Origin of the sequence: Vulcanisaeta sp. JCM 14467, assembly GCF_001316245.1 — an archaeon.
Classification (GTDB): Archaea; Thermoproteota; Thermoprotei; order Thermoproteales; family Thermocladiaceae; genus Vulcanisaeta.
The window spans coordinates 1-53,086 of sequence record NZ_BBDM01000008.1 but is presented as its reverse complement, the minus strand read 5'-3'; the positions used below and the strand labels follow the sequence as shown (position 1 = coordinate 53,086).

The following is a 53,086-nucleotide window of genomic DNA, read 5'->3' as shown; positions in this document are numbered from 1 at the left end:
TTGGTAGGGTGAGGAGTTACGAAATAAACGACATAGTTAATGCCATCGCCAACGCAGTCAGTAGGGGTGCTCGGGAGATCTACTTGACGGGTCAGGAGATCAGTGCCTATGGGCGTGATAGGGGCTATGACCTGGCGGTCCTCCTCGAAAACATACTGAGTAAGGTGGATGGCAGGTTCATGATTAGGCTTGGGATGATGGAGCCCCTGGAACTAAGCCGTATAATTGATAGGTTGCTGGATATCGTTAAGTCTGATTGGCGTGTGTATAGGTTCTTCCACGTACCAGTGCAGAGTGGTAGTGATAGGGTATTGACGCTAATGAGGAGGAAGTACTCAGTCGAGTTGTTTAGGGATATTGTTGCGAGGATTAGGAGGGTTTTCCCTGATGCCACGATTGCCACGGACATAATTGTAGGGTTCCCTGGAGAGACTGATGAGGACTTTTGGGCTAGCGTGAGGTTAATTGAGGAGTTGGGCATTGATAAGGTTAACCTCGCCAGGTATAGCCGTAGACCATTCACTGAGGCGGCGTACATGGAGCAGGTACCTGAGCAGGTTAAGAAGGAGAGGAGTAAGATAGCCACTGAGGTCTTTAATAAGGTCGCCCTGGAGAGGAATAAAGTGTTCATTGGTAGGGAAATGTGGGGTATTGTTAGTGAGATTGACTTTAAGGGTGAGAACTACGTTGTTCGTTCATATAACTATAAGCCAATAGCCGTGAGGAAGGCCGACATTGGCGCATTCGTTAGGGTTAGGGTCACGGACGCAACGTCACAGAGGCTCTTTGGTCAATTGCTTGAGTCGGAGAGCTTAGGAATTAGGTATAGGGTTGATTTCAGGATTACCGAGGGTCTCGACCTAATTCCCTAAGCGTTGGCATTACTACTCAATCCTTAGCACCTCCATTGGTCTAATCCTCGTTATTGATATTAATGATGGTATTGACGCTATTATCGAGGTGGCTACGGCTATTACTAATGAGTATGCGTATAGTGTTGGTAGTAGTATCACAGGTATTACTATTGGTAGATTCAGCCTAATCATTATGTACCTAGCCAGGTAAGCACCTGCTATTCCAAGTACTATGCCTATCACTGAGCCTATGACACTTATTATCAATATTTCAAGGAGGAATATTAATATTACCTGGCCGTTGGACGCGCCCAACGCCTTTAGGATTCCAATCTCCCTGGTCCTCTCCCTAACATTCATTATTGCCGTATTGGCGACACTGAGCCAGTCACTATTAGGCTTAGGGCTATTATCACGACGAAGAATAGGTTAACCATCGACAACGCGTTAGATATTGAGCCAAGGACCGACTTCTGTTCATAAACATCAGCATTAGGGAAATATTCACTTAATGCAGCGGCTAATTGATTGAGGTATGTGGGGTTCTCCTGGGATAGCTTTATGAATATCGCATTTACAAATCCCTCATCACCTAGATCATTCTGTAGTGTGCCGATTGGTGTCACAATCATATTGAGCTGAAAGCCGAGGAAACCACCAAGTATGCTACTGAAGGTCCCCGTAACTTTAAGAGGTATTATCTCGGAACCTCCTTGTATTCCCGTTAATACCTGGACGTAAACCGTATCACCAATGCTAATGTTATCCCTCTGGGCCAGGGTATCCTGTATTATAGCCTCATCATCACTCATGGGCAATGAACCACTCTCCATATGTACCTCGAAGTATGAGAAGTACTGGCTGGGTATTCCGATCAGGGTGACGGCATGGCCATTAACCTGGGCCGTGCTAATTATTATTGCGGGGACGACATATGAGACGTGGGGAAGCCTGGCAATGACCTGGGCCACGGCCTCTGGTATTGAGACACTCTGTGAGTAAACCATTAGGTCAGTGGGCAGTATGTTCTCGACCTCGCTGGTTATCGCCACTTTAAAGCCGTAGGTCATGGTCTCCAGCGTTATCATGAGAGCCACGCTGTAGATTATCGCCAACATGGTTAGTATGGCCCTTGTTCTCCTGCCTCCAAGGTTCCTGATGGACATTGTTAATAGGGTCCTTAAGCTCATGAGGCGCCTAATTGAAGCCTTATGGCACTTAAAAACGCTTCTAACAAGGAGATCAGTCTTCACCTCCCTCATCATTGCTCATCGGTTTGTTGATCCCTCATCACGTCACTAATCTCTAGAATTCATGTATTTAATGGTTTCGTTATTTCCAACGATCTCATAATCTTTAAGTAAGTGGTAATTATTTAAATGAATGTATTAATTTATAAATTAATTTATTTTTATACTTTCACAATCCTGTAACCTAATTAGCAATAATACTTAAATAGCGGCATTCACCTTAAGGTACGTGCCGAAAAAGATACTCATTCTTGGCGGTGGTGTTGGTGGTGTCGTTGCTGCCAAAAGAATTGCCGAGAGGGTAAGGGGTAGGGCTGATGTTGAGATAACGTTAATAAATGACACGGATTATTACTTATTACCACCACTTCTCGTTAACATAGCGCTTGGTGACATAGAACCCAAGCAAGCTCAATTACCTTTATCATTGCTTGAAAGGAGAGGTGTTAAGATTGTTAGGGCTAAGGTGACGAAGATTGACCCAGACAATAGAGTCGTGGAGACAGACCAGGGCAAGTTCAATTACGACTACTTACTGGCGAGTCTAGGGGTTGAGAACGACTTCGTATCATATAACCTAGGTGTTGGTTACCATAACTATACCCTTGACGGCGCATTAAAGCTTAGGGAGGCATTAAGATCCTTCACTGGCGGTAAGGTTGTTATAGTGGCTCCTGAGCCCATCTATCGATGCGGTGTTTATCCTTTTGAATTTGCCTGCCAATTAGATACATTGTTTAGGAAAAGGGGTATTAGAGATAGAACAAGCATAACACTGCTCTATCCATTTAATAAGCCCGTAGAACCTTTAGGTCCTGAAGCCAGTAGGATATCTGAAGAGATTGCCGCTAAAAAAAGGTGTAGAATGCGTAGGTGGCATTAAACCACCGATTACCATTGATGATAAGGAGAAGGTCGTGATATTATCTAACGGTGAGAAGTATAAGTATGATTTACTAGTTGTAACGCCGCCGGCAAGATTACCTAAGCCCTTTGAAGGTACACCATTGGTTGCTGAAACTCCTACTGGGAAATGGACTGCAATAAATGTTTACACTGGTAGGAGCCTTAAGTATGATGATGTATACTTACCTGGTGAGCACTCAATGCCATACGCAGGTCTTCCAGCAGCAGGCGTTCCCGTGCACTTTACCGCATTAGCTAGTGCAGCAGCCATTACTGGTGAATTACTTGGTCAGCCAGTTGATCCTGCTCAAATAAACGCGATGACGTGTGCTTTAGACTATGGTGATGTTGGTATGATGTTTAACTGTGACATAAAGCTAGACTTAAGCGGTAATAAGGCTGCATGGGTGGGTAACTGCTATAGTATATTAACGTCACCATTAGGTAAGTTGATTAAGGATCTATTTTATAAAACCTGGTTAGCAACAACAATGTGAGGTGATGGTCATGGCACAGGCTCAACAAACACAGGTTGAGAAGAGTCCGGATGAGCAGATCGCCGAAGCCCTCAATGTACTTGTACAAAACATTGATGAGATTAGGGGTTTACTCGATCAATTAATTGAGCTTAAGCGCAGTGGCGTTATTGATGCATTGATGCTAATAGTTAATAGATTTGAGGAGGTTATACAGTATCTCTTTCAGGATCCAGCAATATTTAGGTTATTGTCGATACTCGTTGATGGTAGTTTACAGGCAATGAATAAACTGGATACTCAGGATGTGCTTAGGCTAAAGGGCTTGGTCCAGGACCTTGGTGGATGCTTAGGTAAGAATATTGACCTAGCCAATGCCAAGCCCGTGGGTGGCTTAATGGGGCTTTGGAGGGCATTGGGTGATAAGGATGTGCAGAGAGGTCTTGGTATAGCGATTGCGCTCCTAAAGGCATTGGGTAAGTGCTCGCCGCAGCAGTGATGTAGTATCTTAATCAAATCTAAATTAAATAAAACTGGTAAAAAGATTTAATAAATTAACATTTATTAACATAAATGATGAAGATAAAAGTCAAATTTCTGACTTTACTTTATGAAATGACTAAGACGTTGAATGCCGAGATTGAATTACAGGAGGGTGCAACGCTGCTTGATCTCATAAGGAGGATTGACGATATTATATACCCAGGATTTTCCAAGGTGATACTTGATTGTAATAATAAGATTAAGGAAAAGTTCCTAGTGCTCATTAACGGTAGGTCTCCTGACTTTCTAAATGGCGTTAATACCAAGCTATTAGATGGTGATGAAGTGACATTTCTGCCTCATTGCGGTGTTGCATAGTTAATGCCCTTCGTATTAAGCTTTTTAAACTAACCATTTATTGTTAATGCTTGATGAAGGTTCAGGTTAAGTTCTTGGCATCCCTCTACGACATAACAAAGATATTAAAGACTGAGCTCAACGTACCAGATAACGTCACAATTAAGGACTTAATACAGATTATTGACAGTTCAGTAAGCCCCAACTTCTCAAAGGTGATACTTGATGACGATGGTAAGCTTAAGGATCAATACGTAATCCTAGTCAATGGCAGGTCAATAGACTTCCTAAATGGATTAAGCACTAAGTTATCCAATGGCGACGAAGTTGTATTCCTACCACCAGCCGGTGGAGGTTTATAAAAATGAGTTAATTTACAAAATATTTTTATCCTGATCCTCACCATAGCTCTCGAGAATCCAGGACGGTGTTGATAGTATGGCTACGTAACCGCCAAAGGTCTGTGTCAGTGTTAGGTTTTCCTCAACTGATTTGGGCATTACGAATAATTCAATGTCCTTCTTACCCTTAAGCATGAGTGTTAGGTTCATGATCTCATCCTCACCAACATCCTCACTAACAACAACAACCTTGGCAATACCCTTCTTAATGGCATCCATTACTGAGTCCTTACCGTAGATTAGGTACTCAGGCTTCTTAACGGCTAGGTACATGATTTCCTCCATCAGCTTCTTAGCCTTTACATACTCAGTCTCCTTGAGCTTATCCTCGGCGTTCCTAATGGCCTCAAGGACGCCACCAATGTCCGCACAGCATGCCGACACTATGGCAATGACCTTATCCCTGATCCTATGATCCAACTCACCCTCCTCAAGAAACTCCTCTTTCGTTGGTCCTGGTCCAGCAACAACAATGCCCTTAAGGCTTGGTATTTCGGTGAACACCTTATTGGCCCTTTCAGCAACTAACTTATAAAACGTCTCGGCAAGATGTTCTGTCTGTCGCTTATACCTAAGGGCTGATTGACCACCAGCTGCGTGCTTATTTGGTACGAAGAACTCCACCTTATCAACAATCTCCCAGTAATTACCCCTTAATAATGCTATGACTGCCTCACCCCTTTCAATTACTATTATCCCATACGTATCACTACTCTTAACCATGCTTTCAAGTATCTCCGTATGGAATGATGTATCGCAGATATACTTAAAGGTTGATATTGGTATTGGAGGTATTATTGCGTGGAAAACCCACTCATAATTACCTGGATTCTTCATGTGGAAGCCCGCGAATATGGCTAGGCCATTCTCAGGGGCCTTTGAAATCCCCTTTATCGAATTTATGATCCTCTCAAGCGCGTCCTGAACATGAGTCCTAGTGGTTTTATCCTTGATATTACTCGCCAAGGCCCACTCCTGCCTAAGCATTGACACAACATCAGGTATTGGCCTATTACCATTGATATATAAACTTATGAGTGTTGTCGCATAGCCTCTATACTTCTTGAGTAGGTTAATTATTATTTTCAACTCCGAGAAATCTCTTATTCCAGGGCATCAACCATACTACGGATGGTAAGGCTTATTGTGTTTAAAAGTCTTTTGCCTTTTGTTAAAGCATCTCTATTGCCACGGCCGTGGCACCGCCAGTACCATGGCAAAGCGCGGCCACGCCTTTCCTACCGCCAACATGTATTAATGCGGATATTAAGGTCGTGACTATCCTGGCACCACTCGCACCTAGTGGGTGGCCTAGGGCTATTGCACCGCCAAATATGTTCATCTTACTATATGGAATGCCTAACTCCTTATTCACAAGAACATTAACCACAGCGAAGGCCTCATTAATCTCAAACACATCCACATCATTAATACTCCAACCAACCTTACTCAGCAATTTCCTAATTACGTAAACAGGCGCCTCCGGGAATCTCCAGGGCTCTGTCATGTGCCATGCATAACCAACAACCCTCGCAATGGGCTTCAGCCCCAATTCCCTGGCCTTATCCATGGTAGTTAATAGTAATGCTGCGGCGCCGTCAGATAGCTGCGATGAATTACCCGCCGTGTGTAGGCCATTAGGTCCAAAGGCTGGTTTCAACTTGGCTAGCTTCTCAAGGCTTGTGTCGGGCCTAATACCCTCATCCCTGTCCAGGTAAACCCTCTCCCCATTTATCACCGTGTCCACAGGCTCTAACTCAAGGAAGTACTTATTCTCCGTAGCCTTCAAAGCCCTCATGTGACTTTCATAAGCCACCTTATCGAGTTCCTCCCTAGTTATTTCATGCTCCATGGCAACCTTATCGGCCTCCTGACCCATGAGCATCATGTTGGTTGGGTCGGTTAGCCCATCATAAACCATCAAATCAATAAACCTCAAATCCCTACCAATCAAGTGCTTAATTCCCCACCTAGCCTCATGCGGTAGCGCAAGTGGTTGTGTACTCATTGACTCGGCGCCTCCGGCTATTACAACGTTTACATCACCAACCTTAAGGGCTCTAACAGCTCAATAATTGCCTGCATGCCCGACGAGCAAACCCTATTAACGGTAAACGCACTAACCTCGATTGGCAACCCAGCGAGTAATGCCGCAAATCTACTGAGGTTCTGTCCCATATTGCCCTGCAGGGTTGATCCAAAGACCACTTCATCAACTAACTTAACATCAATACCAGTCCTCCTAATTAGCGCCTTTATAGTCTCGGCAGCTAAATATGGGGTCTTCACATTCCTGAATGCACCCCCGAATTTACCAATGGGTGTCCTTACGAAGCCCGTGATGACTATGTCCTGGCTCATACGTCTTTAGTGATTGATTAAGCAATATTAAGCTTTGTCCATAGTTAATGATTAACAATGACTTTAGACATTGACTAATTAATATTCAACAGTTATGAATTTCACGAGTACCGTGAGGATATAACTTAATTACTCAGCGCTAATCGTAGATTTAATGGACATTTTGGAGAAGCTTCATAATCTCTATGGGCGTGAAATCGACGAGCAATTAATTAAGTACTTAAGCAGGGAGGTTAGTGAGGAGTTTAGAGATGCAGTGATTTACCAAGTATCCACTGGCGGTAAGAGGTTGAGACCATTAATAACATTGACCGCCACAAGGGCTTGCGGTGGCGATTATAGGATTGCGCTACCCGCCGCGGCTATCGTGGAGTTGATACACAATTACTCCCTAATTTATGACGACATAATCGATGAGGCACTGCTAAGGAGGAATAAACCGACGGTTAGGGCTAAGTACGGCGACAATGCAGCCATACTAATCGGTATATGGTATAGGGAGGCCATTGAGGATGCCATACTCGAGACCAGAGATCCAATAGCCTTTGCGAGGGAGACGGCAAGCACGATACGCGCGATAGATGAGGGTGAGCGATTAGACATACTGCTTGAGTATGCTGGGCGTAGGGACCCATACTTTGTAGATAATAGGTTGGGGCCTAAGTTATTGAGTAATTGGGAGGCCCTGTATAATACGTATGTGAAGATGATAAGCCTAAAAACCGCCGCCCTAATAAGGACGGCGGCAGTCTTCGGTGCAATGTCCGCCAATGCGCCGCATTGCATCAAGCCATTGTCCGAGTATGGCACGTACCTGGGGCTTGCCTTCCAGGTACTTGATGATATACTGGACATATTTGGCGATGTTAAGAAGTTCGGTAAGGAGATTGGTAAGGACATAAAGGAGCATAAGTTGGGTAATGCCGTGGTTGTCATGGCGCTTAAGGAACTTAGTGAGAGGGATAGGGAGGAGTTACTGGGTATTCTTGGTAAGGCAGTGGTCACGGATGATGACGTGAAGAGGGCTGTGGAGATAATATCAAGAACGAATGCCAGGGAGAATGCCCTGAAGATTGCCATGGACTTTGCCGAGAAGTCTGAGAATGCATTGAAGGAGTTGGGAAGTAATGAGTTTGTTGAGGATCTTAGGGAGATCCTAAGGTTCACAGTGACTAGGGAGTTTTAATAATGCCTCCATGAGTAACCTCATACTTTTAAGGTCTGTTTACGGCGTTAACCTAGGAGGGTTATGTCGAAATTAATAATAATGAAACTAGGGGGTAGTGCAATAAGTGATAAATCAAGGCCGCTTAGCTATAGGGAGGATTGGGTGAGGAAATTAGGTACCCTGCTAAACAGGGAGTTTAGGTCAGGTAGTAGGTTCATTCTCATTCACGGAGGCGGTAGCTTTGCGCACCCCATAGCCCTGGCCTACGGGTTAAGTAGGTATAGGGATTATGATCAATTAATTGGCGTTTCATTAACCTCAGCCGTACTTAATTACCTGAGCATGAAAATAACGCTAACATTGGCATCTATTGGCCTATCTATTTACCCACTAAGGACCGGTTCAATATACGTTATTAAGGATGGTAAACCCCACCTACTAATAGGGCCTACGCACCTTATGGAATTGATCGAAAGAAACACAATACCGATGCTTTACGGTGATGTGGTTATTAGCGATGATGGTTTCTCAATAATTAGTGGTGATGATATAATGCTTGACCTTGGCTCGAGACTTAGACCATCAGCATCAATATTCCTGACAGACGTACCTGGAATACTTGATGCCAATGGTAACATAATTAGGAGGTTAACTAGGTCTTCTGTAATAAATGAGAGGGATGTGCATCATATAGACGTAACCGGAGGCTCATGAGGAAGGTTAAATCCGCATTGGAGTTGGCGAGGTATACGAGGACTTACCTATGCGCAATTTGGGACTTGGAGTCCATAAGCATGATTATTAATGGTGAGGAGCCCGTTAGGTGTACGAGGTTTTTACCTGATTAACCATTCCTCGGGAGTGCAAATAATGTCTCACTTAGGTATGTGCTATTCGTAAGTTGAGGGCCGTATATAATCCCTGAGGCTTCCACGGTATTGTAAGGCTTAATAACTATTAATAACGGGAAGTAAACCCTACTCGCATTAATGCCTAACTTGGTAAGTAGTTGCGGTAGTAATGTTCCATAACCAACAATGAGTACTTGCGACCCATACGTATAATTACCCCAAAAAGCCGTTGTCACTATGAATCTTGTTGATGTTGGGTTGAAATTGCAAAGTTCATACACATAACTATCGAATTGCTGAATCACTGACAATGTCGCAGGGGCTTGTGTTAGTGGGTTGGGAAATACTACGATTATAACGTTATAATTGTGGTATTGCGTGGCATTATATAGTATTGGCCAGATATTGCATGACTCATCTATCAGGTAGGGGTCATTAACCGTTAAGTACATCAGTATTGGTTTTGTATTATTTATCAATCCTAGGGCCGTGGCATTCACGAGTGAGTTATTGTATGGATTTATTAGTGTTGAGAGCATGTAATTGGTAATGACTGTGGTATTAAGCTCGGCCTGGACCTGTGAAGGGGTCGCTAGTCTAGATACGTAGCCTGGTAGGAATAGTACAATTATGAATGCAGCCTCCCCAAGTATCACCAGCGTCAGCGCCAAGTAGAATAGCTTCCCCCTGCGTCGTTGAGACCTCTTAGTTTTCCTTGATTTCGCCATGATCAGTGTTAGGTCTCCATATAAATTTATTAGGTTAACTCTCCCACCCCGTAGGTAACTCATACTTGAGCTTATCCGTTGTCCTGTTTATCACAATTCGGATAAGAGATACCCATGGTTCCATCACCCCTGAAATAAAAATTGCGATGTCAAATCGCAAACGCAGAGAATGGGAGCAATTACTTAATAAGCTAGGGATTAGGTGGAACCCTAGAGAATCCGGCAGCGTGACTTACATATGTTTCTATAGTTCCTACGCCGTTGAATTAGCTAGAATGATTCTCAATACCTTACCGCCGGTGCTGCAGGGTCTGTTGGACGTTATGAACCTTGAGAAGTGGAAAACGATAAAAGAGATTGCGGCATTAGAACTAAATAGAAGAGGTGAGTCACAAGTAATCGTGGCCGGCATAAATTTCTCCGTACGTTTTACGAAATATACAGTTGATTTAAGGCATAAGGCTAAAAGTAATGAAGAGGTTAAGGAGGTTCTTAGGAGATTAAAGAGTATCTATGGCGATGAGTTCATCAGCCAAATCAATACTCACGAGAGTGATGAATATGAAGTCATCGTAATACCAGCGTACGTGATCGAGTCGCAAAATGACTTAAGGGTTAAGGTTACGCAAGTACTCTGCCGAAAATATGGGAAGACAAAGGATGAGAAAAAGAGACAAGACATAGTCAGGATCTTAAGGCGCTTGGCACCCACAGAGGGGGCGGCCGCGGTAAATTAAGCTATAAATACTTACAAATGCCTCAAAATCGCATTGGATTTTTGAGCTCATGCCAGTGACTATGTAGCCGATATTGCGGGTAATAAGTACCAAAACTTTATAACCAATCCAATTCACATGCCTTAACAATGAAGGCATTGGCACTGCATGGTTTTGGTTCAAGCCCCGAAAAAAAATAAACTGGCTTATTGGACCCCTAAGATCATTAAATCTAGATGTGGTAGCACCAACCTATAGGGATTTCGAAGATGGTTTCAACAAAGTTAAAGAATTATTAGGAGGTAACGATAAGTACATAATTGCTGGGCATTCAATGGGCGGTACAATTGCACTACTCGCCGCTTCAATACTAAGTCAAATCACCTGCGCCATATCAGTATCAGGCCCAACCGATAGGTTGGCACAGATTAGGTGGCTGCTTTCGGGTGAGCCTGGCAGTATTAGGCGGAGGACTTATGAGGAGTTGGCGAAGATTGACAGTAGGCAGGTTACTGAGGAGTTCTTGATGAGGACATCACCAATTAATTACCTAAGGCCTAACTTACCGCCGATCTTATTAATACACGGCACCAGCGATGAGCTAGTGAACGTAAAGCAAGTGGAGGATTATTACGAGAGGGCTAAATCCCTCGGTAATGTAATTGAGCTCATAAAGGTTGAGGCATGCCACATACACCCAGGGGTAAGGATATTAAGATAATAGCTAAGGCTATTGAGGACTTTGTGCGAAGATATTGTTTAAATATATAAAATATAATTTTGATTTTTATAAGGAAATAATGAATTAATCGGCTACATACGTCTCAAGGTGAGATTCCTCGTCGATGTATGGCACCTTAACTAATTTATGACCTCTATGAAGTGATAATAATGATCTATGTACCATAGTCCTGCAATCTGAGCACCAATAAAACTCATCCTCATCACTCTCCTCATTAAACTCAACGAAGAATGGGCATTGCCACTCAGTCATTACAAGTCTCATGTAGTATGGGCTATCCCTGTTCGTGCAAATACCGATGTTGTCACGTAACTCATGAAGTCTAAAGTACCTGCAATTAATGCATTTAATCTCCATAATCTCACTCACTATTTTACTTACAACTAGAATTAATAAATCTGTCGCAAAATGCATAGGAGGTATTTCTCTATTCATGGCTATAGATAATAATGCTTAAATTTTTCATCATAATTCAAATGTAATATGAAGTTAACGATAATAAGTGGGAGGGAGGTTGATGAGTTGTTGGACAATACTGAGGGTGTTATGGGGTTGATAAATGCCGTAGCCGCAGCCTTTAGGGATTACAGTTCTGGCTTGATCAAGATGCCTCAGAGGACGGTTATTTACCTAGATAGTGATTGGTGGGGAGTCATGCCCTGTGGTACGCGTAATGCTGGTTTTTCTGTGAAGATCGTCAATGTCATAGAGGGTAATAAGGCGCGTGGTTTGCCAACGACTCAGGGTATTGTTGTGCTTATGGACGATGTTACCGGTCAGCCACTAGCAGTTATTAATGGTACTGCATTAACTGCGTGGAGGACCGCGGCTGCGACTGCAGTATCTATTAAGTATATGGCACAGAGTATGGATAACCTGGCAATAATAGGTGCTGGGTTGCAGGCTAGGTATCACTTAATGGTTTTGTCCAGGGCTTTCCCCATTAAGAGGCTCTTCATATATTCAAGGACTAGGGAGAGGGCACTTGAGTTGGCGAAATTGGCTCAGGGTAGGGGTATTGATGTTGTAGTTGTTGAATCGGGTTATGACGCCGTTAAGCAGGCTGATGTTGCAATAGCTGTAACAACAAGCAGGGAGCCTGTTATTCACGGTTTATGGCTTCACAGGGGGATGCACATAGTATCGATTGGCGCGCCTGAGGTTAATGCTAGGGAACTCGATGATGAGGTCATTCGTAAAGTATCGGTGATAGCCGTTGATTCACGTACAGCGGTTATGAATGAGACCGGCGATATAATAATTCCAATGAAGAATGGGTTAATAACTGAAAAGGATTTAATTGAGATAGGCGAGATAATAGGTGGAATGAGAAAGGGTAGGTCAGGGGATAATGATATTACGTTGTTTAAGTCTGTCGGTATTGCGGCCGAGGATCTCGCAGCGGCGACTTACATATATAACCTAGCGAGAAGAAAAAAATATGGGTGTCACTTTAGAGCTATAATATCTTATTACATATAAGTAATTTATTAAAAATCATGCGTTCATAATGAAAAATGTTGGAGAAAAAGATTTATAAAGAGGCTATGTGACACTGATGTTGGTGATTAACGTGGTGTCTCTCATAAGTATAAAGGAGAAGAGTACCGAGGAGATCCTTGAGGATGTTGATATTAAGTACATCCTCAGGTGTATCCTGAGACTCTCACCAACTGAGGTTGAGATTTACTACTTATTGCAGAATAAGGCTAAGGAACCCATGACCGTGGCGGAGATAGCGAAGGAGATGAATAAGTCCAGGAGCACCATTGAGAGATCCCTAGTTAAGCTTGTTCAACTCGGTTTGATTGCCAGGAGACCTGTACTTGCTAAGAATGGTGGCTACACATATGTCTATTACACGAAGCCCATAGACTATGTTAAGCAGAAGCTACTGCAATTAATCAATGCATATTATGAGAAGTCGAAACAACTAATCGAAAACCTAACATCAGCCGCATTAATAGAATCATTAAATAGCATGGCCACCGAGGAAAACTCAGATAATTCTAATTAATTATTTATTAATTAGGATCATTTCTTCTCCAGCCCTAAGTCAGTAGATAAGTCGTTTAAACCCTCCTCAATCTCATACATTATAACATTCATATCCAGTGATTTATCGACAATCATTATTAACGCCAACTTACCAATAGACTTCACGATTAACAAGTCCTGCCCAAGCGATATAACCAACTCCGATAAATTCGCCTCACTCAACGCCTTTCTTAAGTTGAGTTCAAGGTTCTTTATTGAGGATACTATCAACGCGCCCAACCACTTTGGGTTAATATTGACATTATCCTTCATTCCAGAAGCTATTGTGAACCCGTCCATGGTTACTAGGGCAACGAATTTTATTAGGTCACTTGATTCCAAAATCTCATTAAGTTTTCGCTGTACCTGCTCTGTTATTGCTTTTCTCGACGAAATGTTATTTGTCGATGTTAGCACATTTTCTATTCTAAATATACCTTTTAAACCTTTACCTGAGTAATGATGACTTTGATGTCGTCGTTGACCTATACCTCAAGTATGACTACGCCACGGGCACTCGCGAAGTTATCGTGCTGTCCCTGCCACAAACGGGTGACAGGGTGATCAACGCCCTCGTGAGTCCTTCCGTTGATGATCGTAACCGCACCCACGCAGGCCGTGCGTTGATAACTATGCCAATCAACTCCCCAGTAATCCTCGACAGGTTCATTGCCCCTAAGCACCATCTCCCTCATAGTTATTCAAATAAGCCGCGGCCGCCCCCTCTGTGGGTGCCGTCAGTCTCGTCAGGTGCTTGATTATGGTTTGTTTCTTTTTCTCGTCTTTCACCTTCTCGAGCTTCTCACAGAGCACTTTAACGACCTGCGCCTTGATGTCTTCATACCTTTCAAACACGTACATGGGTATTACGATGATCAGGTATTTACCGCCCTTATTAACGTAGGTGTGAAACTCATCGCCGTAATTGGCTTTCAGCGCATTAATAACTTCATCAGTCTCAACACCATCCCTAGCCCTATGCTCCAACACAATAGTACTATCATGAACCTTTACTGTGAATCCGTAACCGGCCACGTTTACCTGCATCTCACCCCTCCTGAACTTCATCTCCATCTCTGCAATCCTCCTTAGGTTGTTCCACTTCTCGAATGATAACGCGTCCATGATGTCGCGCAAAATTGGCGGTAAGACGCTGATCATCGACCTGGCCAGGTCAATGGCGTTGCTTCCGTAGAATCTCACGTCAACCACACCATCACTGACTGGTTCCGGCCTCCAGTTAAAACCTATACTCATCAACCTCTCCAACAACGGCTCCCACCCCTTAAACTCCTCATCTGACATCGTGATTTTAACCACAGCCTCATCGTAGGCACGGCCATTAATTATAGGCTTCACAATACCCGCCCACCCATCACCAAGTATTGCAGTAAACATGAAGGCTAGGAGCTCTTTCTCGCTAAGTTTCTCGGCATCACTAAGAATTTTGCCCTTAAGCTGGTCATGGCTGGACCTCAAGAAATAAGCCACCGTCACGCCACCCTCATTGACATTAACGTCGTTATATGCATGTAATTCTCACCTGGATAAAGCAACGCCCAAACAACGACTTGCCATATCTGCGTCGTGCCCATGGCAGCCTTACCTCCCTCAATAGTTCCATCAGCCTCCTCAAAGCCGCCTTTCAGCGCCTCTAGCACGTCATTAACGAACTTCCTATACTCCCTCTCACTCATCACTTTCTTAAATATGTCCGGCGCCTCAATGGTTATGCCCTCAAGGTCATTAAGCACCAGCTGAACCACTATGCCATTTCTCGTCCTATGCGCCTCCAACGTTATGTACTCTCTATACACGCTTACGCCCTTCTCGCTCTCCCAGATAATGGCCTCGGCCCTACCATTCAGCAGATCATCAACTAACTTCTTGGCTTCACCGCCATCATCATGCCAGTAATTTAGGAACTCCTCATTGTAATTGATGAATTCGTTAACGAGTCCCGTGATTGCGTTGACGACCTCATCAACGTACTTACCTCGCAATTGCACCTCCAACCTATCGCGCTTCTCCAACCACTCATCCATTACCTCCTCAACCCACCACACGTCCCAAACCCTCCAGCGTCGCATTCGCCCAACGGCCTCAACAAGCAACTCAACGGCCTTGCTCTTCGCACCCTCATCAGCCTCACCGCCACATCGATACTCCCTACCGCGTTTAACACCAGTGCAGAAGTGGTTGGATTTCAGCGAATCCACGCTGAATTTATCAAGCCAACCCAGAGCACCAGACATACCAATGCGGAAATCCCAACCGAATTAATAAGGCACTACCCGTGCCCTAAGACCAATCAAAAACACATGGATGTGCTTAATAAGGATGCTAAGGTTGTTAGGCAGGTTGGGGCATTGAGCAATGACTTACTCAAGCCGAGGTACCACGTGACGTATGCAATCACGAGCGAGGGACTTCCTCGCCAATGTTAGGCTTGCCATTGACTACGGCCACCTAAAGCCGAGCATTATCTTCGTAATTGACTACTCGAAGCCAAAGCACAGGGCCATCTCCGAGTCGAGGATTAAGTGGCTCAGGGAGTTGGGCTTAGACTTCATCCTTGCTGATGATGAACCGGCCGAAATAAGGGCGGCGAGGGAATGCCTAAAGAGGGGCGGTGCATTGTGCTTAGCCGTGACTACGACCCACTAACAATAATCAACGAAATGATACAGCCCATCAAGGTTAGCGATAGGGCTTGGTTGGTCAAGAAAATAACCGTGAATGGGGAATGTCTCAAACGTCAAGGCTTAGCTTAGGCTTTGTCGATTCGTGAGTTATGGTCTCATTTAGAGGATTGTATTGAGGGATTTGGCATTATTGTGCTGGGCTTCATGGGTTCAGGTCATTGGTACCTGCAGGTTAATTTAATCCAGATCTAAATGAGCGTTGACGTGCCTGTCAGCTTCACCGCTAGGCTCGCTGGACCATCATACACCGTGTTTTAGAAGTAGACAATGAAATTAAATCATTGGCTTCCACTGGTTCCCTGCCCGCCCTCATTAGCTTGAGCACTTTGTTCATTCTGCGTCCTTAGCCACTGCTCCACAATGTCATAACCGTAGAGTGCCTTAAACATTTCACGGCCAAGCCTAGTCATTTTTAGGGGTGTCCAGGGAGGGTCGAAGACCACGTCAATCTCTATGTCCTTAGCATCAGGAATTGCCTGCTGAATAGCTGCGCCAACTTGATAGCCGAGACTCTCAGATAATGGGCAGCCTACTGCCGTTAGGGTCATTTTTACGTGGACAACCTTATCATTGTCTATCGTTATTTCATAAATGAGACCTAGATCATAAACATTTATTGGTATCTCAGGGTCGTAGACGTTACGTAGTATCTCTATTAACTCCTTAACCTTATCACTGGGTAGGTTCGTCTTAAATATCGGTTCCTCACTCTCCTCATTATTGGCGGCGTTCATTGCTTGCTCATTAGACACTGCCATAATTAATCACCAGCAGTGTCACGTGGACTTATTTATAAACCTATCTAGCTTAACGATAATAATTACCCGTAGGCAAATGACAACTACGTAGATGGTTTTATAAGCATTAAGCCTAGGTAAGCGTGATGTTAAAGGTGCGTAAGGTTGATCCGTTAAACCCCGACTATTCCATAATTAGGGAGGCCAGTGAGTACGTTAAGCGCGGATCACTGGTGGCTTTCCCCACGGAGACCGTCTATGGACTTGGCGCCGATACCTTCAACGGTGAAGCGTGCCTAAATATCTTTAGGGCTAAGGGTAGGCCACCGGATAACCCGCTTATAGTGCATATTTCAGGTATTAATGAGCTTGATAGGGTTGCCATTGACATACCTGAAATAGCGATATCAGTGGCTAGGAAGGCGTGGCCAGGCCCGTTAACGCTAATACTACCAAAATCGCCTGACGTGCTATGGAGGTCACGGCTGGGCGTAATACCGTGGCCGTTAGGTCACCAGCCCACCCAGTGGCTCTCGAATTAATCAAGTCTCTGGCACGCCAATAGCTGCGCCAAGCGCCAATAAATCAGGTAGGCCAAGCCCCACGCTGGCTGAGCACGTAATCGAGGATTATGCAAATGACGATGTTGATATGATTCTCCTTGATGCTGGGCCCACGTTCTTCGGCGTTGAATCAACAATAGTCGATGTCACTAGGAACCCACCTGTACTACTGAGGCCGGCCCATTCACGCTCGAGGAATTGAGGAAGTTATTCAACACGGAGATTGTGGTGCCTGAATTCGCAAAGGGCTTAGGCGAGGCTGATGTTGCCCTGGCTCCGGGCATGAAGTATAGGCATTATGCGCCACGTACGAAATTAATAGTGGTTGAGTGTGAGGATTATGATTCATTAATTAAGCTATTGCGTGACACTGTTATTGATTATTTAGGTAAGAAATTAAGAGTTGCGTTACTTATTACGAAAGAAACCGCCAATGAATTAATGAAGTATCCTGAGATCAATGAATTACCAGTGATAATACTGGGTTATAGGGGGAATCCATACACGATAGCCGCATCGTTATTCGATTCATTGAGGAATCTTGACAAGTTGAATGTGGACTTGGGGATTGCCGAGGGGATTGAGGAGAGGGGTATTGGGTTAGCCATTATGAATAGGTTGAGGAAGGCGTCAGGTTTTTTTCATAGTTAAATGTAAAGATGTGAGTAATACATGAATCAGCCGCATCTTATCATAAATTGAAGTCACGAATTTAAGCAATACGCATTAATAATGATACATTGTGAAATGGATTAAAGTTAAAAAATGCAATAGTAATGCCAATAATGGGTGGGTTAGGGTGATCACGATAATAGGTAGTGGGCGTGTCGGCGCAACTACGGCTGCCTTCCTAATGTTCTTCGAAGTTGATAATGAGATAGTCCTCATAGATGTAATAAAGAACTTGCCTCAGGGAGAGGCCCTGGACCTTAACCATGCAGCGGCCATACTCGGTAAGTCTGTCAGGTACAAGGGCAGTAATGACTATAAGGATATGGAGGGTAGCGACTTGGTAATAGTCACGGCGGGTTTGGCTAGAAAGCTGGAATGACCAGGGAAGAGTTAGCGGGTAAGAATGCCGAAATAGTTGCTTCAATAGCTGAGCAGATCAAGAAGTACGCACCCAACTCAATAGTCATAATCACGACAAATCCGCTCGATGCAATGGTCTACGTGCTCTACAAGAAGCTGGGCTTCCCAAGGAATAGGGTCATAGGGTTCAGCGGCGTCCTCGACTCGCAGAGAATGGCATACTACGCATCACAGCTCATTGGTATTGCTCCCGAGTCAATAATACCGGTCGTCCTTGGGCAACATGGTGAGAACATGTACCCGGTACCCGAGGCATCCTTCGTGTATGGTAAGCCGCTCACTGAGTTCATAACAAAGGAGCAGTATGATGAGATTGTGAAGAAGACAGTCCAGGCAGGTGCTGAGATAACGAACCTAAGGGGCTTCAGCAGTAACTGGGGTCCAGCTGCGGGATTGGCGCTAATGGTTGATTCCATAAAGAAGGATAGGAAGAGGGTCTTCGAAGCATCGGTATACCTGGACGGCGAGTACGGCGTGAGGGATGTCTTTGCAGAGGTTCCTGTGGTGCTTGGTAAGAGTGGTGTTGAGAAGATAATTGAGTTGAACCTGAATGAGGAGCAGAGAAAGAAGTTCCTGGCGAGTATTGAGGCAATCAAGAAGAACCTGGCGACCGTACCTGCGCAGTTCCTATCGTAATTAAGTGTTGACTTAATACTGGGTAAAATCATTCATGTATTTCCGAACGTATTCCTGCAATGAATTGATAATCTTCGATAATAACTCCTCATGGGATAAAATATACCTAGCAAGAGTCCTCACTGCCGACATGAAATCGTTGATATAAACGCTTATGAACTCTGGGTCATTAATCATCGCAATTCCATCCTGAACATTCTTGGCGAAGTCGTTAATTATGGTTGTCGTATCTTCGCTTAGGCAGTTTCTTAGTCTTAATAAGTTGTTAAGCATTCTACTCTCCTTATCCAAGTGATCCCTAACCACGTTTAATATTTGGTCATAAACACCCTCAGTGCTCCTTGACTTAATTATCAGTAGGAGTATCATATAATGTTCTATGGAAACTACCGAGTAGAATGTCATTAAGGCGTTCAGTAGGTCCTCGATGCACTTGGCGTTGTTCATTGACGTTATGAGGCGTGGCTACTTATTATTTTTAATGTCACTTCTTCGCAGTCTTCTTAACCTCACCGATTACCTCTCCGTACATGCTTACTGAGAATTGTTTACCGCACTTGGGGCAGGTTATTGATATGCCATGTTGTACCAGGACTCACCCATCTCAACCTCAAACACATGACCGCAGTATGGGCACTTAGCCTAATCTTCAGTAGTCTCTCTGGTACTCCACCTGAGTATTCCCAATCCTCTGGAAATTGCCACTCCTCACCTTCGCCACTCATCAGGTCACTCGCCAGCCAGTGAATTAAAAACATTACTATTTACGGCTTACGAAATCCTCACCTCATAATTAAGCTCCTAACGAAGAACTTTTCAAGACCCTGCTGACGACACACCAGCGGCATTAGAGAGTTTTTAACCATCATGGTCATGGCCTCGGCCACATAACAACAATCTTTATCTTAAAATTCCTCACCTCCAACTTATACATTTTTCACACATCTTTTCTGTATCTTTAACGATTAGTTTATAAATAACATGTCATACGCGCTTCATGCTATGGTGAGTAAAGGCCTGATAATAGGCGTGGTGGTGATAGTGATAGTCGTAGCAGCCCTTGCGGGTTTTCTAATGCCAGGGCTACTAAGACCACACGTGACCAAGTCAACTCCGCCGCTGAGGACTAATGTGACGACGAGCAAGCCAACGCCACCACCCCCGCCACCGCAGGAGGTGGCTCTAAACAACTCACTGGCCCTACTCAAGGGTCAGTACACTGTGTGGATGGCAATGAATGTGAGCATCACTTTAAATGCAACATCAAGTGGGTTCTACATGGCCATGCCGTTTGCGGTCATTAACTCAAGTGGTATTGAGGTATCGTACTCGAACGTCACGGGCCTTAAGCTCCTTATCTCGGGGCCGGCTACAGTCACGGTGTTGTTCCCCACAAGGAACACCACGCAAGTCCCCATTGGACTTGCCATGTTCACGAACACAACATCACTATGTGCTGCGGTCTCCCCAGCAATGGCGAGGTTTACGAACACCACCGTGCCGCCTGGCTACACATCTGCCTAGGGTGCACGCCAATGAGTGAGTTAAGTAATGTAACGGCTTATGTTAATTACCTATGGAACGGGGTTATTGAGAATCTGACGTATATTGGTAATAGCACGTGGAATGGGCAGACCACGTACTGCTTCGCCACGAAGGAACCGGTTGTCTTACCACTCACTAGCCAGTTCAAGAGTATATTACCGGCCAACGCCACTAGGAACCTCGTGAATGCCACACTAAGCATTAGCATCACCAACCTCTGTCTACTGGAGAGCGGCTACGCCACGTCTATCCAAGGCGCAGCAGTCCTCTCCTTCACAATACTGGAGCCATACAGCAACCAAACACTCGTGCCAGCCATCGCGAACTTTAACGTATCATTCACGGCAAGCCTAACCAACTACACGAGCGCATTCGACAGCCAGGCTTTAACGCCCTGCTAAAGAACCCATACATACAGGCAGCACAAGCCATATCGATTACGTGATCCAGCAGTTAAACAGCAACATAATGGGAGTACTTTTATTTAAAAAGAGTTAAAAATAGCCATGTAAAAGTGATTAATACTTTTTTTTCTTTCCTTCCTTTCTATATTATCTTTGAGGATGCTATCTAAAGGACTTGTACTGATTTATGGCCTTAGTGTTTTAAGGCGTGGATTGACTGTGTATTAATAATGAGGGTTTGTTCATTGTTTTCAGGCGGTAAGGACTCCACGTACGCCCTTCACTGGGCTGTACTCAAGGGATTTGACGTTGTCTGCCTACTAACACTTAAGCCTCATCGCTCTGACTCCTGGATGTTTCACTATCCAAACGTTGAGTGGACGAGGTATCAGGCCGAGGCGTTGGATATTGAGCAGGTTATTTATGAGACTAACGGTGTTAAGGATGTTGAACTTGAGGACTTGAGGAGAGCATTTGCCGATGTTAAGGGGAGGTTTGGCGTTACTGGCATTGTGACTGGAGCCCTACTGTCTGATTACCAGAGGATGATGATTAACATAATAGCCCATGAGGTTGGTCTCAGGGTATATTCGCCACTGTGGAGGAAGGATCAGGTCACTTACCTGAGGGATTTGTATAGGCAGGGGTTTAGGTTCGTATTGACGTCAATAAGCACCATGGTATTAGCCCCAGGTTATTGGGTAGGGTATTGATGCTCAGCGATATTGAGGAGTTGATAAAATCAGCCGCTAAGTATGGCTTTAATCCGGCGTTGGAGGGTGGTGAGGGTGAGACTTTCGTTGTTGATGCGCCATTATTTAGGTATAGGATTGTTATTGATGATGGTGAGGTTAAAAGGTTGGATCAATACTCGTGGATTTACGTAATTAAGGCCGTACACCTGGAACCAAAGGTTTTAGATAAGGCGTAACAACCAGGAATTGCCCATGGATTATCTACTTAAAAATTGTGACTTTGTGTTAACGTGGATTAACGATGAACCTAAGGTGCTTAGGAACGTGGACATAGCAATTAGTGATGGATTGATAACGGGCGTTGGTACTATAACCATGGGTGGGTTTGAGAAAATTGATTGCTCGGGCCACGTGGTAATTCCAGGGCTTGTTAATGCCCATACACATACGCCAATGTCCCTATTGAGGGGATTCTATGATGATGCGGAGTTAATGACATGGCTTAATAAAATGTGGAGTGTTGAGCGTGAGTTAACCAGGGACGTGATAGCCCTCGGCAGTGAGTTATCCATAATTGAAATGATTATGAGTGGTACAACTGCTTTCATCGATATGTATCATTATCCTGACGTGACGGCAGACGTGGCGTTGAAGTACGGGTTGAGGGCTGCCCTGGGGTCTACATTCATAGACACGCTAAGGAAACCCTCATGCGTTGAGAATGAATTAAGGAATTTCGTGAGTACTTATGGTAAGTCACAATTGGTTAGACCATTGATTAATGTCCACAGTATCTACGCTGTCAGTAGGGACACGCTGTTAAGGGCTAGGGACTTGAGTAATGAGCTTGACCTACCGATCCAGGTCCACGTGTCCGAGACTAGGGATGAGGTTTACGAATCAAAGAGGAGGTATGGCATGTTCCAGTGGAGTACTTAAACTCGCTTGGCCTGGTGTCGAGTAAGTCACAACTCATTCACCTGGGCTGGGTCACTAATTGGGAGTTGGGCATAATAGCGAGGGTGAATGCCAGGGTGACCCATGCACCGACATCGAATATGAAGCTAGCCACGGCAGGTCACTTTCCAATGAGGGAGTTGATGGATATGGGTGTTATAGTGACGCTGGGCACTGATGGGCCGGCCAGTAATAATTCCCTCGACATGTTTAGGGAGATGAAGATGGCAGTACTACTCCAGAGGCACTCGTACTGGGACGTGAGTATTAAGGCACTGCACGCGTTTAAGGCCGCCACCATAAACGGCTATAGGCTATTGGGGCTTAATGGTGGTTGCGTAGGCAGTGGTTGTGTGGCTGATTTAGTATTGCTTGACTTAGGTAGTCCAAGGCTTCAACCAATTAGGGTGATAATCTTCTATCTAACATTGTTTATTCCGCAGATGGCTCTGACGTGGATATGGTGATTGTCAATGGTAGGATCGTGTACGATAAGTCCAGGGATTATTGGGTATTTAGAGAGCGGGCGAGGGAGATTGGAGAAAGACTCAATGATTTTATTAGGAAGTTCCTGTAGCAGTTTGGCTTATGGGAATGGGTCACTTGGAAAGTGTGCCACAATCACCTTATTCATGCCTTCCCTACCCCATGCCCTACCCATGACCTCCGTATTGAATGCTGAAGCCACATTACCAGAGCTGTCAATTGCGATTAACCCAATATTACCTGGGCCAAACAACTTAGTGACGTAATCAACAACCTGCCTAACAGCATCACTGATTCCGATGCCGCTCTTAACCAGCGTAGCTACCCTGAATGACGCCATGGCCCTGATTATGAACTCCCCAATGCCCGTAGCCGACACGGCACATACGCCATTCTCAGCCCAGTAACCAGCGCCGGGGATTGGTGAGTCACCCACCCTGCCAGGCCATTTAAGTACTACACCGCCCGTGGACGTTGCAGCAGCTAGGTTACCATCTCTATCAAGCGCCACCGCACCAACGGTGCCTAGTAAGCCCAATTTCCTAGCGAGGTCTACGTTTTTCTCGTACCGTGAACGCAAATTCCTAATCAAAGACTTATACCTATTAATTTTAGGTTCATTTATTAGCTCCGTGGATGGAACCCAAAGCCCAAACTGCTTGGCCAGCTCCTCAGCGCCCTCCCCAGTTATTAATACGTGATCTGTCTTCTCCATCACAAGCCTGGCAAGCCTTATCGTATTTATTACGTGCTTAACGGACGCAACGGCACCAACACTTAAGTCTCTACCCCACATGACACCGGCATCCTGCTCAACCTCACCATACAAATTCAACACCGATCCCCTACCAGCATCGTAAGAACCGTCAAGTTCCATGGACGTGACGGCTTCAACAACCATGTCAAGGGCATTGCCCTTCTTTGCCACTTCAAGACCTGCGTTCACGGCATTTACTAAACCATTTAAGTACCTTCGCCTATGTTCCTCATTGATGAAGTAACCTAGGCTACCGGCGCCGCCGTGAACAGCTATTGTGGCTTTTACACTCATTGGGTTCCAGGGATAATTGGTCCCTTAATATTATTTACCACCAGTTACCGTATATTAATAAGTATGATTTGAATAATTCATTAATTTAGAGGCATAAACTGATTTTTAGCCGAGGACAGTACTCAATAAATGTATGTCGAGTAAATTGACGAAGACCGAGGAATTGGCTGCTAAGCTTTATTTTAATGAGGGATTGAAGCCTAAGGAAATAGCCCAGAAGCTCGGTATATCAGTAAACACGGTATACAAGGCAATATCTAAGTATAGGGCTTTCACTAAAAACATGGATCAAGTAATAAGTCAAGCAAGTAATGATAAGCAGGTAAGTAGAATGGATACCCAGGTAAGTAATAATAATTTAATAAGTAATAATTCGTACTTATTGGGTGGTTATGGCGGTATCTTTAATGTGAGTTTATCAATTATTGCAGGAATGCCTGAGCCCCAGTCAAGGGTGATTATTCATATGATAATGCTTATCCGGGTGAGTTGATAAAGGAGTTGAAATCTCTTAAGGAATTGATTGGTAAGCTCATTGAGAAGGTTGAGGAGCTTGAGAAAAGAGGTGCGGATGGCTGTGTCTCCAGTTCTATGAGAGGGCAGGATAAAGTTGTTGGTAGTGCTGGTAGTGAGCAGTTTAATAATGACTCATTACCTGATTTTATACGAGATAATCCATGGATTGACGTTATTAAGTCAATACATGCAGATACATAGTTTCTCTCAGTTTCTCCTGAGTTTCATTTAATTCTATTTTTAATTACTTAGGAAAGAAACGTTTATAAAGTATTTTTCATGGTTTTATTATGTGAAACAGAACGTAATAATGAGCGTCATTTCTACGATAACTGACGCCATTATAGCCGTACTACTCTACATGGTTTTTCCAATAATACCCCTTTACATATTTATAATGCTATTAGCCCTAGTTATTGCATCGTCAGCTCTCAGGAGGTACGGCATAACAGCAGCTATATTGATAACGTATGTAGTACTAACTTTCATAACAACGCTGGGGCATGCATCATTATTGATAATGCCATTACTTATAGCTGCTTATTTAATAACCGAGGCTGGCATTATTAATGACGTAGCAATAGCATCATGGGCCCTACTATTCACACCACTGTATTGGTTATCAATACCACTCTCAATAGCACCATCTGTAAAGGGGTATAGTGTCAGGTCGGCAGGCCTTTTCGTACTACTCACATTACTTTACGTAATTGGTGCTGCGTATCAGGGTATTACGTGGATCCCAATAACGGCCATCCACGCGACAAACCTAGACCTGATACATGGGATGGAGTCCCTATTATTCGATAATTCAGGTAATTTGCTCACCATGTATCATGAATTGAGCAATGCACCGCTTTATTTCATCCTTATAATCATCACCGTAGTACCGCCCTTAATAAGTAGGTACTTAACAAGGTTGCTCATGACCTGGCACACTAATGCGATTTTGTCGCAAGCAATCATTAACCTAACGCCACAGTTAATTACGGCATCCATACTTTACATTCCATTAATTATCAATACATGGAATTACTACGTAACTCCCCTAGTCATTGTTGGGGCGGTTATTATCGGGCTTGCCACCTACGCACTTGAAATCGCGCAGTCCCGACTTAAGGCAGGTATTCAATCAATGTTAAGTGCGAGGAAGAGCCCACCAATTGTAATACCGGTGGTTGATCCAATAACGATTACCGAATATAGTTACTGGGCTAAGAAACTTCCTAAGGATGATGTAGATTTCGCAAACACCATAATAAACACACTATCTAAGACTGGGGTGATTGCATTATATGCTTCGTTACCTCAGGATAGGGTTGAGATAATAGCTAAGGTGCTATTTGGATTAACCAGGTCTAAGGGATTCATAGTTAAGGGTGATATTGATGACCTGTCAAATGACATTAACTGGTTTATTAGAACTCATGAGAGGTCGTTACTCGTACTAATGCCTAATGAAATTAATAAGGACCTATTACTCAAATTAATTGATTACAATAGGCATACTAAGTTATATGCGTTGATAGTGAATAGTGATGTTAATGCCATAAATAAATTGAGGAAATACGGTATTGAGGTTGTGAAATACAGCACTACAGAGAGTATTGGGAGGGAGCAAAGGCAAAGTAAGTATGTTGAGGAGATACGATTGAAGCAGGTTAATGAGGCCAAGGAGGTAATCAACACCGACAAGTCCTCTAATAACCCAGTTCTAACGGCTGAAGGGTTCGTGACTAATAGGACAAGCCCCGGCCCTCAAGCGCGTGCAGAGAACGTGTCAGTACAGATTAAGGAGGAGGTTAAGGTAGAGAACGTGAATAAGAACAATGAAACAGTCACTAATTTACCGTTGGAGAGGAAAGACGTAAAGGAGGAAAAGGTCCCAGAGGCGCCTAAGCCGCAGATACGTAAGGAGGAGACAAAAGGTAAGACAGTTACTGAGAAACCTAGGGTTAAGGGTAAGGGTATTAGTACCAATGTCGTTATTGCGCTTGACCCTGTTGACTTGATAAGTATGAATACGAAATCCAAACTCATTGATTATATTGATTCATCAATCAGGTTAAGGGATATGATGAGTAACCTAGGGCTTAAGTACATAGTATCGGTATTAGTGGTGGGTCCGCCTAAGTCGGGTAAGACTGCGTTGATAAACTACGTGGCTAAGCATCTTGGCGTGTCGATTATTAATTATAAGGATCCAAGTATTTCCATAATTGATAGTGCGATAATTCATGTACCAAATCTTGAGGAGGTCATTAACACGGATTTAAACCACATACTTAAGCTCCTAAACATAGCCAAGGCTAAGCACTTGGTCATTGTATTTGAGAGTAATAATCCGTGGCTCATAGATCCAGGGTTCATTAAGAAGAACATAGATGCTGTAATACCCGTATTACCTATTCATGATGAGTATGTTGATGAGATTATTGCAGATAAGCTTAAGGTTGGTGATAAGGATCGGGAGGTGATTAAGGGCATAATTAAGTCATGCCCTGCTGTTGAGGCTATTGAGAAGATTAAGTTATACCTATCCTCCAGGGATGGAACGAACGTATTATGCGAGGACGTGTTTAAGAAGTACCAGGACTTTGCCCAGTCGTTTAGTGTTTAAATAATGTAACTAATAGGGTACTGCGTAATGAGAATTAGGATTGCAACCAGAGGGAGTAGATTATCGCTAATACAGACGGAGATCGTAATGAACATGATCCGGAAAGTCGAGCCCAACGTGCAGTTCGACGTAGTTATCGTAAGAACAACAGGCGATGTTATTCAGGACAAGCCACTATACGCAATTGGGGTTAAGGGCATATTCGAAAAGGAGGTTAACCTGGCACTGCTGAAGGATGAAGCTGACATAGCCGTGCATAGTCTCAAGGACCTGCCCAGCGAGATTAGTCCAGGTCTCGTTGTCGCGGGCTTCTCACCCAGGGATCCACCATACGACGTCCTGGCGGTTAGGGACAACTACCCAAGTGATTTAGCGGCACTACCAAGTGGTGCGAGGGTTGGTACGTCAAGCGTTAGGCGTAGGGCATTCCTCCTGGGCATTAGGAGGGATATTTCAGTGGACGTCATTAGGGGCAACGTTGATACAAGAATCAATAAATTGGTAAGGGGTGATTACGATGCCATTGTAATCGCGAGGCAGGTCTTGCGAGGTTGATGAGTGACGTGAAATCTTTCCGTATTAAATATACCCGCATACCCCTTGATACATTGCCACCAGCGCCTGGGCAGGGCATAATAGCGGTTGTTGCCCGTGAAAAGGATACGGAACTAATAGACCTCCTGAATAAGGCCAGTGATCCCAGGGCTAGGCTGAGGCATTGGCTGAGAGGGCATTTTTAAGGACCGTCGGTGGTGGCTGTCACGTACCTGTTGGCGGTGTGGCGATTCATGAGGGGGATCGTATAGAATTCATCGCAGGTATGGCTGATTTAAATGGGGAGAGGAAGGTCATTATTAGGTTAAGTGGTTCTTCGTTGAGTCCTGAGGAGCTTGGGGTAAATGCTGCGCATGAATTATTGAAGCGATGGAATGAGAAATAAATCCGCTGACTTTGATTAGTATTATTATGAACGTTTAGTTCACTATTCAGTTGTTAACTAAACCTTAATGAAGACGCTGAGCTAATAATGAGTTGCCAAGTCTTTAGGATGAGGCAGGTTAATGGGGATCCTGGTTAGGCTTAAGCAAGGCTATTGCAAGGTTATTATGTAATCACGGGTAGTCTAAGGGCCATGGCCATTAATGACGTGGTCACTGGTATCGCTAGGTTGTCTTCAAAGCCGTATGCCTCGGCGAGCGCCGCTACCACGGTTATAGCAAACGTGCCAATTAATTGATTTGTGAATAAGAATAGTACTATAGCGAGGGATGCCATTCCTACGAGCATGCCCTCCATTGTGGCATTACTAAAGGGTAGCTTAACCCTACCAAGGAGTACGCCGCCGATCGCGCTCATTGTGTCGTAAACTATTACCGATATTATTCCGTAAATGACGTAATTACCAGTCAATAACTGCTAATCAATACGCCGATGGCACCCATTAGGATGCCCAGGTAACCACCTCTCCTCTCGTAATCCCTCTCGACACTCTCAAGCAGTTCCTTAACGGTCCTCTCAAGCCTCATTAAACCGTCATCCAGCGTATCTATTGGTATTGCCGAGCCTATTGGTGACTTCGTGATCTGTTGCAGTATTGACCTCCTGGCACTTGTTAAGGCATCCAGCAGGACTATGGTGATTATTGGTCTCTTAACCTGGATTACGTATATCACGGAAACACCCAGGGCAATTAATGCGAAGTATAGCGTTGTTGATATTCCATAGGCGTTTAGGTTAACTATGAATGGTATGATTAGGAAGACGGATAGCACAACATGGATTAATTTCCTAAGTGCCATTGCCCTTAATTGTTCCATCCTGCTCAAGGTCGACACCTACAATGTATACTGTTAAGGGGCTTCCTTTCTTTAACCTATCTATGAGTCTTCTATCGAGGTTAATGGCTGCCTTATTCGCCTTGATCATTAATGTTGCATCATCAATGTAACTACTCCTCCTAATTATCAACTTATTATTATTGCTTAGGGTGAGCCTTGATGAACCCATGCCGATTACATAGTCAAAGTAATCATCAACAATGAATATGACCATTACCAATGATCCATCCTTCCTAATGACCTCCTTAAGTTCAGGGTTTATGTCGGATAACCCCTTATCAGCCTTAATACCAATTATGCAATCGCCTCTTGGCGTTAAATAATCATCCCTTGTTATCTCAATCGTAGTCCTATGCCTAGCGCTGACGTTTACGTGGCCCCAAGCCCTTACCCTATCAATGACTACCTTAACCACGTGAATTCTATATCAATAAAGTTTAATTATCTTAATTTTAACGGTATTAATAATGGATATTGAGGAGAGATTATCATTAATAACCAGGTACCCCACGGAGGAGGTTCTCACAGTTGATGAGTTAAGACAATACCTAGAGACTGGAGCTAAGCTAAAGCATTACATAGGGTTTGAGATCAGTGGATTCATTCATATTGGTACTGGTATCGTCAGCCTATCAAAGGTTGTAGACCTACAGAAGGCGGGTATTGAGGTGTCGATACTGCTCGCCGACATACACTCGTGGCTCAATAATAAGCTTGGCGGCGATCTTGAATTAATAAGGAGGGTTGCGAATAGGTACTACGTTGAGACCTTTAAGAAGGCCATTGAGGTCCTTGGCGGTGACCCTGATAATGTGAGGTTTTACATGGCCAGCGATCTGTATCACAACAATGATGAGTACTGGTACTTAATACTCGACCTGGCCAGGATGACGAACCTAGCCGACATTAGGCATAGCCTGACAATACTCGGTAGGAAGATGGGTGAGTCAATACCAATGTCGTGGCTAGTCTACCCGCTGCTCCAGGTTGCCGATGTGTTTGTGATAGGTTCACACATTGCTCACGGTGGTATTGACCAGAGGAAGGCCTACGTACTAGCCAGGGAGGTCGCGCTTAAGGTTAGGTTTTACCCATTGACGCTCAATAATGAGAAGGTTAAGCCAATAGCCCTATTCCACAGCCTAATACCTGCCTTAAACATAACCGGTAAGGAGTCTAAGGAGGAATTAAGTGAAATGAAGATGAGTAAGTCCCTGCCCGACACGGCAATATTCCTACACGATAGCGCGGAGACCATACGCCAGAAAATACTCAAGGCCTACTGCCCGCCGAGGGAGGTCAGGATGAATCCAGTGGTTGAGCTGGTGCACCTATTCTCCTTCAGGGAGCGTAGGGACAAGCCCTTCATCATTGAGAGACCTCAGCAGTATGGTGGCGGCAGGATGGAGTTCTGGACATTTGATGAATTAACTAAGGCATATACCGAGGGCAAGATACACCCGCTAGACCTCAAGAATGCCGTTGCTGACGAGGTGGTTAAATACCTCGAGCCGATCATTAAATGGTTCCAGGAGGGGCAGGGTGCGAAGTTGATAGAGGAGATGAGCGGTATAATGAGGATAACGAGATAGCACTACTCCAGCGTATCCTTAATTAACCTATTGATTCTGCCTGGTTCAATTAATGATAATTCATTAACTACTGCAAGGAGCGCTTTAATGAACTGCCAAGGTCTTCTTGAGGCTGCCTTCATTATTGCGTCAATGTGATTATCATAATCCTCAACAACGACATTAACCTTACTCATTAGCTGCATTATATTGCCTAAGCTTCTATTTATCATCATATGTAGTATGTATGATGCGGAGCCCAACGCCTTAACCATCCCCCTAATATACTTCCTGAATAATGCATCGTAGAGAGACAATGCATCAGTTATTGATAGTCCCTCCTTTACGGCATTACTTATGCTTTCCGCGAGCAACTTCGCACTTAGCATACCCATTATAATCCCCCCTCCCGTCATTGGCTTAACAAAACCTCCAGCATCACCAATTATCGCTACATTACCCGCAACCACGTGGCTTGGTGATCCACCAATTATTATCTTACCACCAAATGGTTTTGATTGCTCGGCATTAATTATCTTCAGTAGCTCCGTGAATTTAACCCACACATTGGCATCATCAGCAATCCCAATCCTGAACTCATGGGAATTCCTTGGAACTATCCAGGCAAAGTAATGCTCACTGAGCTTCCTATCAAAGATAACCACAATCTCATCATCGCTCCTAGGCATTAACTCACTTACGGCAAATGACTTAGTATCGGTCTGTATGCCATAAACATGGGTTGGCTTCCACGGAATTAAATTCCTCGTTAGCGCCATGTTGGCGCCCTCCGCAATTATGGCGATGTCAAATGCTCCTGCCGTAGTTTTGTCTTAGCAATCCCATTATCTAACTCAGTAACCCTCTCACCCAACGCTAACGTGGCGCTACCCAACTCATCGGCAAGGTAATGCTCGAGACCTGGTCTATCAAGCATTGCTATTGTTCTTTCCCTAAAATCAAAGGTTATGCTATTACCGCTTAAGTCAGTTATTCTCACATACCTATAGGTGTTCACGATGGGGGGCGATATGCAAGGACCTTTAACGAACTAAGATTAACAAGACCTGTGCAATGGGGTGGTATTCCAAGCATCCTGTCTTCCTCGAATATTGTCACATTCATAACCTTACTCAATTCACGGGCTAGGTAAAGCCCGCTGGGTCCTGCACCCACTATTATGGCATCGCTCTTGCTCATTCCTAATTAATGGAAGAACTGACAATATTAATATATATGTTTAGTCCTTAATTCCGGAAAATGACACTTAATTATGCCAAGGTTATCGCAGACCCAGCACTTGGCTGGATTAGGCTAACTAATGAGGAAGCTAGGTTCATTGATTCCTGCAGGTATGTGCAGAGGTTACGGTACATTCATCAACTCGGCCTAACATTTATGGTTTACCCATCAGCCCACCATAGTAGGTTTGAGCATTCATTAGGCACACTTCAAATAGTGACCTTAATGCTTGAGCGAATGCTTAGATCCAATGAGGTTAGGGAATCACTACTAAACCTTGGTAGGTCCATGGGCCTCGATACAGAGGATGAGTTGATAATGCACATGAGGATCGCCGCATTACTGCATGACCTGGGTCATTTACCCTATTCCCACGTATTTGAGGGTGTTTATGGTCAGGGCATTGATCCATTAATTAAGAGCTGTAGTAAGGGGATTGATGAGGAGGTACTGGGTAAGGTCTTTAAGGGTCCCTTTAAGGAGCATGAGTTAATAACGTACTTCATACTCACGAATAATGATGAGTTTAAGAGTGTGCTTAGGGAGTCAATGCCTAACATCGACCTGCGTATAATAAAGGCATTATTGCACGGTGACATTATACATAAGATTTCCGAATTATTACCACAGTACATGGATGTGATTAGTTATGAAGATATTAAGTTCCTTAAGTCACTTGGTGATGAGCTAGGTCCGTTAAACATTCTAAGGAATTTGATATCAGGTGATCTTGATGCTGATAGGGTGGAGTACGTACTTAGGGACTCCTACCTGACCGGCGCCAGTATTGGTTCGGTCATTAGCATTAGTGATATTGAGAGGATACTCGATAACATGAGGGTTATTAAAAGCGGTAAGGACTATGTACTGGCGTTTGATGAGAAGGCAAGGGCTAACCTGGAGGGTTTTGTAATTGCTCGCTCCAACATATACAAGCTCGTATACCTCCATCACAAAGTCGTTCTCTTTAATACATTGGCCAGGAACCTACTAAGTGAGTTATTGAGGTATTATGATGAGCTTAATGACGATATTAGGGATTACCTATGCACGTTGTACCGCTTCTCAATTGGTCATTTAAAGGGTTATGAGATCATGCACGTGATAGATGATTACCTATTATCCATACTGCTAAGGAATAGGCAATACCTCATAAGTAAGATACGCAGTATTTCCAAATTCCTTGACCCTCTAATATCGAGAAACACCACGTTCAAGGCGCTGTGGAAGAGGGATTTCGAGTTCCTAAACCTCATTAATAAGCAAGGCATTGAACTCAAGCTAATAAATGACGTACTCCCATATCTATTAGGTAAGAGTGAGTTTAAGGATGAGGTCCTACGGGCATTCTATAACGAGTTAAGGAAGGAGTTCAATGAGGCATCAATTACCTGTCTACGTAAATTGGTCGATAACGATCATCTAGAGTCATCAATAATAATAGGATTTAGGACATTTGAGCCTGAGGCCAGGCTTAACATAATCCATGGAGATACCCTAGTTAATATCAATGAGTTATCGCCATTGGCGATATCCGTATCCGACGCATGGAGGAGATCGCCGCATGTATTCGTATTCGTGGATGTTGAGGAGTTAAGTAATGCCTGCCGGGGTATTGATGTAAATACCATACTGAACCACTTAAGGGGTTTGGTAATGAGGGCTATGTATAATGCATTAAGAGGTTTTGGTAATGTTATTAGTAAGTATTTCAATAGCCTGTAGATAATGGAGCCCCTCGTTACTTAATGTTACCTTACCATTACTAACCCTTACAACATCAAGTAGGTTAATCACGTCGCTGGGGTTAACTGAGTATCCCATACTGTTTAAATGCTGCGTTATTTTTGAGATTAGGTCAGGAAATTCATGAATACTTATATATCCTAGCTTATGGAGTTCCTTAATAACCATCAACTTGAAAATTAGAGAGTCTGGAATTTCTCGTGAACTCATCAGTAATAATTAATGGTGACTCACTTATTAAGCTAATGAGTAAAAAATTACCCTCGTATAGGCTGAAACTTTCGATTTTTACAATTTAAAATAAATCGACGGGATACCTACTTATTGGTCTCGAACCAGTCTCAGTAACTAGTATTGTATCCTCAATCCTAACGCCACCAACACCCTTGATGTAAACGCCAGGCTCCACGGTTATTACTTCGTTTGGCAGGAGCTCCTCATCACTTGAGGGACTTATAGACGGCCTCTCATGAATCTCTACTCCAACGCCATGCCCGGTACTATGTATGTAATATGCGTCAAAGCCGTACTCAGCAAGTACATTCCTCGCTATCGAATCAACATCCTAGCCTTGACACCTGGTCTAACGGAGCTGGAGGCCTTCCTGAATGCCTCAAGTACGGCTAATGCGGCATCTCTTAATTTACCGTTCACTGACCCCACGGCTATGGTCCTCGTCATATCCGTACAGTAAAGGTGATATCGAGCACCAACATCTATGGTCACCAATTCACTCCTACCAATCACCCTATCGGTAAATACGTGATGTGGATATGCACCATTTGGGCCTGATGCCACGATAGGCTTAAACGCCACATCCTCGGCGCCCTTACTAATCATTTCCTGATACAGCATTGCAGCCACATCCCTCTCCCTCCTACCCTCAAGCCCTCTCTTCAACACGCTGTCTAAGGCCTCCTCGGTTATTCTCGTGGCCTCCTCAATCATCCTAACCTCATACTCATCCTTAATCTCCCTTATTTTCAGAATTGAATCATTAATATTAATGATTTTAATGCCCACGGAACTAAGCTCCTTAGCCACTGGCGAATCCGGGTTGTCAATGCCAACAATATTGTTTGGCTTAAGACCAACCTCCCTGAGCAAGTAATTACCGAGGCTCTTGGATACGAATAGTCTCTCCTCCGGCATTCTCTGCGGTACCTCGACTGTGGAGTAGCCTATGAGGTTCACGTGGTCACCAACAATATTCTGAGCCCTTTGGAAGTCGAGCCTTGGGACTATTAGCGCTGTATCCATTGATCTATTGATAATAAGCATTAATCCACTATCAACACCTGTGAAATACTCAAGTTCGCCTCACCAACCACAACAATTAAATCTAGGCTTAATTCATCAAAGAGACCTGATACTTCTTCACACGATCCTTAACTATACTCACGGCATGTTTAAAGTTAATACATTTTTAAATTACTTCTCTCTATTCAATATCAATGATTAACTGGAACGTGGAGTCCGAGGATGCATTGATGGCCACGTATGTGCATAGATACTCGGTTTTCGGTAAGACCATTGAGACGAGGATCATGTATGACAAGGCCATTAATAAGTATAAATTAAGGTTCATATCGATAAAGCCCATAAACGAGATCGAGTTATCCCTACTCACAATATTGACCCCTCATTTCAAATTTACGGTAGACTACATCCAGGATAACAAGGTGGCCATGATATACCCAAGCCCCGAGACTGAGCTATACGATGATTTACAATCAGTTAATACGTACGTTGACTCACTAATAACACTAATGGTCGAATTACTAAGCTACTCAAGCAACCCATTATTGAGAACCGAGATTAATTATGAGCTTTCATCAAGAAATTGGATACTCGACTTAAGCGATGTTACGTCAAGCATGTTCAAGGTTTATGACACCAAGGTTGGTGTAATTAGGGTGTATGTGGAGCTTGAGCACCGCCAACTGGAGTTGGGCAGGGTTAAGGTAGATGTCTTGGTAAGAGCCATAACGGCATTAAAGTGCGTAGTTGATTACCTCGTAAATAAGGGGTTTAATGCCCAAATAGTTTATGAGGATCTCGGTATAGCGCACCTGATGGCTGAGTTTCCTAGCCTTGGAATATTAACGTTAATAGCCACAAAGATAGATGATATGATCAATGAGGTGGAAAGATCATGTTCTTGAGCGGCTGTGGCCATATACATTCTATCCCATTTGACCACCTATACACTTCATTATAACCAGGTGTAATTTATAAATAAGTACGCCACCCACTATGTCTTGTATGGTTTTGGTGAGTACGTATGATTATTACCTAGTGGCTTCTGTCGCTCTTATCCAGTTTGCGGTATTGGCATCATTCATTTATCAGGTATTTAAAGAATCAAGAAAGCCAATGGATAAGGAAGTGGAGAGGGTGCGGGTTAATAGATCATCAACCGTTATTAATCAATTAGAGTTTGACGCAGCGAGTAAGAATAGGGCGGGTACATCAGATGTTAATGAGTCATTCGTAAATATTAATGAGGATGAGGTGAGGGTCTTATCCTACTTATTAAATAAGGGTGGTGATGCATACCAGGCAGAAATCGCTAGGGAGTTGGGATTACCCAAGAGTACGGTCTCCAGGATAATTAGGAGACTGCATGATAAGGGGTTAATAACTGTTAGGAGGGTTGGCAGGTTTAGTTATGTTCAGATTACGGACATTGATTACGTAAGCGATATAGTCAATAAGTCAAGCCCTGGTAAGTCGTGAGAATAGTTTATTGGCTATCTCATCCACGACACCATTATTAATGACGCCATAGGGCCCCTCACCCATCGTCTTAGCAACAGCGACCGCATTTGAGAAAATGAATGACCACTCAAGGTCCTCACCCCTACCGAGCATGTACGTCAGTGCGCAGGTCAATACATCGCCAGCCCCAGTCGGGTCTTTCGCATTGACTATGCCGTCTGTTGAAACATGGAATTTGCGACCGTTATGCATTAATATTGATCCATTAGCGCCCATGGTCAATACCACGATCTTATCTGGGTACTTACTGATTATGGCATTGAATTCATCCATTGATACATCATCAACACTTGCCTTAATAACATCGGCATACCTCATTAACTCCACAACATCGTTAATATTTATCCTAACGTCAACATAATTATTCTCATCAAAAACCCTGGTAAACCCCTGCAAATCAACACCGACAAACCTAGTGACTCCCCTAATATGCCGCATAACGTCTAGGCTCACCTCTCTAGCTATTGGATTCACTGCAACCGTGTCGGGCAAGTCATAGAGGTCATGTATTGCGAAGTTCCTGCATCTCGCCAATAACCTTAACCTCCTCGTTGTATCGTAATACGTTATTTCGTATGACGTACTGTCACAATCATTCAATACCTTAATCCTATCCGTGACTATGCCCCTAACCCTGTAATCATTTAGGTAATTATTAAAGTCACTGCCAACTAACGTGATTGGTAATGGCTCAATCCCTAATTGCTTTAGGTAAAATGAGCAATAAGTAGGTGCACCACCTGGTGACCTCCTGACGGTTGAGCCCCTCCTTATTATGTCGATTGCTGTATGACCGATTATTCCGAGCATCAGGCGCCTTTATTAACAGTGGTTAATAAATTATTAGGGATGAAGACATCAAGAAGCAACTTAACGGAGTGCCCAATCCTACCAAACCTAACATCATTTATAACCCTTGAGGACCTTATTAACGACATTATTACGCTCGTGAAATTATTAATGCCCTCAATCGTTGATACCAATGATACCCTAACCTCATCACCACTACTCTCCCTCACTATTACCAAGCCATCATTACCATAAATCCTAACCCTACCCCTAACGTACTCCCTATACCCAGGAACTTAACGTTACTATTCATTACAAGCCTTAGGTAGGCCGTGTAAATCATGAAGCTGGACTTTATATAATTCCTCAATACAGTATCAACCACGCTCAATAACTCGTTCATGGCATTACCATGAAAACTAACGCCTCTAAGGAACTCCTCATTAACGCGGTACCTAACGTATGACGCCTTACCACCCTAACACTAAGCTCATAAAGTGCCAGCTCACTCCTCAATAGGGCGTAAACCTCAATACTCGATAAGTCGCCCCAGATGATGGGTCTAACAGGCTTGCCCTCCACGTATGAGCCTTGGTATGGGATTAACATTACGTAATTACCAGCTTCATTGCATGGCGTAATGAAGTCAATGTAATTATCCCTATGCACTACGCAGAGTACTCCATCGTCCAACTTGAGTGGTAGTATTGGGTGCCTTCTCATGATTAGGAATTTAGGTAGCACAATCACTAACTGCTACGGTATTTAATAGCCTAAAACACAAATTTCAGCGGTATTACTTAACCCTCTTAAGGAAGACAAGTGGCCCGTACCTTTCGAGGGTGTCGGCTATCAAGCCCAGGGTACCCTCATCCCTACCTGTGAAGCCCACGATCCTAACATCCCTATCACTAAGCCTGATGTAGTGGTCAAGGTCAAACCTAATAATGACCTCCTTAGGGCCAAAGACCACCTTAAACTTCACCCTATTCTCGGCAAGCTTCTTAACGGCCTCAGCCGTCGTCGCTATTTGCTTAGGCGTTGGTTTACCTCTCGGACTCCTCTTACGCAACTCACTAAGTTCCTTCTTCGCCTCCTCATCCTTTATCTTAACAATCCCCTTAACCTCATCAATCACTATTGAATCGCCTTGGTAATCAACCACCTCAAAGTTTTCAGCATCATTAACAAGGTTTAGCAACTCATTTATTGATACCTGCCTTGCCATATTTTATAGGGTAGGGTATTAGGAATTTAAATGCATTACGTGTTAATGAGGGACAGGAACCTCCTATACTTACTGTCATGCGTGACCAAATGCCTAATGGCATCATTTAGGTTGAAGAATAGTGCACCGCACTCCTTACCATCCTTACCTCTGTACTTACACCTTATGTGAGGTGCATTGCCCTCATACACAACCTCAAGGACGGGCCTTAATTCAGCAGGTATCTCGGGTATTTTTGCTTCACTACTCATTAACTAATTTCGGGCTTTAAGGGATTTTAGTGTTTTGGCCATTATGTTGGTTCAAGTTTCTTGGACATTAACATTTATTAATTAGTTATTTGTTGATAGGGTGATCTGGATGATGCCGCAGAAGGGCATTAGGAGTATATTATCGTCAATACCGTATTATAGTTTGAATCCTTACGTGAATAAATGCCCAAGTTGTGGGTCTGTAATGATGATTGATGGTGAGTGGATTAGGGAGGACAGTAGGCATAGGGCTAAATTAATTGAGAGGTCCCTAACATGCCCTACTGTAAGGTTAGGATAAGGCAGTACATATACCTGCAGTGATTAGGGTGTCTAAGGCATGTACTCTGACGAGATACAGAGGCTGATTGATAGATCATCCATGTTCATGTTCATCTCAGTCATTGCCTCATTACTCTCGGTTATCATGATAGTCATAGCCGCTGACTTCCTATCAAATGATTTACCACCATCAATAGCGGTGAAGTACTTCCAGGTACTCACCTTCCCTGGGCTTAATGTGGTTACGGGGCTCGTAGCTGCATCATCAATAATGGCTGTGATTGGGGGTTTCCTGATATACATGGCAAGGTCAAGTCTAAATAGGAGGGAGTTCCGGGGATTACCCTCAATAATCGCCACAAGCCTAGTCCTAATTTTAATAGCGTTGATATCGGTCATTAGGATATACATTATTTACCAATACTATGTCGGTTTTTCAGGGATGATGGGCCCGTTGCTGCCTGGTACGTTTTCACTAATACTATCAATAATACTACTAGTGATCACGCTTGTGCTCACCCTCCTAGCCTTAATGATGAGTAATGAAATAAGAAGGAGGTACTCACCACGCAGGGTGAGGAGGCGCCAACCTCCACCATCTCCACCACCCCAGGTTTGATTAAAATAAAGATTGATAAAGCATCATATACATGTTTTTACGTTAAAAGACTTATAAATTAATTTAAATTGGGCACGGTGTATGTCTAATTCAGTCGTCATAATAGGCGATTCGCCAATACCCGACAGGCCAAGCAGGGACTTAATAGTCTATGCGAGAGACGCCGGTTTGAATGCCATGTATGTACCGATTTCGCGGATATCGGTTAAGGTTGATAAGGATGGGCCAGTCACGGTAATTAGGGATAGGCCGTTTAAGGTTGATGGGGTCTTCCTCAGGAGTCTCGGGGTTCTTATTGATGTTGAGACGTTCTTTAGGAGGACGATAACCATGAGGTTGATTGAGGAGAGTGGTGCCGTGGTTATTAATCCATTAGATGGGTTGTTGAGGACTAGGAATAAGCTTGAGACTACGGTGATACTGAAGAGTAAGGGCTTGCCCGTGCCCGATACAATAGGCACCGAGGACATATTATATGCCTACGAGGTTGCTAAGAACATGAAGGATGTGGTGATCAAGCCATTGCAAGGCTCTAGGGGTTATGGCGCTGTGAAGGTTAGTGACGCCGACATCGCATTTCAGATAATGAGGACCCTGCTCACGTTTAAGAAGCCCATATACCTGCAGAAGTACATAGAGAAGCCCAACCGCGACATAAGGGTTATGGTGATTGACGGTGAGGTCTTCGGGTGCATGATTAGAGTTGCTCCAATGGGTCAATGGAAAACTAATGTCGCCCAGGGAGCCGTTGGAAAGCCCTGCACAAACATTGATAAGACAGTGATGGAGTTAGCGATTAAGTCTGTGGAAGCGCTTGACTTAATTTATGGCGGTGTTGACATTGGCGAGGGTAAGGATGGCTACGTAATTTTTGAAGTAAATGGTTCGCCAGATTGGGCTGAGTTAACCGCGGTCACGGGTAGAAACCCCGCTAGGGCCCTTGTTCTTTCTATGATGAGGAGGTTGAAGGCGTAAACAATAAGGTTTATTTCTTCTTAAATTGGGTTCACTTAGGGTTATGACTAGGTGGTTAATTAAATGTGATAGGTGCGGTATCGAGACCGTACTAAACGTGGGGTATGACTTAACAAACCTCGGTAGTAAATTGTACCTTTATTGTGAGAGGTGTAGGAGGAATACTGAGCACACAGTACTTGGTTATTATGATGATGACACGAACGAATTCGTTCCATTCGAGAGGGCATTATCATTTAGGTATAAGTCATTATGAGAGACGAGATTTTAGTAGCACTCCTTCTCTAGTTCCATCCTTAATGAAAGCAATTCAGACCTAACCTTCCTTAGTTGATTAAGCAATTCCTCAAGTCCTGCCAATTCGTTCTTCTCATCATCACCTAAATCACCAACCACCTGCTTAATCATTAACTCACTCCTCCTCCTTTCTGCATTACCTATTTTCTTATCTATTTCAGAGAGCGTATCGTTTATCGAACTAATCTTCTCATTACACTGCCTAATCCACTTAATCCTCTCCTTCTCAAGTCTCTCTCTAATGTCTCGGTATAAATCCTCCTTAATACCACCCTGGAGCAGTAGGTCACTGAGCTTGTTCAATTTATCCATAATATCCCTAAGCCTCTCCCTAATGCTATCAACCTCATTCCTATACATAATAACGAGGCCCGAATACTCATCACTGAATTTTTGAAACACCACCTTATCCGTTGCGAACACGGCACCAACATCGTTAACATTAAACTCCTTAGTACCCCCATCACCTAACCTAACCGTTATGGAGACCGGTCTCAAATCACTCTTACTCAACTTTATACTTACCACAGTACCAATTACCTTACCATCATTAGTAACGACAGGCTTACCAACATACCCCCTAAACTTCTTCTCCGTAGACTTTGCCGAATTAAAGAATTTAAATACCATCAAGAGGACGGTCAAGCATCAATATAAATATGTATTATTTAGTAAAATGTACGTACTTGAGCAATAATACAGTGGACTTTGACCTAGTAAAGACAGTTAATGATTAGTGATAACCGTATACGTTACAAAAGTCCGTGTTATATTAATCTTAAGTATATATTCTTGTTTTTGTTTTTCATTTCTTTTTCGTTTTATTCTTATGGTTCTTTCTAAAGCGATATATTTATAAATCTGCGTTACAGAAGAGATAATGGTCAATATGGTCTCGCTTGAGGATCTGGCTAAGAGGGAGTATGAGGTTGAGGGTAGGAAGTTGAGGCCTACGAAGGTTTGGAAGGTTCAGCCTAAGGGTAGGAAGGGCTTCGTAATGGCACTCTTCAAAACACCAGACGGAAAAACCGTGAGAAAAGTAATCGCCAAAGTAGACGAACAAGGAAACATAATCGTATAAGCGACGATCAAATCATAGATTAAAATTAATCAACCTCAATCTATTTCATTATTAAATTATTAATTCGCGTTTACTTCCTTCACTTCCTATAGTAATTAAGAACCTTCTTTATGGCATTTGCGGTATCTACTGCGTCTTCAGTGGTGTATAATGGTCCGATCAATATTGTCACTACTCTCTCAGCAACCCACTCAGCATTAGGTAGTGGTTTATACGTGACCTTCCTCCCATAATACGGGCACGTCCATGGGCAGCCCTTACCGTGACCCATCGTGTTAGTTATTATTGGCTCCTTATGGAGTGGTATTGGGTATGCCACAGTGACTGCCTCAATACCCTCAGCCCTGAGAGCCTCAACAACCCTATCCCTACCAACCCTGAGCTTCTCTAGGTTTAGGATTATTTGGAATAGGTGCCATGCATGCCTAATGTATGGTTTTGGACGTGGGAATTGAATAAGGTCATTCTCAACATCCCGTAACTCCTCCATGAGGACCTTAGCAAAGGTCTCCTTACGCCTAATTATCTCCTCAATCCTCCTCAACTGTGAATAACCAAGTGCTGCCTGAAACTCGGTCATCCTATAGTTATAACCGAGCAACTCATAGTAATACTTCCCGGTCTCGCCATGACTCCTCAACAACCTAGCCCTATTGGCAATATCGGCATCGCTTGTAACGACGGCACCACCCTCACCGGTGGTTATTGTCTTCGTTGGATAGAAACTCAACGTACCAACATGCCCTATCGAGCCAACCATCCTACCCCTATAAATGGCTCCAAGGGCCTGAGCCGTATCCTCAATGACGTATAAACCCCTCTCATTGGCAATCTTCATTATCTCATCCATCTCGGCCGGGTAACCCGCCAGGTGAACGACAATCACTGCCTTAGTCCTGTCAGTGATCACGTCCTCTATGGATGCGGGATCTATGTTCAAGGTCTCTCTATCGATGTCCGCAAATATCGGTATTGCATTTGCGTGCAGTATCGTCGTCGCCGATGCAGCAAATGTGAATGGCGTCGTAATGACCTCATCACCAGGTCCGACACCAATGGCCTTGAGCGCGACGTGAAGTGCGGTTGTGCCGTTGGATACGGTTATTGCGTACTTAACGCCTAGGTACTTAGTTAATTCCTGCTCAAGCAGGGCATTCCACTTACCGCCGATGGCTGATAACTGGCCTGACCTGAGCACGTCAACAACCAGGTTAATATCCTCATCGGTTATCCAGGGCCTAAAACGAAGAGGTGTAGACCTAATCGGTTTTCCACCTTCAATTGCAGGTAAGTCACTCATTACAATGAGCCAGTGAGTGAAGACCAATTATAAGTATTTACTATCCATGGATCCTAACCTTAACCTTGTACAGCCTTGCCAACGCCTCCTCAAGGGCCTTCGTCTCCTCAGGGAAGTTACTGAGTCCGAGCCTCTCGCCAGCACTTAGGGCTTCGTTAACCCACCTACACTCCTTCGATATTAATACCTCACCTGTATTTGGATTGTAAAGTAACGGATACATCTTACAGGCAAGCGGCTTCACCGCATGTATTGTGCATGCCTTACCCTCCCTATCATAGAATGGGCAGTAACCCCTCATCAACCACCTATAAACCCTAACGCCATTAATGTTCAATTCCCTATACCTAATATCGAAGCCCCTAGCCCTAGCCAAAGCCCTCAACCTGGCAAGCTCATCCTCAAACAGGATTGGGCCCCTCTCCTCATTATCAAAGTAACAGCACTCATCACACCGCAGGCACTGAAATACCCTCATCCTAACCACTTGGGTTAAGGACATTATTAATAAGGAGTTCCCTCAGCCTCTCGATATCCTCAGGTTTCGGCTTCTTAATAATGCTAAGGTCCGTTATCAAGTAATCAACTAAATCAAATGGCACCTTATCAAATAGCGGAACCCGCACGTTCAAGCCATCCAGGTTGAAGTCCACGGAATAAGTCTCCCCAACACCACCCACCGCCGCCTTATACGACTCGGCAATAACTACTGTATTCGCGTCAAACCGATGCGCAACAATGAAGAGGGTCTCGGTACCGATCTTATTGAGGAAGTAACCATCGCTATACAGGCCATCAGCCCCTGAAATCACGTAACTAACATCCCTTATGAAGTGGGCAATCGCTGAATCCGGTATTGGAACCACGTTGCTCACGTGACTTAGGTAATCCTTAATGGCTTGAGAAACCTCATTACCCGGTCTCGACTCCATGATATATAGCGTATCAAGCACTTACCCCACCTTGATAAGGCAGCCTTGATGGCTGAGCTGTAACTAATGGTCATGACCCTCGACCCACACCTAATGGGGTACCTATCTAATTGAGCCATTAAACGCTTGGATACCTCCTCATACAAATTCTTCAACCTATTGATTATGTCATTGAGGTCTAAGTCCATATTTATGGCATCCTCGATTATGCTCGTTAGGTTCATTATCGATGCCATGCCCGGCCTAACACTCCTCAACTCATTAAGCAATGCCTTGATATCGTTAATGCTTAGTTTATTCTCAATCGCGAGTTTAATAACATCAATACCCCTCAGGAAATACCAGGACGCACCATGCACCCTATCCTCCCTCAACTCCCTCAACAACTCCTCAATGCTCATGGCTTGATTAGTATCAGCATAGGGAGGTTTAAAGTTATGTCGGTGTTGAAACGAAGATATAGAGTAATTATTAGGCAAATTACTTAATAAGCCACTAATTACTGGGTCTCAATGCTATATATAGAGACCCCAGAATGCATACTATGTGCTCTGGAGTCCAGGATGCAGGAATTAAAGAAGCTGGGCGTTAACGACATCAACGCATACACGCGCATAACAATGCACATATCAAGCCTAATACCGAGGGGTAGAACACCACTCTTCATAGAGTCCTTTGAGTTAGTAACGAAGATCCTGGGCAACGACGATCCGCACGCCAGTGAGAAGAGGGAGCTTGAGGATACGGCATCCCTCATCATAAGCAATATAATTAAGGATGCGGGCAACGACATAATTAGGTATTTCGAAATAGCCGCCGCGGCTAACTCCGTGGATGTCCCAATGAGGGACTATCAATTCGACATTAATGACTTCGTGAATAAACTCCTCGAGGAAGCGGTTTGGCTTAACACGTCAAGGAGGAATTAATGAAGCTGCTAGGTAATATTAAAGATGTTGGTTACGTCCTTGACAATTCCGGGGAGTTTCAGGTGGATGCATTACTAATTAGGAAGTTAATTGACCTGGGCCTTAAGGTCACGGTATACGCCAGGGGCCTGCCCTACGAGATAGACGTCACGGCTGATTACGCAAGCAGGGTATTGGGTGATAGGGTGAAGGTCGTGTCCACGGGTAATAGATACCCAGTATTCTACAACAAGGGTTTATGGCGCGACCTAAGTACACATGAGTTAATTATTTCCAAGGGTGTTGGTAATTTCGAGGCATACCTAGAGAATGATTTAAGGCTTAGGGTCCTATTTCTATTTAGGGCTAAGTGCGGGCCAATAATTAGGTTATTACGCGTTCCCAAGAACAGTCCCGTCATTTACTTAAAGAATGATGGTAGGTCATCCGTAATTGATATATAACTATAGATATTTTATTGTATCTTATTTATTTATAAATTATTCTTTTATAATAGTGATATCTTAAAAGATAATTATAATCCTTAACACTATAATCTTTATAATTGTTAATTATTTAAAATTGATGCTTCGTAAAATTACCGTTGAATTAAGCATTAGGAAAGACTTATATAAAGGATTCCCTCGATACCTCCCGTGAAGTTCGCACTCAAGTGTTCTCCGGGCCAGAAGATTGAGAGACGTAGTGAGAAGGTTGCCATTATTGGTGCTGGACCTGCAGGCCTTGGCGCAGCCGGCTACCTAATTTGCAGGGGCTTCCAGGTCGATGTTTATGATAAAATGCCAGAGCCTGGCGGATTAATGATATTTGGAATACCCGAGTACAGGGTTCCCAAGAAGAACGTTAGGGCTGGCGTTAAGGAATTGATCGAGCTGGGCGTAAACTTCATACTAAAGACTAAGGTTATTGCCGATGAGGAGGAACACGTTGATGGAGATGACTTTATCGAGAATAAGGTTCACCTCGAGAACCTGATCAATAACTATAACGCAGTGCTAATAGCCACTGGGACCTGGAAATCAAGAAACCTGGGCATACCTGGCGAGAACCTAAAGGGTGTTTACCTAGCCCTTGACTATCTATACAGGATCTACACGAGCGAGCTTAGCTACTTACCAAAGTCCGTTGTCTACCCAACCGGCGACAGGGTGGCCGTTATTGGAGCTGGCCTAACGGCTGTTGACGCAGCCATAGAGGCCCAGAGACAGGGGGCTAAGGAGGTCTATGTGCTCTATAGGAGGACGATAAACGAGGCACCTGCGGGTAAGATGGAGATTCAGGGATTGATAAAGAGGGGCATTAAGTTTGTGGAGCTCGTGGGTATAACGGAAATACTGGGTAAGGACCACGTGGAGGCAGTCAAACTAATCAAGATGAGGCTCGGCAAGCCCGACAAGAGCGGTAGGCCAGCACCAGAGCCAATACCAGGTAGTGAGTATACCATGGACATGGACACAGTGATAGCGGCTGTCGGTGAAATACCAACACCACCATTCAGGGATGGCTGCTGCGGCATTAAGTTGACGCCGCACGGAACAATAGACATTGATCAGAAGCACAGGACGACTAGGAAGGGCGTGTTCGCGGCCGGCGACGTGGCCACGGGGCCAAGCCTAATCGGTAAGGCGTTGAAGAACGGCATCGATGCGGCGATGGCGATTGAGGAGTACCTACTTAAGGGTGGGTGGAGGGAGCAGTAAACCAGTTAGTAGTGATGTTTAAATTAACATTAGGTAATCATTGATTGTGAAGCTCCTATCCTTCCAATGGAATAACACGGTCAGGGTCGGCGCATACACCGATAAAGGCATTTTAGACCTGCCAAGCGCCTACATGGCCATTTACGAAACCGCTGAAGCCCCAAGCTTCCTCTATGATATGAAGGCACTCATTAGTAATGGTGAGCCAGCCCTGGCACTGGTCAGGAACTTGGTGAATAGGGCTATTAGGAGTGGTGATCAATCGCTCTTTAGGGATCCAAACTCAATAACCTGGCTACCACCAGTGCCGAACCCAGAGAAGGTCCTGTGCGTCGCCGTTAATTATAGGGCGCATGGTGAGGAGAGCCAGGCAAAGCCTCTCGATAGGCCGTACTTCTTCCCAAAATTCCCAAATGCCCTTATTGGTCATAATCAACCAATACTCAAGCCAAGGGTCTCAAAACAAGTCGACTGGGAGGTGGAGTTGGCACTAATCATTGGCAGGAGGGGTAAGTACATTGATGCTGATAAGGCGCTCGATTACGTATTCGGCTACTTAATCCTAAACGACGTATCAATGCGCGACTGGCAGTTCCCAAGTAAGGAGCCTTATGGAATGGACTGGATTTATGGTAAGAGCATGGACTCATCAACGCCCGTGGTCCATACATAGTCACTAGGGATGAAATACAGGACCCGCACAACCTAAGGCTTATGCTTAGGGTTAATGGTGTTGTGGAGCAGGATGATAATACTAGGAACCTAATATTCAAGATACCAGAACTAATCCACTGGGCATCCCAGGGAGTAACGCTTAAGCCCGGCGATTACATAAGCACCGGCACACCACCTGGGGTGGGTTTCCCAAAGGGTAAATTCTTGAGGGGTGGCGATGTCGTTGAGGCTGAGGTTGAGGGTATTGGTGTTTTGAGGAATACCGTTGTTGAGGAGTAAATCACTTAAAATGGTTTATTAAGTTATGGCGTTAAATAATTAATGATGGGCGATGAACGTAATATATTGCGTAATGGGTTAGTTATAATTGGTGCCATAATTCTAGGTATTGGTGCCTACCTGCTCTACGGCGCGTTGGTGATGGTTAATTACATGGCTTATTACCACTGCATGGGTATGATGTGTGGTATGATGGTTTACTATCCGCTGTTCCTACCGGTGGTATTGATAGTAATAGGCGCTGTCATGATTATAATCCCAATGGCGCTAATCAGTACTAAACCCCAGGGGTTGGGTCAACCACGGCAATTCACTTCCGCGGAAAACACCACGGTGAGTGACACCAATGATTATTATGGTAGGGTCCTTAAATTACTGCCTAAGGCTGAGCGTGAGGTTCTTGAATACGTGATTAGGTCAGGTGGTGAGGTATTTCAGTACCAAATAATGAGGGATCTTGGGTTATCCAAGGTTCAGGCCTGGAGGATTGTGCGTAGGCTTGAGGAGAAGGGTTTGGTTGAGGTTACTAAGGTTAAGGGTAGGAACATAGTGAGGTTGAAGGATTTGAGTAAGGCTGGTCAATGAGCCCCTGCCCTAGCCACCGCATGAGCCGTGCGTATGACTTAGTGAATGAGCATTGCTCGAATCACGTATTAAGCTCCTTATGACCCAAACTATCAAAAGTACTATGAGTATTAGGAATAACACGGCAACCAACGCACCAATTACCCAACCAAACCAACCAAGGCCAAACCACGGCCAAATCCCCAACCCCACCAACCCCACATGCATGGCACGGCATCACCACCACCCCATCATACTGCCCATCCAGCCAGGTCCATAGTACGGCACTGGGTATTGACCAACTGGGTATGCCGGCGCCTGTGCAGTATTAACGCCGTTACCCACCGCGACTATTTCGCCATACATGCCCTCCTCGGCATGGCCTGGGTATGTACAGAGGTACCAGTACGTGCCTGGTTCAGGCACTGCGAATGTGTACCCATAGCCATAGGCATAACCAGTCCCATAATTAGCCGGTGGTAACCACCTCATGTAGAGCATCATTTGAGGCCCCATACCGCCGTACATAGCTATATAGGGCATCACGTTGTATGGATATGGCGGTGGCACAGTTGTGATGACGAAATTGTGGTACATATCATCATCGAGATTCACGAAGGTCACGTGGACAGTGGCCCCAGCGGGTATGACCAGTGTTGGGTTTATGAGTCCGTAAATAATGAAGACATCCCCATGCGCATACGGTGGTGGCGTTGCATTGAACATTTTCTCAGCATCATCACCCATCATGGCCACGACTAGTAGGTCTATGTTTTTACTGGTAAATACTATGGTGTTATTGCCTGGGTAAACATGGGCATAACTGGGTACTTGGGTGACCTCCTTGATTACCTGGTTTATTGAGTATGTACCGTAGTAATAACCATCATAGTAATTATTGATTAATGGATTAATGGAGTAACTGCCGTAGTAATTATAGTAGTAATAAGGTATGATTGCATAAACAATTCCTAAACCAGCGACTAGACTAACTGCAACTCCGATTACGATCCAAATCCAAGTCCTACTCATATTGGTCACGGGGCACAGCCTGGTTTCCTGAATAAAAACCCTCGGTGTAACCAGCCGTGTAACCATGCCGTACCAGGGTTACACCCTAATGAATAATTGGTAGGTGATTAAGGATTTCTTGGTGCCGGGGCCGGGATTTGAACCCGGGCCCCTTGCGGGGACAGGATCTCAAGTCCTGCGCCTTGGACCTGGCTCGGCCACCCCGGCAAGGACAATAAACCATCAATGCCGATTTAAAGCTTTTTCTTCGTGGTTACGGTTTTGCCATCGCCCTCTCGGTCTCCAGCTCCCTCTTAAATATGGCCAGTGCGTGGTTTATGTCGTTGAGTGGTATTCCCAGTAATTCAATAGCCCTCTTATTACTTAAGCTACTATCCTGGGTCTGCGTGCTCTGTAGTTCACATCACTCAATTTAATTGGTTTTATCAACTCCTCATTAAACCCAAAGTACTTGGCTATGGCCCTCGCAAACTCATACCTACTCAGCCTCGGGCCAACCACATGTAGAATCCCAGTGAACCTCATTTCCAGCAACTTTACGAAGGCCTCACCAATTATCGTGTTTAGTGTTGGTGATGACCATTGATCCATTATCGCAGTCACGGCCTCACCCCTCATGAGTTTATCAACCACGGTCTTACCGAAGTTGACCCTGCCAGGCCCCGCGCCGTATATCCAGGCAACCCTGACGATAGAGCCTCCTAGGGCCTTTGTGATTTCCTCGGCGAGGAGCTTAGTCAATCCGTAGTAGTTAACGGGCCTTGGCGCATCATCCTCCGTGTACATGCCTCTCTCGCCATCAAACACGTAGTCTGTCGATAGGTAGTAAATTGCGGAGCCGACCCTATAGGCTGCCGTGAGTAACTCCCTACTCGCCAGCACATTAACCCTATAACAAAGCTCTAACTGCTCCTCACACTGATCAACGTTGCCTATGGCGGCCATGTGAATTACCACATCGGGCTTGTAATCACTAATTAACCTGGCGGGGTCCCTGGTTAGGTCCGCCTTAACCGTGGTGACGCCGGGTATGTTTATTGGGTGTTCGTTATATGTGCCAATAACGTCATGTTTATTGGCTAGGCTAACTGCCGTTTTATAGCCAGGCGATGAACTAACGCCGGTAATTAACACAATCATCAAATCCCAATTACTTATTGGTTTATAAAGGAATTCCAGGAGGTAGTAAGGTTAATTAAGCCATAACCTATTAAACTAGTTGAGGGAGGGCTCGAGAGCCGTGTGGCCCACGGCCCAATGACCTGCCGCTCCTCCGGAGCGGCCACATTCCTCTCCTGCAATTCAATATTCTCCTTATCGTTGGGTGAATTATCTAGTTTATTTTGAATTATGTGTTGAATTTTCACTTTTTAATTTTGATTTAATTTCGTTGATTATCGTGGCCGAGATTTTTTATTTGGGGTACCCTAAGTAATTTGGGGTGGTCATAATGTTGTTTAGTATTGAGCCTAAGAGTAGGAGGGAGGACCTATATGACTTTGATCATGAGTTGGGCATGCTCATTAAGTTCCTGAGGGGTTCGAGGTTGACCCTGGTCACTGGCTTGAGGAGGACTGGTAAGACTTCGCTTATGAGGGTTGCGCTTAATGAGGCTGGTGTTGATTATGTCTATGTGGATGTTAGGTTGAGTCTTTACGCTAATTACCGTGATGTGGTTGAACTGTTCATTGGAGCTATCAATGATTTCCTGCGTAGGAGGTCCTCGATCGTAGATAGGATAATTAATGCGTTTAAAAAACGTTGAGGGCTTGAGGGTTTCCCTTAACCCACCTGGGATTTCCATAAAATTCAGAGGTGGGTCGCGGGTTAATATTGCTGACTTACTCATTGGGCTTAACGATATTGGTGAGCCAGTTATAATAGCCATTGATGAGGCTCAGGGACTTCGGAGGGTTAATTGGCTTAGGTTCGATAGGTTATTCGCTTACATCTTCGATAACCTAACGAATTTGAGGCTCGTCCTGTCAGGCTCACAGATCGGCCTATTATACGGCTTCCTGGGCCTTAACGACCCAAGGGCGCCACTCTTCGGCAGGGCTTACATGGAGATTAAGACGAGGAGGTTGAGCCTGATGAATCCCTGGACTTCCTCGAGCGTGGCTTCAGCCAACTCGGTGTTAACTGCCCGAGGAATGTCCTGGAGAGGGCTGTGGAGACTTTCGATGGTATAATTGGTTGGTTGACCTACTTCGGTTATGAGTACTCGATGAGGGGTTCGGCGGACTTTGATGGTATACTTAGGAATGCCGTCCAGCTGGCGCTCAGTGAATTACGCAACTTAATATCCTCGCTTAGGAGTTATAGGTATTACGTGATACTGAGGGTGTTGGCCGAGGAGCCAATGCCCTGGAGATTGATTAAGCGTAGGCTCGAGGATTACGAGGGTAGGGAGTTGAACCCAGCAACTGTCTCTGAACTACTCAATAACCTAGTGGGTATGGGTGTTATCGAGAAGGTTGACGACGAGTATAGGATTGCGGACCCAGTGTATAGGCTCGCTGCCGAGCACCTCTAAGGGTTTAATACCTGGGCATTTCCCCACAGTGAGCATCAAATGGACCTAATCAGGTACCTGGAGTTTAAGGAGAAGTTGAGGGATAGTTGGAGGACGAGTTAAGCCTGAATCTATTGAGCGAGCTAGGCGGGACCCGCATGCGAGGAGGTATCCACGCCCATGCGGTATGACTATACATACTGGGATTGGCTGCTCATACTCATGCACGTACTGCTACATTTACGACATGGAATTCCCACACAGGGCAAGGCCATACCCACTAAATGGTAAGGAGTTACTATACGCATTGACGTTAAACCCATACGTGGTGCTTGGGCCGGGTGGTACAATGCTGGCCATGGGCTCCGTGACGGAGCCATTCCTGCCAGAGACGAGGGAGAGGGCCCTTGAGTACATAGAAACGCTCGGCTCAATCGGAAATCCACTCCAGGTTAGTTCCAAGTCGGTACTTAGCGATGGGGATATAGCTAGGATTAAGGAGCACGCACCACATATAAGCTTTCTCGAGACTGTGGTCTGCATTAGGGATTGTAGGAGGATAGAGCATTGGCGCCGGACCCAATGGATAGGTTAATGTTCGCAGGCAGGCTAGCAAGGGCTGGCGTGAATGTATCCCTCTTCATCAGGCCCATAATACCCGGCATTACCGATAGGGATGCCCGTGAAATACTGAGCACGGCTAGGGAGCTTGGCATCAAATCCGTGGTACTCGGCACGCTTAGGGTTACCGCAAGCATATATAAGAGGCTCAGGTCCATAGGCATTGACCTTAGCGATAGGCTGCCAAGCAGTAGGCTTAGCAGGGAGCAGGTGCCCATTAGGCTAGGGACCTCAAGGATAGGATAGTCGCCATCGCCCGCGAAATGGGGTTTAGGGTCTACGAATCTGCCTGCGGCGCGAATATAGAAGCTGCAGGGCTTGGGTGCTATGCCTGTAAATGGGGGCCGTGTGGTGACGTGAGTAGGTTACCCAATGTGGATGCTAGGCATGTTAATGAGTTCATTAAGTATCTCGCTATTCCGGCCGTGTTGAGCAGTTAAGTAATTATAGATCGTCACTAGCTTGATGAGCGTAGTCCTTAAGGGGTTGAATCCGGGTCGGC

The 53,086-nt window shown here is 44.5% G+C and carries 72 protein-coding genes, 1 tRNA gene and 9 pseudogenes (2 of these 82 running past the window's edge); 46 read left to right on the top strand and 36 right to left on the bottom strand.

The features are described from left to right. Window positions 1-12: the final stretch of a hypothetical protein gene (locus JCM14467_RS17300; protein WP_252901166.1), read on the top strand. It extends 486 nt beyond the left edge of the window; 12 of the gene's 498 nt are visible here — the last part of the coding sequence; the start codon falls outside the window, past its left edge; the stop codon is at window positions 10-12. Next, window positions 1-872, top strand: partial view of a MiaB/RimO family radical SAM methylthiotransferase gene (locus JCM14467_RS08405; protein ID WP_342765506.1) — the 3' portion only. The gene continues 61 nt to the left of window position 1, outside the view; the window shows 872 of its 933 coding nt (coding positions 62-933); its start codon lies off the left edge, out of view; the stop codon is at window positions 870-872. The genes JCM14467_RS17300 and JCM14467_RS08405 overlap by 73 nt, the downstream gene beginning before the upstream one ends. A gap of 12 nt (window positions 873-884) precedes the next feature. Here the strand turns inward: JCM14467_RS08405 and JCM14467_RS17295 are convergent, their stop codons facing one another. Further along, the gene (locus JCM14467_RS17295) at window positions 885-1,214 is read right to left on the bottom strand and encodes an ABC transporter permease (RefSeq protein ID WP_252901165.1); all 330 of its coding nucleotides are present in this window, start codon (window positions 1,212-1,214) and stop codon (window positions 885-887) included. Beyond that, complete coding sequence (locus JCM14467_RS08400; RefSeq protein ID WP_252901164.1) at window positions 1,214-2,044, bottom strand: ABC transporter permease; 831 nt, start codon at window positions 2,042-2,044, stop codon at window positions 1,214-1,216. The genes JCM14467_RS17295 and JCM14467_RS08400 overlap by 1 nt, the downstream gene beginning before the upstream one ends. 289 nt (window positions 2,045-2,333) lie before the next feature. Here JCM14467_RS08400 and JCM14467_RS17290 point away from each other — a divergent pair, with 289 nt between their 5' ends. From JCM14467_RS17290 to JCM14467_RS08380, 5 genes are all read left to right on the top strand, one after another. Then, window positions 2,334-2,987 carry an FAD-dependent oxidoreductase gene (locus tag JCM14467_RS17290; RefSeq protein ID WP_252901163.1) on the top strand — a complete coding sequence of 218 codons (654 nt, stop codon included), beginning with the start codon at window positions 2,334-2,336 and terminating at the stop codon, window positions 2,985-2,987. Between the two features lie 34 nt (window positions 2,988-3,021). Then, entirely contained in the window at window positions 3,022-3,507 is a 486-nt protein-coding gene (locus tag JCM14467_RS17285) for a hypothetical protein (protein ID WP_252901162.1), read from the top strand. A 4-nt stretch (window positions 3,508-3,511) separates the two neighbouring features. Beyond that, window positions 3,512-3,985 (top strand): DUF1641 domain-containing protein, encoded by a 474-nt coding sequence (locus tag JCM14467_RS08390; protein WP_252901161.1) that lies wholly within the window; start codon window positions 3,512-3,514, stop codon window positions 3,983-3,985. 77 nt (window positions 3,986-4,062) lie between these two features. Further along, window positions 4,063-4,347 (top strand): MoaD/ThiS family protein, encoded by a 285-nt coding sequence (locus tag JCM14467_RS08385; RefSeq protein ID WP_054849858.1) that lies wholly within the window; start codon window positions 4,063-4,065, stop codon window positions 4,345-4,347. Window positions 4,348-4,400: 53 nt separating this feature from the next. Beyond that, window positions 4,401-4,688, top strand: coding sequence for a MoaD/ThiS family protein (locus JCM14467_RS08380; RefSeq protein WP_054849791.1), 288 nt, complete (start codon window positions 4,401-4,403; stop codon window positions 4,686-4,688). A gap of 12 nt (window positions 4,689-4,700) precedes the next feature. Here the strand turns inward: JCM14467_RS08380 and prf1 are convergent, their stop codons facing one another. Both prf1 and JCM14467_RS08370 read right to left on the bottom strand, forming a co-directional pair. Further along, the gene (gene prf1, locus JCM14467_RS08375; protein WP_054849790.1) at window positions 4,701-5,834 is read right to left on the bottom strand and encodes a peptide chain release factor aRF-1; all 1,134 of its coding nucleotides are present in this window, start codon (window positions 5,832-5,834) and stop codon (window positions 4,701-4,703) included. Window positions 5,835-5,898: 64 nt separating this feature from the next. Continuing rightward, window positions 5,899-7,088 (bottom strand): annotated as a pseudogene (locus tag JCM14467_RS08370) (thiolase family protein). Between the two features lie 154 nt (window positions 7,089-7,242). On the opposite strand from JCM14467_RS08370, the gene JCM14467_RS08365 reads away from it, so the two are divergent. The 3 genes from JCM14467_RS08365 to JCM14467_RS17280 all read left to right on the top strand — a co-directional run bounded on the left by JCM14467_RS08365 (window position 7,243) and on the right by JCM14467_RS17280 (window position 9,104). Next, complete coding sequence (locus tag JCM14467_RS08365) at window positions 7,243-8,274, top strand: polyprenyl synthetase family protein (RefSeq protein ID WP_054849789.1); 1,032 nt, start codon at window positions 7,243-7,245, stop codon at window positions 8,272-8,274. Between the two features lie 63 nt (window positions 8,275-8,337). Then, window positions 8,338-8,970: an isopentenyl phosphate kinase gene (locus JCM14467_RS08360; protein ID WP_252901160.1), complete on the top strand. Its 633-nt coding sequence runs from the start codon at window positions 8,338-8,340 to the stop codon at window positions 8,968-8,970. Further along, window positions 8,967-9,104: a hypothetical protein gene (locus JCM14467_RS17280; RefSeq protein WP_252901159.1), complete on the top strand. Its 138-nt coding sequence runs from the start codon at window positions 8,967-8,969 to the stop codon at window positions 9,102-9,104. Before JCM14467_RS08360 ends, JCM14467_RS17280 begins: the two co-directional genes overlap by 4 nt. On the opposite strand, the gene JCM14467_RS08355 is transcribed toward JCM14467_RS17280, so the two are convergent. Beyond that, a complete protein-coding gene (locus JCM14467_RS08355; RefSeq protein WP_054849857.1) occupies window positions 9,101-9,835 on the bottom strand; it encodes a hypothetical protein in 735 nt (244 codons plus the stop codon). The genes JCM14467_RS17280 and JCM14467_RS08355 overlap by 4 nt on opposite strands. A gap of 227 nt (window positions 9,836-10,062) precedes the next feature. On the opposite strand from JCM14467_RS08355, the gene JCM14467_RS08350 reads away from it, so the two are divergent. Both JCM14467_RS08350 and JCM14467_RS08345 read left to right on the top strand, forming a co-directional pair. Then, window positions 10,063-10,572, top strand: coding sequence for a hypothetical protein (locus tag JCM14467_RS08350; protein ID WP_252901158.1), 510 nt, complete (start codon window positions 10,063-10,065; stop codon window positions 10,570-10,572). Window positions 10,573-10,789: 217 nt separating this feature from the next. Next, on the top strand, window positions 10,790-11,272 hold the full coding sequence (locus tag JCM14467_RS08345; protein ID WP_252901157.1) for an alpha/beta hydrolase: 483 nt from the start codon (window positions 10,790-10,792) through the stop codon (window positions 11,270-11,272). 84 nt (window positions 11,273-11,356) lie between these two features. Here JCM14467_RS08345 and JCM14467_RS08340 read toward each other — a convergent pair whose 3' ends face one another. Continuing rightward, window positions 11,357-11,662, bottom strand: a complete 306-nt coding sequence (locus tag JCM14467_RS08340) for a hypothetical protein (RefSeq protein WP_252901156.1) — start codon at window positions 11,660-11,662, stop codon at window positions 11,357-11,359. Between the two features lie 114 nt (window positions 11,663-11,776). Between JCM14467_RS08340 and JCM14467_RS08335 the strand changes: the two genes are divergently transcribed. Then, complete coding sequence (locus tag JCM14467_RS08335; protein WP_252901155.1) at window positions 11,777-12,775, top strand: ornithine cyclodeaminase family protein; 999 nt, start codon at window positions 11,777-11,779, stop codon at window positions 12,773-12,775. Between the two features lie 76 nt (window positions 12,776-12,851). Next, complete coding sequence (locus JCM14467_RS08330) at window positions 12,852-13,310, top strand: ArsR family transcriptional regulator (protein WP_054849786.1); 459 nt, start codon at window positions 12,852-12,854, stop codon at window positions 13,308-13,310. Between the two features lie 17 nt (window positions 13,311-13,327). Here the strand turns inward: JCM14467_RS08330 and JCM14467_RS08325 are convergent, their stop codons facing one another. The 4 genes from JCM14467_RS08325 to JCM14467_RS08310 all read right to left on the bottom strand — a co-directional run bounded on the left by JCM14467_RS08325 (window position 13,328) and on the right by JCM14467_RS08310 (window position 15,585). Next, a complete protein-coding gene (locus JCM14467_RS08325; RefSeq protein ID WP_252901154.1) occupies window positions 13,328-13,747 on the bottom strand; it encodes a hypothetical protein in 420 nt (139 codons plus the stop codon). A gap of 68 nt (window positions 13,748-13,815) precedes the next feature. Next, the gene (locus tag JCM14467_RS08320; protein ID WP_252901153.1) at window positions 13,816-14,016 is read right to left on the bottom strand and encodes a hypothetical protein; all 201 of its coding nucleotides are present in this window, start codon (window positions 14,014-14,016) and stop codon (window positions 13,816-13,818) included. After that, window positions 14,006-14,821 carry a hypothetical protein gene (locus tag JCM14467_RS08315; protein ID WP_252901152.1) on the bottom strand — a complete coding sequence of 272 codons (816 nt, stop codon included), beginning with the start codon at window positions 14,819-14,821 and terminating at the stop codon, window positions 14,006-14,008. The genes JCM14467_RS08320 and JCM14467_RS08315 overlap by 11 nt, the downstream gene beginning before the upstream one ends. 2 nt (window positions 14,822-14,823) lie before the next feature. Continuing rightward, window positions 14,824-15,585 carry a hypothetical protein gene (locus JCM14467_RS08310; RefSeq protein WP_054849782.1) on the bottom strand — a complete coding sequence of 254 codons (762 nt, stop codon included), beginning with the start codon at window positions 15,583-15,585 and terminating at the stop codon, window positions 14,824-14,826. A 66-nt stretch (window positions 15,586-15,651) separates the two neighbouring features. Between JCM14467_RS08310 and JCM14467_RS19470 the strand changes: the two genes are divergently transcribed. Then, window positions 15,652-15,777: a hypothetical protein gene (locus JCM14467_RS19470; protein ID WP_256359233.1), complete on the top strand. Its 126-nt coding sequence runs from the start codon at window positions 15,652-15,654 to the stop codon at window positions 15,775-15,777. Further along, entirely contained in the window at window positions 15,740-15,997 is a 258-nt protein-coding gene (locus JCM14467_RS08305) for a hypothetical protein (protein ID WP_054849781.1), read from the top strand. The genes JCM14467_RS19470 and JCM14467_RS08305 overlap by 38 nt, the downstream gene beginning before the upstream one ends. A 316-nt stretch (window positions 15,998-16,313) precedes the next feature. Here JCM14467_RS08305 and JCM14467_RS08300 read toward each other — a convergent pair whose 3' ends face one another. After that, window positions 16,314-16,793: a metal-sulfur cluster assembly factor gene (locus JCM14467_RS08300; RefSeq protein WP_252901151.1), complete on the bottom strand. Its 480-nt coding sequence runs from the start codon at window positions 16,791-16,793 to the stop codon at window positions 16,314-16,316. Between the two features lie 125 nt (window positions 16,794-16,918). Between JCM14467_RS08300 and JCM14467_RS08295 the strand changes: the two are divergent. Together JCM14467_RS08295 and JCM14467_RS08290 are read left to right on the top strand one after the other, a co-directional pair. After that, window positions 16,919-17,986: pseudogene (locus tag JCM14467_RS08295) on the top strand (L-threonylcarbamoyladenylate synthase). 148 nt (window positions 17,987-18,134) lie between these two features. Next, a pseudogene (locus tag JCM14467_RS08290) lies at window positions 18,135-19,063 on the top strand (malate dehydrogenase). 12 nt (window positions 19,064-19,075) lie between these two features. Here JCM14467_RS08290 and JCM14467_RS08285 read toward each other — a convergent pair. Beyond that, window positions 19,076-19,510 carry a hypothetical protein gene (locus JCM14467_RS08285; protein ID WP_054849779.1) on the bottom strand — a complete coding sequence of 145 codons (435 nt, stop codon included), beginning with the start codon at window positions 19,508-19,510 and terminating at the stop codon, window positions 19,076-19,078. 37 nt (window positions 19,511-19,547) lie between these two features. Beyond that, window positions 19,548-19,788: pseudogene (locus tag JCM14467_RS08280) on the bottom strand (hypothetical protein). Window positions 19,789-20,065: 277 nt separating this feature from the next. Here JCM14467_RS08280 and JCM14467_RS08275 point away from each other — a divergent pair. The 4 genes and pseudogenes from JCM14467_RS08275 to JCM14467_RS20035 all read left to right on the top strand — a co-directional run bounded on the left by JCM14467_RS08275 (window position 20,066) and on the right by JCM14467_RS20035 (window position 23,241). Then, window positions 20,066-20,587: a hypothetical protein gene (locus JCM14467_RS08275; RefSeq protein WP_054849778.1), complete on the top strand. Its 522-nt coding sequence runs from the start codon at window positions 20,066-20,068 to the stop codon at window positions 20,585-20,587. 11 nt (window positions 20,588-20,598) lie between these two features. After that, a complete protein-coding gene (locus tag JCM14467_RS08270) occupies window positions 20,599-21,009 on the top strand; it encodes a hypothetical protein (protein ID WP_054849777.1) in 411 nt (136 codons plus the stop codon). A 233-nt stretch (window positions 21,010-21,242) separates the two neighbouring features. Then, window positions 21,243-21,943, top strand: a pseudogene (locus JCM14467_RS08265) (diphthine--ammonia ligase). Window positions 21,944-21,959: 16 nt separating this feature from the next. Further along, a pseudogene (locus JCM14467_RS20035) lies at window positions 21,960-23,241 on the top strand (amidohydrolase). A 9-nt stretch (window positions 23,242-23,250) separates the two neighbouring features. On the opposite strand, the gene JCM14467_RS08255 reads toward JCM14467_RS20035, so the two are convergent. Next, window positions 23,251-24,201 (bottom strand): isoaspartyl peptidase/L-asparaginase, encoded by a 951-nt coding sequence (locus JCM14467_RS08255; RefSeq protein ID WP_054849776.1) that lies wholly within the window; start codon window positions 24,199-24,201, stop codon window positions 23,251-23,253. Window positions 24,202-24,334: 133 nt separating this feature from the next. Between JCM14467_RS08255 and JCM14467_RS08250 the strand changes: the two genes are divergently transcribed. The 4 genes and pseudogenes from JCM14467_RS08250 (at window position 24,335) to hemC (ending at window position 28,277) form a co-directional block, all read left to right on the top strand. Then, window positions 24,335-24,694 carry a sigma factor-like helix-turn-helix DNA-binding protein gene (locus tag JCM14467_RS08250; RefSeq protein ID WP_054849775.1) on the top strand — a complete coding sequence of 120 codons (360 nt, stop codon included), beginning with the start codon at window positions 24,335-24,337 and terminating at the stop codon, window positions 24,692-24,694. Next, window positions 24,691-24,918: a hypothetical protein gene (locus JCM14467_RS08245; RefSeq protein ID WP_054849774.1), complete on the top strand. Its 228-nt coding sequence runs from the start codon at window positions 24,691-24,693 to the stop codon at window positions 24,916-24,918. Before JCM14467_RS08250 ends, JCM14467_RS08245 begins: the two co-directional genes overlap by 4 nt. A gap of 91 nt (window positions 24,919-25,009) precedes the next feature. Further along, on the top strand, window positions 25,010-27,337 hold the full coding sequence (locus JCM14467_RS08240; protein ID WP_252901146.1) for a hypothetical protein: 2,328 nt from the start codon (window positions 25,010-25,012) through the stop codon (window positions 27,335-27,337). A gap of 27 nt (window positions 27,338-27,364) precedes the next feature. Further along, window positions 27,365-28,277: pseudogene (gene hemC, locus JCM14467_RS08235) on the top strand (hydroxymethylbilane synthase). 164 nt (window positions 28,278-28,441) lie between these two features. Here the strand turns inward: hemC and JCM14467_RS08230 are convergent. Genes JCM14467_RS08230 through JCM14467_RS08220 form a run of 3 tightly spaced genes read right to left on the bottom strand, consistent with a single transcriptional unit; the run spans window position 28,442 to window position 29,590 of the window. Beyond that, on the bottom strand, window positions 28,442-28,747 hold the full coding sequence (locus JCM14467_RS08230) for a hypothetical protein (protein WP_054849772.1): 306 nt from the start codon (window positions 28,745-28,747) through the stop codon (window positions 28,442-28,444). Further along, window positions 28,744-29,136 carry a hypothetical protein gene (locus JCM14467_RS08225; RefSeq protein ID WP_054849771.1) on the bottom strand — a complete coding sequence of 131 codons (393 nt, stop codon included), beginning with the start codon at window positions 29,134-29,136 and terminating at the stop codon, window positions 28,744-28,746. Before JCM14467_RS08225 ends, JCM14467_RS08230 begins: the two co-directional genes overlap by 4 nt. Further along, complete coding sequence (locus JCM14467_RS08220) at window positions 29,126-29,590, bottom strand: DUF371 domain-containing protein (RefSeq protein ID WP_054849770.1); 465 nt, start codon at window positions 29,588-29,590, stop codon at window positions 29,126-29,128. Before JCM14467_RS08220 ends, JCM14467_RS08225 begins: the two co-directional genes overlap by 11 nt. 52 nt (window positions 29,591-29,642) lie before the next feature. Here JCM14467_RS08220 and JCM14467_RS08215 point away from each other — a divergent pair, with 52 nt between their 5' ends. Further along, entirely contained in the window at window positions 29,643-30,767 is a 1,125-nt protein-coding gene (locus JCM14467_RS08215; protein WP_054849769.1) for a tyrosine--tRNA ligase, read from the top strand. A gap of 2 nt (window positions 30,768-30,769) precedes the next feature. Here the strand turns inward: JCM14467_RS08215 and JCM14467_RS17260 are convergent, their stop codons facing one another. Genes JCM14467_RS17260 through JCM14467_RS17250 form a run of 3 tightly spaced genes read right to left on the bottom strand, consistent with a single transcriptional unit; the run spans window position 30,770 to window position 31,946 of the window. Beyond that, window positions 30,770-31,525 (bottom strand): NAD(P)/FAD-dependent oxidoreductase, encoded by a 756-nt coding sequence (locus JCM14467_RS17260; RefSeq protein ID WP_252901145.1) that lies wholly within the window; start codon window positions 31,523-31,525, stop codon window positions 30,770-30,772. Window positions 31,526-31,542: 17 nt separating this feature from the next. Further along, complete coding sequence (locus JCM14467_RS17255) at window positions 31,543-31,746, bottom strand: hypothetical protein (protein ID WP_252901144.1); 204 nt, start codon at window positions 31,744-31,746, stop codon at window positions 31,543-31,545. A gap of 14 nt (window positions 31,747-31,760) precedes the next feature. Then, the gene (locus JCM14467_RS17250) at window positions 31,761-31,946 is read right to left on the bottom strand and encodes an NAD(P)-binding protein (protein WP_252901143.1); all 186 of its coding nucleotides are present in this window, start codon (window positions 31,944-31,946) and stop codon (window positions 31,761-31,763) included. 60 nt (window positions 31,947-32,006) lie between these two features. On the opposite strand from JCM14467_RS17250, the gene JCM14467_RS08205 reads away from it, so the two are divergent. After that, window positions 32,007-33,713, top strand: coding sequence for an HD domain-containing protein (locus JCM14467_RS08205; protein WP_054849768.1), 1,707 nt, complete (start codon window positions 32,007-32,009; stop codon window positions 33,711-33,713). A gap of 316 nt (window positions 33,714-34,029) precedes the next feature. Here the strand turns inward: JCM14467_RS08205 and JCM14467_RS19610 are convergent. Continuing rightward, window positions 34,030-34,682 (bottom strand): annotated as a pseudogene (locus JCM14467_RS19610) (M24 family metallopeptidase). Window positions 34,683-35,188: 506 nt separating this feature from the next. On the opposite strand from JCM14467_RS19610, the gene JCM14467_RS08195 reads away from it, so the two are divergent. Together JCM14467_RS08195 and JCM14467_RS08190 are read left to right on the top strand one after the other, a co-directional pair. Further along, complete coding sequence (locus JCM14467_RS08195) at window positions 35,189-35,899, top strand: hypothetical protein (protein ID WP_054849766.1); 711 nt, start codon at window positions 35,189-35,191, stop codon at window positions 35,897-35,899. Between the two features lie 91 nt (window positions 35,900-35,990). Next, on the top strand, window positions 35,991-36,473 hold the full coding sequence (locus JCM14467_RS08190; protein WP_252901142.1) for a helix-turn-helix transcriptional regulator: 483 nt from the start codon (window positions 35,991-35,993) through the stop codon (window positions 36,471-36,473). Here JCM14467_RS08190 and JCM14467_RS08185 read toward each other — a convergent pair. The 6 genes from JCM14467_RS08185 to JCM14467_RS08170 are packed head-to-tail and all read right to left on the bottom strand — an operon-like array spanning window position 36,453 to window position 38,783. Further along, window positions 36,453-37,325: a PfkB family carbohydrate kinase gene (locus JCM14467_RS08185; RefSeq protein ID WP_054849764.1), complete on the bottom strand. Its 873-nt coding sequence runs from the start codon at window positions 37,323-37,325 to the stop codon at window positions 36,453-36,455. The genes JCM14467_RS08190 and JCM14467_RS08185 overlap by 21 nt on opposite strands. Next, window positions 37,325-37,534 (bottom strand): hypothetical protein, encoded by a 210-nt coding sequence (locus tag JCM14467_RS17240; RefSeq protein WP_252901141.1) that lies wholly within the window; start codon window positions 37,532-37,534, stop codon window positions 37,325-37,327. The genes JCM14467_RS08185 and JCM14467_RS17240 overlap by 1 nt, the downstream gene beginning before the upstream one ends. Before the next feature lie 2 nt (window positions 37,535-37,536). Continuing rightward, window positions 37,537-37,707 carry a hypothetical protein gene (locus JCM14467_RS17235; RefSeq protein ID WP_252901140.1) on the bottom strand — a complete coding sequence of 57 codons (171 nt, stop codon included), beginning with the start codon at window positions 37,705-37,707 and terminating at the stop codon, window positions 37,537-37,539. After that, window positions 37,704-38,054, bottom strand: coding sequence for a hypothetical protein (locus tag JCM14467_RS17230; protein WP_252901139.1), 351 nt, complete (start codon window positions 38,052-38,054; stop codon window positions 37,704-37,706). The genes JCM14467_RS17235 and JCM14467_RS17230 overlap by 4 nt, the downstream gene beginning before the upstream one ends. Window positions 38,055-38,100: 46 nt before the next feature. Beyond that, window positions 38,101-38,532 (bottom strand): hypothetical protein, encoded by a 432-nt coding sequence (locus JCM14467_RS08175; protein ID WP_054849763.1) that lies wholly within the window; start codon window positions 38,530-38,532, stop codon window positions 38,101-38,103. A gap of 35 nt (window positions 38,533-38,567) precedes the next feature. Continuing rightward, on the bottom strand, window positions 38,568-38,783 hold the full coding sequence (locus JCM14467_RS08170) for a hypothetical protein (RefSeq protein ID WP_054849762.1): 216 nt from the start codon (window positions 38,781-38,783) through the stop codon (window positions 38,568-38,570). A gap of 100 nt (window positions 38,784-38,883) precedes the next feature. On the opposite strand from JCM14467_RS08170, the gene JCM14467_RS08165 reads away from it, so the two are divergent. The 4 genes from JCM14467_RS08165 to JCM14467_RS08150 all read left to right on the top strand — a co-directional run bounded on the left by JCM14467_RS08165 (window position 38,884) and on the right by JCM14467_RS08150 (window position 40,915). Beyond that, the gene (locus JCM14467_RS08165; protein WP_252901138.1) at window positions 38,884-39,084 is read left to right on the top strand and encodes a hypothetical protein; all 201 of its coding nucleotides are present in this window, start codon (window positions 38,884-38,886) and stop codon (window positions 39,082-39,084) included. A gap of 39 nt (window positions 39,085-39,123) precedes the next feature. After that, the gene (locus JCM14467_RS08160) at window positions 39,124-39,684 is read left to right on the top strand and encodes a hypothetical protein (RefSeq protein WP_054849761.1); all 561 of its coding nucleotides are present in this window, start codon (window positions 39,124-39,126) and stop codon (window positions 39,682-39,684) included. An 81-nt stretch (window positions 39,685-39,765) separates the two neighbouring features. Beyond that, complete coding sequence (locus tag JCM14467_RS08155; RefSeq protein ID WP_054849760.1) at window positions 39,766-40,659, top strand: ATP-grasp domain-containing protein; 894 nt, start codon at window positions 39,766-39,768, stop codon at window positions 40,657-40,659. A gap of 25 nt (window positions 40,660-40,684) precedes the next feature. Next, window positions 40,685-40,915 (top strand): hypothetical protein, encoded by a 231-nt coding sequence (locus tag JCM14467_RS08150; protein WP_252901137.1) that lies wholly within the window; start codon window positions 40,685-40,687, stop codon window positions 40,913-40,915. An 11-nt stretch (window positions 40,916-40,926) separates the two neighbouring features. Here JCM14467_RS08150 and JCM14467_RS08145 read toward each other — a convergent pair whose 3' ends face one another. Continuing rightward, window positions 40,927-41,586 (bottom strand): PRC-barrel domain-containing protein, encoded by a 660-nt coding sequence (locus tag JCM14467_RS08145; protein WP_054849759.1) that lies wholly within the window; start codon window positions 41,584-41,586, stop codon window positions 40,927-40,929. Window positions 41,587-41,845: 259 nt separating this feature from the next. On the opposite strand from JCM14467_RS08145, the gene JCM14467_RS08140 reads away from it, so the two are divergent. Further along, complete coding sequence (locus JCM14467_RS08140; protein ID WP_054849855.1) at window positions 41,846-42,037, top strand: chromatin protein Cren7; 192 nt, start codon at window positions 41,846-41,848, stop codon at window positions 42,035-42,037. Between the two features lie 79 nt (window positions 42,038-42,116). On the opposite strand, the gene JCM14467_RS08135 is transcribed toward JCM14467_RS08140, so the two are convergent. Genes JCM14467_RS08135 through JCM14467_RS17220 form a run of 4 tightly spaced genes read right to left on the bottom strand, consistent with a single transcriptional unit; the run spans window position 42,117 to window position 44,670 of the window. After that, a complete protein-coding gene (locus tag JCM14467_RS08135) occupies window positions 42,117-43,337 on the bottom strand; it encodes a DegT/DnrJ/EryC1/StrS family aminotransferase (protein ID WP_054849758.1) in 1,221 nt (406 codons plus the stop codon). A gap of 40 nt (window positions 43,338-43,377) precedes the next feature. After that, window positions 43,378-43,815: a YkgJ family cysteine cluster protein gene (locus JCM14467_RS08130; protein WP_054849854.1), complete on the bottom strand. Its 438-nt coding sequence runs from the start codon at window positions 43,813-43,815 to the stop codon at window positions 43,378-43,380. Between the two features lies 1 nt (window position 43,816). Beyond that, the gene (locus JCM14467_RS17225; RefSeq protein ID WP_252901136.1) at window positions 43,817-44,290 is read right to left on the bottom strand and encodes a hypothetical protein; all 474 of its coding nucleotides are present in this window, start codon (window positions 44,288-44,290) and stop codon (window positions 43,817-43,819) included. Further along, window positions 44,218-44,670: a hypothetical protein gene (locus JCM14467_RS17220; RefSeq protein ID WP_252901135.1), complete on the bottom strand. Its 453-nt coding sequence runs from the start codon at window positions 44,668-44,670 to the stop codon at window positions 44,218-44,220. The genes JCM14467_RS17225 and JCM14467_RS17220 overlap by 73 nt, the downstream gene beginning before the upstream one ends. Before the next feature lie 111 nt (window positions 44,671-44,781). Between JCM14467_RS17220 and JCM14467_RS08120 the strand changes: the two genes are divergently transcribed. The 5 genes and pseudogenes from JCM14467_RS08120 to JCM14467_RS08100 all read left to right on the top strand — a co-directional run bounded on the left by JCM14467_RS08120 (window position 44,782) and on the right by JCM14467_RS08100 (window position 48,437). After that, window positions 44,782-45,198, top strand: coding sequence for a hypothetical protein (locus tag JCM14467_RS08120; protein WP_054849757.1), 417 nt, complete (start codon window positions 44,782-44,784; stop codon window positions 45,196-45,198). Then, window positions 45,198-45,641 carry an ARMT1-like domain-containing protein gene (locus tag JCM14467_RS08115; RefSeq protein ID WP_054849756.1) on the top strand — a complete coding sequence of 148 codons (444 nt, stop codon included), beginning with the start codon at window positions 45,198-45,200 and terminating at the stop codon, window positions 45,639-45,641. The genes JCM14467_RS08120 and JCM14467_RS08115 overlap by 1 nt, the downstream gene beginning before the upstream one ends. A gap of 192 nt (window positions 45,642-45,833) precedes the next feature. Further along, on the top strand, window positions 45,834-46,898 hold the full coding sequence (locus JCM14467_RS08110) for an FAD-dependent oxidoreductase (RefSeq protein WP_054849755.1): 1,065 nt from the start codon (window positions 45,834-45,836) through the stop codon (window positions 46,896-46,898). A gap of 46 nt (window positions 46,899-46,944) precedes the next feature. Beyond that, a pseudogene (locus JCM14467_RS08105) lies at window positions 46,945-47,852 on the top strand (fumarylacetoacetate hydrolase family protein). A gap of 45 nt (window positions 47,853-47,897) precedes the next feature. Continuing rightward, entirely contained in the window at window positions 47,898-48,437 is a 540-nt protein-coding gene (locus JCM14467_RS08100) for a helix-turn-helix transcriptional regulator (RefSeq protein WP_054849853.1), read from the top strand. Between the two features lie 9 nt (window positions 48,438-48,446). Here the strand turns inward: JCM14467_RS08100 and JCM14467_RS08095 are convergent, their stop codons facing one another. The 4 genes from JCM14467_RS08095 to JCM14467_RS08080 form a co-directional block, all read right to left on the bottom strand. After that, window positions 48,447-48,644, bottom strand: coding sequence for a hypothetical protein (locus JCM14467_RS08095; RefSeq protein WP_054849754.1), 198 nt, complete (start codon window positions 48,642-48,644; stop codon window positions 48,447-48,449). A gap of 9 nt (window positions 48,645-48,653) precedes the next feature. After that, window positions 48,654-49,448, bottom strand: a complete 795-nt coding sequence (locus JCM14467_RS08090) for a sulfocyanin-like copper-binding protein (RefSeq protein ID WP_252901212.1) — start codon at window positions 49,446-49,448, stop codon at window positions 48,654-48,656. Between the two features lie 119 nt (window positions 49,449-49,567). Further along, a tRNA-Ser gene (locus tag JCM14467_RS08085) sits at window positions 49,568-49,655 on the bottom strand. 156 nt (window positions 49,656-49,811) lie between these two features. Continuing rightward, entirely contained in the window at window positions 49,812-50,588 is a 777-nt protein-coding gene (locus JCM14467_RS08080; RefSeq protein WP_252901134.1) for an SDR family oxidoreductase, read from the bottom strand. A gap of 310 nt (window positions 50,589-50,898) precedes the next feature. On the opposite strand from JCM14467_RS08080, the gene JCM14467_RS17215 reads away from it, so the two are divergent. From JCM14467_RS17215 to JCM14467_RS17190, 6 genes are all read left to right on the top strand, one after another. Continuing rightward, window positions 50,899-51,213, top strand: a complete 315-nt coding sequence (locus JCM14467_RS17215; RefSeq protein ID WP_252901133.1) for a hypothetical protein — start codon at window positions 50,899-50,901, stop codon at window positions 51,211-51,213. A gap of 4 nt (window positions 51,214-51,217) precedes the next feature. Beyond that, on the top strand, window positions 51,218-51,640 hold the full coding sequence (locus JCM14467_RS17210; RefSeq protein ID WP_252901132.1) for a hypothetical protein: 423 nt from the start codon (window positions 51,218-51,220) through the stop codon (window positions 51,638-51,640). Then, on the top strand, window positions 51,619-51,984 hold the full coding sequence (locus JCM14467_RS17205; protein WP_252901131.1) for a hypothetical protein: 366 nt from the start codon (window positions 51,619-51,621) through the stop codon (window positions 51,982-51,984). The genes JCM14467_RS17210 and JCM14467_RS17205 overlap by 22 nt, the downstream gene beginning before the upstream one ends. A gap of 166 nt (window positions 51,985-52,150) precedes the next feature. Beyond that, a complete protein-coding gene (locus tag JCM14467_RS17200; protein ID WP_252901130.1) occupies window positions 52,151-52,558 on the top strand; it encodes a hypothetical protein in 408 nt (135 codons plus the stop codon). Then, complete coding sequence (locus tag JCM14467_RS17195) at window positions 52,546-52,830, top strand: hypothetical protein (protein ID WP_252901129.1); 285 nt, start codon at window positions 52,546-52,548, stop codon at window positions 52,828-52,830. The genes JCM14467_RS17200 and JCM14467_RS17195 overlap by 13 nt, the downstream gene beginning before the upstream one ends. 17 nt (window positions 52,831-52,847) lie before the next feature. Next, window positions 52,848-53,024: a hypothetical protein gene (locus JCM14467_RS17190; RefSeq protein ID WP_252901128.1), complete on the top strand. Its 177-nt coding sequence runs from the start codon at window positions 52,848-52,850 to the stop codon at window positions 53,022-53,024. The last annotated feature ends 62 nt before the right edge of the window (window positions 53,025-53,086 follow it).

Excerpts from the sequence above, each read along its gene's own strand:
- JCM14467_RS17295 (WP_252901165.1), bottom strand. The coding sequence starts at position 1,214 with ATGAATGTTAGGGAGAGGACCAGGGAGATTGGAATCCTAAAGGCGTTG.
- JCM14467_RS08400 (WP_252901164.1), bottom strand. The coding sequence starts at position 2,044 with ATGAGCTTAAGGACCCTATTAACAATGTCCATCAGGAACCTTGGAGGC.
- JCM14467_RS08390 (WP_252901161.1), top strand. The coding sequence starts at position 3,512 with ATGGTCATGGCACAGGCTCAACAAACACAGGTTGAGAAGAGTCCGGAT.
- JCM14467_RS08385 (WP_054849858.1), top strand. The coding sequence starts at position 4,063 with ATGAAGATAAAAGTCAAATTTCTGACTTTACTTTATGAAATGACTAAG.
- JCM14467_RS08380 (WP_054849791.1), top strand. The coding sequence starts at position 4,401 with ATGAAGGTTCAGGTTAAGTTCTTGGCATCCCTCTACGACATAACAAAG.
- JCM14467_RS08365 (WP_054849789.1), top strand. The coding sequence starts at position 7,243 with ATGGACATTTTGGAGAAGCTTCATAATCTCTATGGGCGTGAAATCGAC.
- JCM14467_RS08360 (WP_252901160.1), top strand. The coding sequence starts at position 8,338 with ATGTCGAAATTAATAATAATGAAACTAGGGGGTAGTGCAATAAGTGAT.
- JCM14467_RS17280 (WP_252901159.1), top strand. The coding sequence starts at position 8,967 with ATGAGGAAGGTTAAATCCGCATTGGAGTTGGCGAGGTATACGAGGACT.
- JCM14467_RS08355 (WP_054849857.1), bottom strand. The coding sequence starts at position 9,835 with ATGGCGAAATCAAGGAAAACTAAGAGGTCTCAACGACGCAGGGGGAAG.
- JCM14467_RS08335 (WP_252901155.1), top strand. The coding sequence starts at position 11,777 with ATGAAGTTAACGATAATAAGTGGGAGGGAGGTTGATGAGTTGTTGGAC.
- JCM14467_RS08330 (WP_054849786.1), top strand. The coding sequence starts at position 12,852 with ATGTTGGTGATTAACGTGGTGTCTCTCATAAGTATAAAGGAGAAGAGT.
- JCM14467_RS08320 (WP_252901153.1), bottom strand. The coding sequence starts at position 14,016 with ATGGTGCTTAGGGGCAATGAACCTGTCGAGGATTACTGGGGAGTTGAT.
- JCM14467_RS08310 (WP_054849782.1), bottom strand. The coding sequence starts at position 15,585 with ATGTCTGGTGCTCTGGGTTGGCTTGATAAATTCAGCGTGGATTCGCTG.
- JCM14467_RS19470 (WP_256359233.1), top strand. The coding sequence starts at position 15,652 with ATGGATGTGCTTAATAAGGATGCTAAGGTTGTTAGGCAGGTTGGGGCA.
- JCM14467_RS08305 (WP_054849781.1), top strand. The coding sequence starts at position 15,740 with ATGCAATCACGAGCGAGGGACTTCCTCGCCAATGTTAGGCTTGCCATT.
- JCM14467_RS08300 (WP_252901151.1), bottom strand. The coding sequence starts at position 16,793 with ATGGCAGTGTCTAATGAGCAAGCAATGAACGCCGCCAATAATGAGGAG.
- JCM14467_RS08285 (WP_054849779.1), bottom strand. The coding sequence starts at position 19,510 with ATGAACAACGCCAAGTGCATCGAGGACCTACTGAACGCCTTAATGACA.
- JCM14467_RS08275 (WP_054849778.1), top strand. The coding sequence starts at position 20,066 with ATGGTGAGTAAAGGCCTGATAATAGGCGTGGTGGTGATAGTGATAGTC.
- JCM14467_RS08270 (WP_054849777.1), top strand. The coding sequence starts at position 20,599 with ATGAGTGAGTTAAGTAATGTAACGGCTTATGTTAATTACCTATGGAAC.
- JCM14467_RS08255 (WP_054849776.1), bottom strand. The coding sequence starts at position 24,201 with ATGAGTGTAAAAGCCACAATAGCTGTTCACGGCGGCGCCGGTAGCCTA.
- JCM14467_RS08250 (WP_054849775.1), top strand. The coding sequence starts at position 24,335 with ATGTCGAGTAAATTGACGAAGACCGAGGAATTGGCTGCTAAGCTTTAT.
- JCM14467_RS08225 (WP_054849771.1), bottom strand. The coding sequence starts at position 29,136 with ATGGCACTTAGGAAATTAATCCATGTTGTGCTATCCGTCTTCCTAATC.
- JCM14467_RS08215 (WP_054849769.1), top strand. The coding sequence starts at position 29,643 with ATGGATATTGAGGAGAGATTATCATTAATAACCAGGTACCCCACGGAG.
- JCM14467_RS17260 (WP_252901145.1), bottom strand. The coding sequence starts at position 31,525 with ATGGCGCTAACGAGGAATTTAATTCCGTGGAAGCCAACCCATGTTTAT.
- JCM14467_RS17250 (WP_252901143.1), bottom strand. The coding sequence starts at position 31,946 with ATGAGCAAGAGCGATGCCATAATAGTGGGTGCAGGACCCAGCGGGCTT.
- JCM14467_RS08205 (WP_054849768.1), top strand. The coding sequence starts at position 32,007 with ATGACACTTAATTATGCCAAGGTTATCGCAGACCCAGCACTTGGCTGG.
- JCM14467_RS08195 (WP_054849766.1), top strand. The coding sequence starts at position 35,189 with ATGATTAACTGGAACGTGGAGTCCGAGGATGCATTGATGGCCACGTAT.
- JCM14467_RS08190 (WP_252901142.1), top strand. The coding sequence starts at position 35,991 with ATGTCTTGTATGGTTTTGGTGAGTACGTATGATTATTACCTAGTGGCT.
- JCM14467_RS08185 (WP_054849764.1), bottom strand. The coding sequence starts at position 37,325 with ATGCTCGGAATAATCGGTCATACAGCAATCGACATAATAAGGAGGGGC.
- JCM14467_RS17235 (WP_252901140.1), bottom strand. The coding sequence starts at position 37,707 with ATGAACGAGTTATTGAGCGTGGTTGATACTGTATTGAGGAATTATATA.
- JCM14467_RS08175 (WP_054849763.1), bottom strand. The coding sequence starts at position 38,532 with ATGGCAAGGCAGGTATCAATAAATGAGTTGCTAAACCTTGTTAATGAT.
- JCM14467_RS08170 (WP_054849762.1), bottom strand. The coding sequence starts at position 38,783 with ATGAGTAGTGAAGCAAAAATACCCGAGATACCTGCTGAATTAAGGCCC.
- JCM14467_RS08160 (WP_054849761.1), top strand. The coding sequence starts at position 39,124 with ATGTACTCTGACGAGATACAGAGGCTGATTGATAGATCATCCATGTTC.
- JCM14467_RS08155 (WP_054849760.1), top strand. The coding sequence starts at position 39,766 with ATGTCTAATTCAGTCGTCATAATAGGCGATTCGCCAATACCCGACAGG.
- JCM14467_RS08145 (WP_054849759.1), bottom strand. The coding sequence starts at position 41,586 with ATGGTATTTAAATTCTTTAATTCGGCAAAGTCTACGGAGAAGAAGTTT.
- JCM14467_RS08140 (WP_054849855.1), top strand. The coding sequence starts at position 41,846 with ATGGTCTCGCTTGAGGATCTGGCTAAGAGGGAGTATGAGGTTGAGGGT.
- JCM14467_RS08135 (WP_054849758.1), bottom strand. The coding sequence starts at position 43,337 with ATGAGTGACTTACCTGCAATTGAAGGTGGAAAACCGATTAGGTCTACA.
- JCM14467_RS08130 (WP_054849854.1), bottom strand. The coding sequence starts at position 43,815 with ATGAGGGTATTTCAGTGCCTGCGGTGTGATGAGTGCTGTTACTTTGAT.
- JCM14467_RS17220 (WP_252901135.1), bottom strand. The coding sequence starts at position 44,670 with ATGAGCATTGAGGAGTTGTTGAGGGAGTTGAGGGAGGATAGGGTGCAT.
- JCM14467_RS08120 (WP_054849757.1), top strand. The coding sequence starts at position 44,782 with ATGCTATATATAGAGACCCCAGAATGCATACTATGTGCTCTGGAGTCC.
- JCM14467_RS08115 (WP_054849756.1), top strand. The coding sequence starts at position 45,198 with ATGAAGCTGCTAGGTAATATTAAAGATGTTGGTTACGTCCTTGACAAT.
- JCM14467_RS08100 (WP_054849853.1), top strand. The coding sequence starts at position 47,898 with ATGGGCGATGAACGTAATATATTGCGTAATGGGTTAGTTATAATTGGT.
- JCM14467_RS08095 (WP_054849754.1), bottom strand. The coding sequence starts at position 48,644 with ATGCATGTGGGGTTGGTGGGGTTGGGGATTTGGCCGTGGTTTGGCCTT.
- JCM14467_RS08090 (WP_252901212.1), bottom strand. The coding sequence starts at position 49,448 with ATGAGTAGGACTTGGATTTGGATCGTAATCGGAGTTGCAGTTAGTCTA.
- JCM14467_RS08080 (WP_252901134.1), bottom strand. The coding sequence starts at position 50,588 with ATGATTGTGTTAATTACCGGCGTTAGTTCATCGCCTGGCTATAAAACG.
- JCM14467_RS17215 (WP_252901133.1), top strand. The coding sequence starts at position 50,899 with ATGTTGTTTAGTATTGAGCCTAAGAGTAGGAGGGAGGACCTATATGAC.
- JCM14467_RS17200 (WP_252901130.1), top strand. The coding sequence starts at position 52,151 with ATGACTATACATACTGGGATTGGCTGCTCATACTCATGCACGTACTGC.
- JCM14467_RS17195 (WP_252901129.1), top strand. The coding sequence starts at position 52,546 with ATGGATAGGTTAATGTTCGCAGGCAGGCTAGCAAGGGCTGGCGTGAAT.
- JCM14467_RS17190 (WP_252901128.1), top strand. The coding sequence starts at position 52,848 with ATGGGGTTTAGGGTCTACGAATCTGCCTGCGGCGCGAATATAGAAGCT.